Origin of the sequence: Pseudidiomarina sp., from assembly GCF_033722695.1 — a bacterium.
Taxonomy (GTDB): domain Bacteria; phylum Pseudomonadota; class Gammaproteobacteria; order Enterobacterales; family Alteromonadaceae; genus Pseudidiomarina.
In genome coordinates, this window is sequence record NZ_JAWVYM010000003.1 from 1 (window position 1) to 55,772 (window position 55,772).

59 protein-coding genes, 1 other RNA gene and 1 pseudogene (1 of these 61 running past the window's edge) are annotated in these 55,772 nt (G+C 53.9%); 36 read left to right on the forward strand and 25 right to left on the reverse strand.

Features of this window, described 5'->3' with window-relative positions:
• The 11 genes from R3196_RS01920 to R3196_RS01970 all read right to left on the reverse strand — a co-directional run.
• A partial coding sequence (locus R3196_RS01920) for a magnesium transporter MgtE N-terminal domain-containing protein (protein ID WP_413242891.1) occupies positions 1–246 on the reverse strand: 246 nt, incomplete at its 3' end.
• A gap of 80 nt (positions 247–326) precedes the next feature.
• Positions 327–605, reverse strand: a complete 279-nt coding sequence (locus R3196_RS01925) for an HPr family phosphocarrier protein (protein ID WP_318934944.1) — start codon at positions 603–605, stop codon at positions 327–329.
• Complete coding sequence (gene rapZ, locus R3196_RS01930; RefSeq protein WP_318934945.1) at positions 602–1,453, reverse strand: RNase adapter RapZ; 852 nt, start codon at positions 1,451–1,453, stop codon at positions 602–604. The genes R3196_RS01925 and rapZ overlap by 4 nt, the downstream gene beginning before the upstream one ends.
• Positions 1,454–1,462: 9 nt before the next feature.
• Positions 1,463–1,921: a PTS IIA-like nitrogen regulatory protein PtsN gene (gene ptsN, locus R3196_RS01935; RefSeq protein WP_318934947.1), complete on the reverse strand. Its 459-nt coding sequence runs from the start codon at positions 1,919–1,921 to the stop codon at positions 1,463–1,465.
• A gap of 2 nt (positions 1,922–1,923) precedes the next feature.
• Complete coding sequence (hpf, locus tag R3196_RS01940) at positions 1,924–2,211, reverse strand: ribosome hibernation promoting factor (protein ID WP_034773317.1); 288 nt, start codon at positions 2,209–2,211, stop codon at positions 1,924–1,926.
• A 26-nt stretch (positions 2,212–2,237) separates the two neighbouring features.
• The gene (locus tag R3196_RS01945; protein ID WP_318934948.1) at positions 2,238–3,617 is read right to left on the reverse strand and encodes an RNA polymerase factor sigma-54; all 1,380 of its coding nucleotides are present in this window, start codon (positions 3,615–3,617) and stop codon (positions 2,238–2,240) included.
• 32 nt (positions 3,618–3,649) lie between these two features.
• The gene (lptB, locus tag R3196_RS01950) at positions 3,650–4,375 is read right to left on the reverse strand and encodes an LPS export ABC transporter ATP-binding protein (protein WP_318934949.1); all 726 of its coding nucleotides are present in this window, start codon (positions 4,373–4,375) and stop codon (positions 3,650–3,652) included.
• Positions 4,356–4,886 carry a lipopolysaccharide transport periplasmic protein LptA gene (lptA, locus tag R3196_RS01955; RefSeq protein ID WP_318934950.1) on the reverse strand — a complete coding sequence of 177 codons (531 nt, stop codon included), beginning with the start codon at positions 4,884–4,886 and terminating at the stop codon, positions 4,356–4,358. The genes lptB and lptA overlap by 20 nt, the downstream gene beginning before the upstream one ends.
• Positions 4,843–5,418, reverse strand: coding sequence for an LPS export ABC transporter periplasmic protein LptC (gene lptC / locus R3196_RS01960; protein WP_318934952.1), 576 nt, complete (start codon positions 5,416–5,418; stop codon positions 4,843–4,845). The genes lptA and lptC overlap by 44 nt, the downstream gene beginning before the upstream one ends.
• Positions 5,415–5,978 carry a 3-deoxy-manno-octulosonate-8-phosphatase KdsC gene (gene kdsC / locus R3196_RS01965; protein ID WP_318934954.1) on the reverse strand — a complete coding sequence of 188 codons (564 nt, stop codon included), beginning with the start codon at positions 5,976–5,978 and terminating at the stop codon, positions 5,415–5,417. The genes lptC and kdsC overlap by 4 nt, the downstream gene beginning before the upstream one ends.
• A 2-nt stretch (positions 5,979–5,980) precedes the next feature.
• A complete protein-coding gene (locus tag R3196_RS01970) occupies positions 5,981–6,961 on the reverse strand; it encodes a KpsF/GutQ family sugar-phosphate isomerase (RefSeq protein ID WP_318934955.1) in 981 nt (326 codons plus the stop codon).
• 187 nt (positions 6,962–7,148) lie between these two features.
• Between R3196_RS01970 and R3196_RS01975 the strand changes: the two genes are divergently transcribed.
• From R3196_RS01975 to murA, 7 genes are read left to right on the forward strand one after another with little or no spacing between them, the layout of a single operon-like run.
• Positions 7,149–7,985: an ATP-binding cassette domain-containing protein gene (locus R3196_RS01975; RefSeq protein ID WP_318934957.1), complete on the forward strand. Its 837-nt coding sequence runs from the start codon at positions 7,149–7,151 to the stop codon at positions 7,983–7,985.
• Positions 7,978–8,754: a lipid asymmetry maintenance ABC transporter permease subunit MlaE gene (gene mlaE / locus R3196_RS01980; RefSeq protein WP_318934959.1), complete on the forward strand. Its 777-nt coding sequence runs from the start codon at positions 7,978–7,980 to the stop codon at positions 8,752–8,754. Before R3196_RS01975 ends, mlaE begins: the two co-directional genes overlap by 8 nt.
• Before the next feature lie 6 nt (positions 8,755–8,760).
• A complete protein-coding gene (gene mlaD / locus R3196_RS01985; protein WP_318934961.1) occupies positions 8,761–9,228 on the forward strand; it encodes an outer membrane lipid asymmetry maintenance protein MlaD in 468 nt (155 codons plus the stop codon).
• A 9-nt stretch (positions 9,229–9,237) separates the two neighbouring features.
• Positions 9,238–9,924, forward strand: coding sequence for an ABC transporter substrate-binding protein (locus R3196_RS01990; RefSeq protein ID WP_318934962.1), 687 nt, complete (start codon positions 9,238–9,240; stop codon positions 9,922–9,924).
• The gene (locus R3196_RS01995) at positions 9,921–10,223 is read left to right on the forward strand and encodes a lipid asymmetry maintenance protein MlaB (RefSeq protein ID WP_318934964.1); all 303 of its coding nucleotides are present in this window, start codon (positions 9,921–9,923) and stop codon (positions 10,221–10,223) included. Before R3196_RS01990 ends, R3196_RS01995 begins: the two co-directional genes overlap by 4 nt.
• A gap of 15 nt (positions 10,224–10,238) precedes the next feature.
• Positions 10,239–10,496: a BolA family protein gene (locus tag R3196_RS02000; protein WP_318934966.1), complete on the forward strand. Its 258-nt coding sequence runs from the start codon at positions 10,239–10,241 to the stop codon at positions 10,494–10,496.
• Positions 10,497–10,549: 53 nt separating this feature from the next.
• Positions 10,550–11,806, forward strand: a complete 1,257-nt coding sequence (gene murA / locus R3196_RS02005) for a UDP-N-acetylglucosamine 1-carboxyvinyltransferase (protein WP_318934967.1) — start codon at positions 10,550–10,552, stop codon at positions 11,804–11,806.
• Positions 11,807–11,815: 9 nt separating this feature from the next.
• On the opposite strand, the gene R3196_RS02010 is transcribed toward murA, so the two are convergent.
• From R3196_RS02010 to R3196_RS02020, 3 genes are all read right to left on the reverse strand, one after another.
• Complete coding sequence (locus R3196_RS02010) at positions 11,816–12,862, reverse strand: trypsin-like peptidase domain-containing protein (protein WP_318934968.1); 1,047 nt, start codon at positions 12,860–12,862, stop codon at positions 11,816–11,818.
• Positions 12,863–12,973: 111 nt separating this feature from the next.
• Positions 12,974–14,320, reverse strand: a complete 1,347-nt coding sequence (locus R3196_RS02015) for a DegQ family serine endoprotease (protein ID WP_413242892.1) — start codon at positions 14,318–14,320, stop codon at positions 12,974–12,976.
• Positions 14,321–14,406: 86 nt separating this feature from the next.
• A complete protein-coding gene (locus R3196_RS02020; RefSeq protein ID WP_318934969.1) occupies positions 14,407–14,832 on the reverse strand; it encodes a YhcB family protein in 426 nt (141 codons plus the stop codon).
• 91 nt (positions 14,833–14,923) lie between these two features.
• On the opposite strand from R3196_RS02020, the gene zapE reads away from it, so the two are divergent.
• The 8 genes from zapE to R3196_RS02060 all read left to right on the forward strand — a co-directional run bounded on the left by zapE (position 14,924) and on the right by R3196_RS02060 (position 20,934).
• Entirely contained in the window at positions 14,924–16,030 is a 1,107-nt protein-coding gene (zapE, locus tag R3196_RS02025) for a cell division protein ZapE (protein ID WP_413242895.1), read from the forward strand.
• A gap of 176 nt (positions 16,031–16,206) precedes the next feature.
• Complete coding sequence (rplM, locus tag R3196_RS02030; protein ID WP_318934971.1) at positions 16,207–16,635, forward strand: 50S ribosomal protein L13; 429 nt, start codon at positions 16,207–16,209, stop codon at positions 16,633–16,635.
• Between the two features lie 17 nt (positions 16,636–16,652).
• Positions 16,653–17,045, forward strand: a complete 393-nt coding sequence (gene rpsI / locus R3196_RS02035) for a 30S ribosomal protein S9 (RefSeq protein ID WP_318934973.1) — start codon at positions 16,653–16,655, stop codon at positions 17,043–17,045.
• Between the two features lie 218 nt (positions 17,046–17,263).
• Positions 17,264–17,854 (forward strand): ubiquinol-cytochrome c reductase iron-sulfur subunit, encoded by a 591-nt coding sequence (petA, locus tag R3196_RS02040; RefSeq protein ID WP_318935094.1) that lies wholly within the window; start codon positions 17,264–17,266, stop codon positions 17,852–17,854.
• On the forward strand, positions 17,854–19,116 hold the full coding sequence (locus R3196_RS02045) for a cytochrome b (protein WP_413242893.1): 1,263 nt from the start codon (positions 17,854–17,856) through the stop codon (positions 19,114–19,116). Before petA ends, R3196_RS02045 begins: the two co-directional genes overlap by 1 nt.
• Positions 19,116–19,862: a cytochrome c1 gene (locus R3196_RS02050; protein WP_318934974.1), complete on the forward strand. Its 747-nt coding sequence runs from the start codon at positions 19,116–19,118 to the stop codon at positions 19,860–19,862. The genes R3196_RS02045 and R3196_RS02050 overlap by 1 nt, the downstream gene beginning before the upstream one ends.
• Positions 19,863–19,882: 20 nt before the next feature.
• A complete protein-coding gene (sspA, locus tag R3196_RS02055) occupies positions 19,883–20,512 on the forward strand; it encodes a stringent starvation protein SspA (protein WP_318934975.1) in 630 nt (209 codons plus the stop codon).
• A gap of 14 nt (positions 20,513–20,526) precedes the next feature.
• Complete coding sequence (locus tag R3196_RS02060; protein ID WP_318935096.1) at positions 20,527–20,934, forward strand: ClpXP protease specificity-enhancing factor; 408 nt, start codon at positions 20,527–20,529, stop codon at positions 20,932–20,934.
• 4 nt (positions 20,935–20,938) lie between these two features.
• Here the strand turns inward: R3196_RS02060 and dolP are convergent, their stop codons facing one another.
• The 4 genes from dolP to R3196_RS02080 are packed head-to-tail and all read right to left on the reverse strand — an operon-like array spanning position 20,939 to position 24,310.
• Entirely contained in the window at positions 20,939–21,508 is a 570-nt protein-coding gene (gene dolP, locus R3196_RS02065) for a division/outer membrane stress-associated lipid-binding lipoprotein (RefSeq protein ID WP_318934976.1), read from the reverse strand.
• Positions 21,508–22,077, reverse strand: a complete 570-nt coding sequence (locus R3196_RS02070; protein ID WP_318934978.1) for an SIS domain-containing protein — start codon at positions 22,075–22,077, stop codon at positions 21,508–21,510. Before R3196_RS02070 ends, dolP begins: the two co-directional genes overlap by 1 nt.
• Positions 22,078–22,089: 12 nt before the next feature.
• Positions 22,090–22,440, reverse strand: coding sequence for a YraN family protein (locus R3196_RS02075; RefSeq protein ID WP_318934979.1), 351 nt, complete (start codon positions 22,438–22,440; stop codon positions 22,090–22,092).
• A 28-nt stretch (positions 22,441–22,468) separates the two neighbouring features.
• Complete coding sequence (locus tag R3196_RS02080) at positions 22,469–24,310, reverse strand: penicillin-binding protein activator (protein WP_318934981.1); 1,842 nt, start codon at positions 24,308–24,310, stop codon at positions 22,469–22,471.
• Positions 24,311–24,393: 83 nt separating this feature from the next.
• Between R3196_RS02080 and rsmI the strand changes: the two genes are divergently transcribed.
• Both rsmI and rnpB read left to right on the forward strand, forming a co-directional pair.
• Entirely contained in the window at positions 24,394–25,245 is an 852-nt protein-coding gene (gene rsmI / locus R3196_RS02085; protein ID WP_318934983.1) for a 16S rRNA (cytidine(1402)-2'-O)-methyltransferase, read from the forward strand.
• Positions 25,246–25,255: 10 nt separating this feature from the next.
• Positions 25,256–25,618: RNase P RNA component class A (gene rnpB, locus R3196_RS02090), an RNA gene on the forward strand.
• A gap of 124 nt (positions 25,619–25,742) precedes the next feature.
• Here rnpB and R3196_RS10930 read toward each other — a convergent pair.
• Positions 25,743–27,662: pseudogene (locus R3196_RS10930) on the reverse strand (putative bifunctional diguanylate cyclase/phosphodiesterase); the annotation flags it as partial.
• Positions 27,663–28,126: 464 nt separating this feature from the next.
• Between R3196_RS10930 and mraZ the strand changes: the two are divergent.
• From mraZ to lpxC, 16 genes are all read left to right on the forward strand, one after another.
• Positions 28,127–28,585, forward strand: a complete 459-nt coding sequence (gene mraZ / locus R3196_RS02105; RefSeq protein WP_318935097.1) for a division/cell wall cluster transcriptional repressor MraZ — start codon at positions 28,127–28,129, stop codon at positions 28,583–28,585.
• Positions 28,585–29,535 (forward strand): 16S rRNA (cytosine(1402)-N(4))-methyltransferase RsmH, encoded by a 951-nt coding sequence (gene rsmH / locus R3196_RS02110; RefSeq protein WP_318934987.1) that lies wholly within the window; start codon positions 28,585–28,587, stop codon positions 29,533–29,535. The genes mraZ and rsmH overlap by 1 nt, the downstream gene beginning before the upstream one ends.
• On the forward strand, positions 29,525–29,842 hold the full coding sequence (gene ftsL / locus R3196_RS02115; protein ID WP_318934988.1) for a cell division protein FtsL: 318 nt from the start codon (positions 29,525–29,527) through the stop codon (positions 29,840–29,842). Before rsmH ends, ftsL begins: the two co-directional genes overlap by 11 nt.
• On the forward strand, positions 29,833–31,572 hold the full coding sequence (locus R3196_RS02120; protein ID WP_318934989.1) for a peptidoglycan D,D-transpeptidase FtsI family protein: 1,740 nt from the start codon (positions 29,833–29,835) through the stop codon (positions 31,570–31,572). The genes ftsL and R3196_RS02120 overlap by 10 nt, the downstream gene beginning before the upstream one ends.
• Positions 31,565–33,043 carry a UDP-N-acetylmuramoyl-L-alanyl-D-glutamate--2,6-diaminopimelate ligase gene (gene murE, locus R3196_RS02125; RefSeq protein ID WP_318934990.1) on the forward strand — a complete coding sequence of 493 codons (1,479 nt, stop codon included), beginning with the start codon at positions 31,565–31,567 and terminating at the stop codon, positions 33,041–33,043. The genes R3196_RS02120 and murE overlap by 8 nt, the downstream gene beginning before the upstream one ends.
• On the forward strand, positions 33,040–34,476 hold the full coding sequence (locus R3196_RS02130) for a UDP-N-acetylmuramoyl-tripeptide--D-alanyl-D-alanine ligase (RefSeq protein WP_318934991.1): 1,437 nt from the start codon (positions 33,040–33,042) through the stop codon (positions 34,474–34,476). Before murE ends, R3196_RS02130 begins: the two co-directional genes overlap by 4 nt.
• Positions 34,470–35,552, forward strand: coding sequence for a phospho-N-acetylmuramoyl-pentapeptide-transferase (gene mraY / locus R3196_RS02135; protein WP_318934992.1), 1,083 nt, complete (start codon positions 34,470–34,472; stop codon positions 35,550–35,552). Before R3196_RS02130 ends, mraY begins: the two co-directional genes overlap by 7 nt.
• Before the next feature lie 13 nt (positions 35,553–35,565).
• On the forward strand, positions 35,566–36,933 hold the full coding sequence (murD, locus tag R3196_RS02140; RefSeq protein ID WP_318934993.1) for a UDP-N-acetylmuramoyl-L-alanine--D-glutamate ligase: 1,368 nt from the start codon (positions 35,566–35,568) through the stop codon (positions 36,931–36,933).
• Positions 36,926–38,164 (forward strand): cell division protein FtsW, encoded by a 1,239-nt coding sequence (ftsW, locus tag R3196_RS02145; protein ID WP_318934994.1) that lies wholly within the window; start codon positions 36,926–36,928, stop codon positions 38,162–38,164. Before murD ends, ftsW begins: the two co-directional genes overlap by 8 nt.
• Complete coding sequence (murG, locus tag R3196_RS02150; protein ID WP_318934995.1) at positions 38,161–39,270, forward strand: undecaprenyldiphospho-muramoylpentapeptide beta-N-acetylglucosaminyltransferase; 1,110 nt, start codon at positions 38,161–38,163, stop codon at positions 39,268–39,270. Before ftsW ends, murG begins: the two co-directional genes overlap by 4 nt.
• Complete coding sequence (murC, locus tag R3196_RS02155; protein WP_318934996.1) at positions 39,257–40,756, forward strand: UDP-N-acetylmuramate--L-alanine ligase; 1,500 nt, start codon at positions 39,257–39,259, stop codon at positions 40,754–40,756. The genes murG and murC overlap by 14 nt, the downstream gene beginning before the upstream one ends.
• On the forward strand, positions 40,753–41,670 hold the full coding sequence (locus R3196_RS02160) for a D-alanine--D-alanine ligase (protein WP_318934997.1): 918 nt from the start codon (positions 40,753–40,755) through the stop codon (positions 41,668–41,670). Before murC ends, R3196_RS02160 begins: the two co-directional genes overlap by 4 nt.
• Position 41,671: 1 nt before the next feature.
• Positions 41,672–42,418 carry a cell division protein FtsQ/DivIB gene (locus R3196_RS02165; protein WP_318934998.1) on the forward strand — a complete coding sequence of 249 codons (747 nt, stop codon included), beginning with the start codon at positions 41,672–41,674 and terminating at the stop codon, positions 42,416–42,418.
• Positions 42,419–42,424: 6 nt separating this feature from the next.
• Entirely contained in the window at positions 42,425–43,657 is a 1,233-nt protein-coding gene (gene ftsA / locus R3196_RS02170) for a cell division protein FtsA (RefSeq protein WP_318934999.1), read from the forward strand.
• Positions 43,658–43,733: 76 nt separating this feature from the next.
• Positions 43,734–44,960, forward strand: coding sequence for a cell division protein FtsZ (gene ftsZ, locus R3196_RS02175; protein ID WP_318935000.1), 1,227 nt, complete (start codon positions 43,734–43,736; stop codon positions 44,958–44,960).
• Positions 44,961–45,084: 124 nt separating this feature from the next.
• Positions 45,085–45,999 (forward strand): UDP-3-O-acyl-N-acetylglucosamine deacetylase, encoded by a 915-nt coding sequence (gene lpxC, locus R3196_RS02180; protein ID WP_318935001.1) that lies wholly within the window; start codon positions 45,085–45,087, stop codon positions 45,997–45,999.
• Between the two features lie 7 nt (positions 46,000–46,006).
• Here lpxC and R3196_RS02185 read toward each other — a convergent pair whose 3' ends face one another.
• Positions 46,007–46,483: a DciA family protein gene (locus R3196_RS02185; protein WP_318935002.1), complete on the reverse strand. Its 477-nt coding sequence runs from the start codon at positions 46,481–46,483 to the stop codon at positions 46,007–46,009.
• Between the two features lie 27 nt (positions 46,484–46,510).
• Here R3196_RS02185 and R3196_RS02190 point away from each other — a divergent pair, with 27 nt between their 5' ends.
• Genes R3196_RS02190 through mutT form a run of 3 tightly spaced genes read left to right on the forward strand, consistent with a single transcriptional unit; the run spans position 46,511 to position 50,573 of the window.
• Positions 46,511–47,440, forward strand: a complete 930-nt coding sequence (locus R3196_RS02190; RefSeq protein WP_318935003.1) for a M23 family metallopeptidase — start codon at positions 46,511–46,513, stop codon at positions 47,438–47,440.
• A 36-nt stretch (positions 47,441–47,476) separates the two neighbouring features.
• Entirely contained in the window at positions 47,477–50,173 is a 2,697-nt protein-coding gene (secA, locus tag R3196_RS02195) for a preprotein translocase subunit SecA (protein WP_318935004.1), read from the forward strand.
• Positions 50,160–50,573: an 8-oxo-dGTP diphosphatase MutT gene (gene mutT, locus R3196_RS02200; RefSeq protein ID WP_318935005.1), complete on the forward strand. Its 414-nt coding sequence runs from the start codon at positions 50,160–50,162 to the stop codon at positions 50,571–50,573. Before secA ends, mutT begins: the two co-directional genes overlap by 14 nt.
• Positions 50,574–50,585: 12 nt before the next feature.
• Here mutT and R3196_RS02205 read toward each other — a convergent pair whose 3' ends face one another.
• The 5 genes in view from R3196_RS02205 to pilB are tightly spaced (at most 9 nt apart) and all read right to left on the reverse strand, a layout consistent with a single transcriptional unit that may run on beyond the window.
• Positions 50,586–51,347, reverse strand: a complete 762-nt coding sequence (locus R3196_RS02205) for a cell division protein ZapD (RefSeq protein WP_318935006.1) — start codon at positions 51,345–51,347, stop codon at positions 50,586–50,588.
• Between the two features lie 8 nt (positions 51,348–51,355).
• Entirely contained in the window at positions 51,356–51,979 is a 624-nt protein-coding gene (gene coaE, locus R3196_RS02210) for a dephospho-CoA kinase (RefSeq protein ID WP_318935007.1), read from the reverse strand.
• Positions 51,979–52,851 (reverse strand): A24 family peptidase, encoded by an 873-nt coding sequence (locus tag R3196_RS02215; RefSeq protein WP_318935008.1) that lies wholly within the window; start codon positions 52,849–52,851, stop codon positions 51,979–51,981. Before R3196_RS02215 ends, coaE begins: the two co-directional genes overlap by 1 nt.
• A 5-nt stretch (positions 52,852–52,856) precedes the next feature.
• The gene (locus tag R3196_RS02220) at positions 52,857–54,086 is read right to left on the reverse strand and encodes a type II secretion system F family protein (RefSeq protein WP_318935009.1); all 1,230 of its coding nucleotides are present in this window, start codon (positions 54,084–54,086) and stop codon (positions 52,857–52,859) included.
• Between the two features lie 9 nt (positions 54,087–54,095).
• Positions 54,096–55,772, reverse strand: partial view of a type IV-A pilus assembly ATPase PilB gene (gene pilB / locus R3196_RS02225; protein ID WP_318935010.1) — the 3' portion only. The gene runs 21 nt beyond the window's last position; only the last 1,677 of its 1,698 coding nucleotides appear in the window; its start codon lies beyond the right edge, outside the window; it ends in the stop codon at positions 54,096–54,098.

Genomic DNA, 55,772 nt, shown 5'->3' on the forward strand with positions numbered 1-55,772 from the left:
AATGATGGATTTTTGTACTTCTTCGGAGAGTTCTTCCAGGATGTCGCCGTGCTCTTCGGCGTCAACCAGTTGCCACATAATGGCACGTGCCTTTGGTGGAGAGGACTCCAGCAGCAGCGCGACATCCCAGGCAGGTAAATTGTGCAGGTAGCGACGCGCCTGCACATACATGCCGCCTACAAGTGCCTCGGTCACTTCCTGTAAGCGCTGTTCAGCGAATTCTTTGTCGGCAACTTCTGCTAGCATGGTAAAAACTCCTATTGATATGAGGAGTTTATCTTATTTGGGCGAAGGCGTCAGCTAGCAATCATGAGCTTTAAGAGGGGCTACTGCTCTTCATCAAAGCGGGCTTCGATGAGTGCGGCGACTGCGCTAACCGCTTCTTCGGCATCACTGCCGGTAGCGATAACATCAATTTCCTTGCCCTGTCCGCTGGCCAGAAGCAATAAACACATCACACTTGAGGCGTCGACTTCGCGACCGTCCTGCACCACCTTAATACGCGCTTCGAAGCCCTGGGTCAGCTTCGCCAGCTTGGTAGCAGCCCGGGCGTGAAGTCCAAGTTTATTGCGGATAGTTACCTTGCGGCGGGCGGTCTGGGTCATTTGTGGCGACCTGCCTCACGGTGCCGCACCTGCACCTTAAATTGCTGATTAGCAAAGCGCGTAGCCAGTTGCTCGGCAATATAGACTGAACGGTGTTGGCCACCGGTACACCCTATGCCAATGGTCAGGTAGCTGCGGTTGCTGCGCTGGAAGTGCGGTAACCAGGTATCCAGAAAAACCTCCAGCTGATAGATAAACTTAGTGACCAGTGGTTGCTGGGCAAAAAATTGCTGCACCGCTGCGTCGGACCCGGTCAGGGCTTTTAGCTCTGGCTCCCAGTGCGGATTAGGCAGAATACGGGCGTCAAAAGCGTAGTCGAGATCCGGAGGCAGGCCATACTTATAGCCAAAAGACTGAAACACCACGATCAGCCGTGAAGCCGCTTTGCCAAGTACCCGTTCACTGACGTTTTCGCTAAGCTGATGGACGCTGAGGTCGCTGCTGTCAATGCGCCAGGTGGCGCGTTCGGCCAGGGGCTCAAGCAGCCGGCTTTCCGCAAGCAAGGCATCGGATAAGGGCAACTCATTTTTTGATAAAGGATGCAGCCGTCGGGTCTCACCAAACCGACGCAATAAAACGGCTTCTGATGAATCAATATAAAGAATTTCAGGCTTGATCTTATCGGGCAGAAAATCCAGCGCATCGGTCAGATCTTCGTGCTGCTCAGGTAAATTGCGAACATCGACACTGACCGCAACTTTGTCATATTGGTCGACAACGGCGTGTACTAAGGTGGGCAGCAGCGTGATAGGCAGGTTATCAACGCAGTAAAAACCAAGATCTTCAAGCACTCGCAGGGCGATAGTCTTGCCTGATCCGGAACGACCGCTGACGATAATAAGCTGCACGGTCTCTCCTTAGCTATCGGTGTCCTGGGTAAATATTTTAAATAGTTCTTTATCGCCGTCAGCGTCTCGTAAAGCGCGGGTGCAACTCTTGTCATTAAGGCGCTGCGCCACGGCTGCCAGGGTCTGCAGATGTGCTTCATGCTCGTCTTCAGGCACCAGCAGGGCAAAAATAATATCCACTGGCTGATTATCAATAGCATCAAAGTCGATGGGGTCGGCCAGGGTTAGCAGCACCGCCACAGGTTTGTTGGCGGTTGCCAGACGCCCATGGGGAATGGCCACACCCATGCCGATACCCGTGCTGCCGAGACGCTCCCGGTTCAGCAGGCTCTCAAATACGTCGAAGCTGGTCGTCCCCGACAAACGGGGCGCGGCCAGCTGACCGATCAATTCAAGTACTTTCTTTTTGCTTGAGCCGTCGACTGCACTGCGCGTGCAGTCGGGGCTTAACAGCGTGGATAGGTCCATGATTAGTGACGATTTATCTTTTCTTTATGTTTAATAACCTGCCGATCAAGTTTATTAATCAGCGCGTCGATGGCGGCGTACATATCCTCTTCGGCAGAGTCCGCGTAAATCTCGCCACCGCTAAGATGCACCGTAGCTTCGGCCTTTTGCACTAATTTTTCAACCTTTAAAATTACATGCACGTTAGTGATGTTATCAAAGTGCCGCTCCAGCTTCGCGAATTTTTCGTCTACGTAGTCACGCAAAGGGGGAGTAATCTCTACATGATGGCCAGTCAAATTAATCTGCATAGCATCTTCCTTTTGTTGTGCGAGAATCAGATAAGACGTTTGCGCTGACTCGAGGGCGGTATGTTAAGCGCCTCCCGGTACTTCGCTATCGTCCGTCGTGCCACTTGGATACCCTGGTCTGCCATTAGCTGCGCGAGTTTACTGTCGCTCAGTGGCTTCTTCGGGTTCTCCGCCGTGACCAGCTTCTTCAGCAACGCCCGGATGGCTGTCGACGAACACTCTCCACCATCATCAGTCGCAAGCTGACTGGAGAAGAAGTACTTCAATTCAAACATACCGCGGGGCGTGTGCATATACTTTTGTGTCGTTACCCGGGAAATTGTTGACTCATGCATCTCGACCGCAGTGGCAATGTCGGCAAGCACCATAGGTTTCATGGCTTCGGCGCCATATTCGAAGAAACCCTGTTGCTGCGCAACGATGGCGCTGGCGACGCGAAGTAAGGTATCGCTGCGGCTTTCGAGGCTGCGGATAAACCATTTAGCTTCCTGGGTTTGCTGTCGAATATATTGCATATCCTCACTTTGGCCCGAGCCGTTGCAAAGCGCGGCATAAGTCTGGTTCACTTTAAGTTTAGGCAAATTTTGCGGATTTAGTTCAACAATCCACTTACCATTTTTTTTTCGTACCAAGACATCGGGGATTACATAGTCATCGGTTTCCGGCCTGAAGCTGTCGCCCGGGCGCGGCTGCAACTGCTGAATGAGGCCAATAACGCTGGTTAGCTGATCTTCATTCAGGCGCAGCTTACGGGCCAGTGTGCGATAATCGCGGCTACCCAGTAAATCCAGATGTTCGCTTACAGCGGTAATCGCCTTGTCGCGCCAGAAGGTGTCGGTTGAACCACGCTGTAACTGAATAAGTAAGCACTCACGAACGTCCCGTGAGCCAACCCCTAGGGGTTCGAATTGCTGAATGCGTTTGAGTACAACGGCGACCTCATCGGCCAGAATGTCGTCATCGCTTTGCTGCTGCACTGCATCAAGAATTTCTTCGAGGTCGCAGGTCAGGTAGCCACTGTCATTGATACTGTCGATTAAGGCGGTGGCAATGAGCTCATCGGTGGGGCTGAAGTGTGAGAGACGCATTTGCCAGAACAAATAATCCTGCAAACTCTGCTCAGTGGCACCTTGATACAGGTCGGTATCGTTATCGAAGCTGCCACCACCGGAACTGGTATTGCTAAGGGCGGCGGAGCAGGGGGTGTCATCCCAGTGATCAGTGCGCTCATCGGTTTCGCCGGCGACATCCTCATCGGCAACTTCAAGCAAGGGGTTTTCATCCAGCGCCTGCTGGATTTCCTGTTGCAGTTCGAGAGATGAAAGTTGTAACAACCGGATAGCCTGTTGCAGCTGTGGCGTCATCGACAGCTGCTGACCGAATTTAAGTTGCAAACCTTGTTTCATCAAATCACCTGGTCTGACTGACCCGAAGACAACTACAGGGTGAACTGCTCACCGAGGTATACGTCTTTCACCTGCTGGTTGGCCAGAATGCTTTGTGCGTCGCCGTATGCGATCAGTTCGCCGTGGCTCACAATATAAGCCTGCTCACAAACCGACAGGGTTTCACGCACGTTGTGATCGGTAATAAGCACACCGATGCCGCGTTTACGTAAATGCTCGATAATTTTCTTAATATCAATGACCGAGATTGGGTCTACCCCGGCAAAAGGCTCATCCAGCAAAATAAAGGCTGGCTCTGCCGCCAGTGCGCGGGCAATTTCAACCCGGCGTCGCTCACCACCGGAAAGGCTCATACCCAGACTATTGGCAATGTGGCCGATATGAAATTCTTCGAGTAATTGATCAAGTTTATCTTCCCGGCTGGTTTCATCCAATTCTTTGCGGGTTTCGAGAATCGCCATGATATTGTCGCGCACCGTCAGCTTGCGGAATATCGAAGATTCCTGAGGCAGGTAGCCGATTCCGCGGCGAGCGCGCTCATGCATCGGCAACAGGCTGATGTCGGCGTCATCAAGTAAAATGCGACCCTTGTCGTTGGCTACCAGGCCTACAATCATATAGAAAGTGGTGGTTTTGCCGGCGCCGTTTGGGCCCAGCAGGCCTATGACCTGGCCCGACTCGACGGTCAGGCTGACGTCTTTGACTACCTGGCGTTTTTTATAAGATTTTGCCAGGTGCTCAGCGGTTAATCGGCTCATTGTCGCTCTTTTTCGGTAGAAAAATCGTTGTTACCCGATCGCTTTCATCTTCACCACGACGGGCGCTAAGTTGTTGTGTGGCAAAGTTATAAACAATCTCGTTGCCCTGAATAACACTATTATTCTGAGACACCTTAACATTGCCCGACAGGGTCATTGTCTGCTGCTCCTGATCATAGCGAATTTTTTCTGCTTCCGCGGTGATCAGGGAACCGTCATCCAGTCGTTGCTGATAAGTTGCCGGCGAGCCGGAAGCGATAAAAAGGTCGCTCGGATCATCGACGTCCCGACTGACCTCCAGGTGATCAGCATTGATCTCCAGCGTGCCCTGCCGAATCTGCACATTGGTGTCAAACACCGCCACTTTATTGGCAATGTCAAAAAAATCGTTTTCTGCGTTGATTTCAATCGGCTTGGAAAAGTCTTCCTTGCCCTGAGCCAGCGCATTAAAAGGCGCCAGCAGGGCACTAATCGTTAAGCTGACTGATACCAGTATAAATCGCTTGTGCATGTTCATTAATTTCCAGTGTTTGGGTGCGGAGATTTCCCTGTAAGCCTACTCCGCGAACCGTGAAATTCTGGCCAAAGATGACCACGGGCGCATCAGTTTCCACAGTTTCCTCTGTGGTATCAATAGTCAGATAGCTGGTCTCAACGCGCTCGAGAAAATCGTTGCTGGTGAGATTGGTGATCTCAATCCCACGCTCGAGTACCAGCGTCTTATCATCATAAAATGAACCCTGTTCGGCGATTACCTGCCAGATACTTTTTTGATCGCGACTGCGTACAGTATAAACCGGATTAGTCAGTTCGGTGAGGCTGATAGGACTAAAATGTGTCATGGTATCAGCTGCAATTCTGTGCGCCAACGCGCCATCCTCGGAGTAAATACGAAGTATCATGCCGGTGGCCGTAAAGTCAGGCTCAATTTCGCGAAAGCGATCGGTCTCTTCGATCAACTCAGGATCGGCGAAGGGCCGCCAGATTAATACGGTCCCCAACACAAACAGGATAATCAGAAACCAGGCAATATACCGGTTCATAAACTTACGCCACCATAAAGTTGCAGGTGTCCCTGACTGAGCAATATCAGATCGGTCAGTTCACGAACGGCACCAAAGCCGCCACGCAGACTGGTTACATAGTCAGCTTGCTGCTGCACCCACGGATGGGCATCATTCACTGCCACCCCAACCCCGGCCCGCTGAATCATCTGCACATCGGGTACATCGTCACCCATACAGGCAATCTGCTCGTCAGAGAGCTGCAATTGCTGGCTTAACTCATCATAACAACTGATCTTGTCGTCGATGCCCTGAAAAATATAGCGGACTCCCAGAGCCTGCATGCGTTGCTCAACGATTTCGGAACGTCTGCCTGTTATGACAGCAACCTCTATATGATTGTTCAGTAATCCCTTCACGCCGAAGCCATCACGGGTATTAAAGGCCTTTAATTCTTCCCCCTGATTGCCGAGGTAAATGCGGCCGTCCGAGAACACCCCGTCAATATCAAAAATGACCAGCTTGATAGGGTGTAACTTTTCCAGCAACTGAGTAGGAATTTCACCGTACCAGGTGCTCGCAGTCGATGCTGTCGTCATGCTTACATTACTCCCGCTTTGAGTAAATCATGCATATTCAGTGCGCCAATCAGCTTATTGTCGTCACCGACCACAAACAGACCATTTATTTTGCGGTCTTCCATTACTTTTAGACCTTGAGCTGCCAGCACATCCGGCGCAATGGTAACCGGGCTGCGGGTCATGACCTGGTCGATGGTCGTGTCATGCACGTCGATGCGCTGATCAAGAATACGTCTTAAATCACCGTCAGTAAAAATGCCCTGCAAATTACCCTCGTTATCGACTACCGCGGTCATTCCCAGGCCTTTGCGGGACATTTCCAGCAAGGCCTCGCTGAGGGAAGCACTGTTTGGCACTTTGGGTACTCGCTCACCGCTGTGCATAATGTCATGGATATGCAGCAGCAGACGCCGGCCCAGGCTGCCACCGGGGTGCGATAAGGCAAAATCATCGGCGGTAAACCCCCGCGCATGTAGCAGTGCGACTGCCAGCGCATCGCCCATTACCAGGGTTGCAGTGGTGGATGAGGTTGGTGCCAGCCCAAGCGGGCAAGCCTCCTGCTCAACAGCAATACAGACATGCACATCAGACAGCTCCGCCAGTGTCGATTCCGGGTTGCCGGTCATACTGATCAGGGCGACACCCCGGCGTTTGATAAGCGGAGCAATGCTCAACACTTCATTAGTTTCGCCGGAGTTGGAGATGGCGATGACCACATCCTGGCCGGTAATCATGCCCAGATCGCCGTGACTGGCTTCACCCGGGTGTACAAAAAACGCCGGGGTACCGGTTGAGGCGAAGGTGGCAGCGATTTTACCGCCAATGTGGCCTGATTTACCCATACCGATCACAATTACCCGGCCGCTGCACGCCAGTAACATTTCACAGGCTCGTTCGAAATGTTCGTCGACATAGCGTTGCAGGCCGATAATAGCAGCGGCCTCGACCTCGATCACCTGCTGCCCGAGACTGCGAAATGAACCGGTTTGCTGATTACTCATAACTGTGTTGCTCCGCTGCTCTGATGAATATCTGGCTCTGAGGTCAGATAATACCCGATCGATTTTTGATTTGCAGACGTAAAATGTTTGTAGCACATGATTTGTCACAAATTTTACCGGGCCAGCCTATGGATTATGGCGCCTTTCAGGTAAACTAGCAGGTCTCAGATTAAGGAACTAGCCAGCCATGACAACTGACAATGCTGACTATTTGGTAGAGATTGATGATATCCATTTCGCCCATGGGCATGGAGCCAATCAGATATATAGCGGCCTATCAATAAAGATCCCCCGGGGAAAGATTACCGCCGTTATGGGGCCCAGCGGGGTGGGCAAAACTACTCTGCTGCGGCTTATCGGCGGGCAGATCAAGCCACAGCAAGGCGCCATTCGCTTTGACGGCCACAATATACCGGAACTCTCACGCAGCGATCTGTACCGGCTACGGAAGCGCATGAGTATGTTGTTCCAGAGCGGCGCGCTGTTTACCGATATGAACCTGTACGACAATATTGCTTTTCCGTTGCGGGAGCATAGTGCCTTGTCGGAAGAAATTATCGAAACCATCGTTCTGATGAAGCTTGAAGCGGTGGGCTTGCGCGGGGCCCGGCATCTGATGCCGGCAGAACTATCCGGCGGCATGTCGCGGCGGGCGGCCCTGGCACGGTCAATAGCGCTGGACCCTGAGCTCATTATGTACGACGAGCCTTTTGCCGGGCAGGATCCGATATCCATGGGCATTATCGTTAAGCTCATCAAGTCGCTGAATGAATCCCTGGGGCTGACCAGTGTGGTCGTTACCCACGATATTTCGGAAGTACTGAGCATTGCCGACTATGCTTATATTATTGCTGACGGCAAGGTGGTCGGGCAGGGCTCGCCGGATGAACTGAGAGACTCCGACGACGACCTGGTGCAACAGTTCTTAAAAGGTGAAGCTGACGGGCCGGTAGCCTTCCACTATAAAAGTGTCAGCATGGAAGACGATATTCTGGGCGAGAACGCAGGAGCGAATAATGCTTGATCATGTTGCCTCTCTAGGTCGCTATGTTCTGAACAGCGTTGCCGGTACCGGCGCCTCGCTGATGATGCTGATGCGCGCCTTGCTTGGCAAACCCAATCTCCGCAAATCCTTGCCGCTGCTGATGCAGCAAATGTACTCGGTCGGTGTGCTGTCGTTACTGATTATTGTAATTAGTGGACTCTTTATCGGCATGGTGCTGGGCTTGCAGGGCTATACTATTCTGGTGGACTTTGGCGCTGAACAAAGTCTCGGACCCATGGTTGCACTGTCGCTACTACGAGAACTGGGGCCAGTGGTTACGGCGCTGCTGTTTGCTGGTCGGGCGGGCTCATCGCTGACCGCCGAAATAGGCCTGATGAAAGCCACTGAACAGCTGTCGAGCCTTGAAATGATGGCTGTGGATCCGATGCGCCGGGTGATCTCGCCGCGGTTCTGGGCAGGCTTTTACAGCATGCCACTACTGGCGCTTATTTTCTCAGCCGTCGGTATTTACGGCGGTTACCTGATTGGTGTGCGCTGGCTGGGTGTCGATGAAGGCGCCTTCTGGTCCGTCATGCAATCTAATGTCGACTGGTCTGAAGATATTCTCAATGGGATTATCAAGAGTGTGGTTTTTGCTTTTGTAGTCACCTGGATTGCCTTGCACAAAGGTTATAGTTGCACGCCAACCTCGGTCGGAATCAGCCGCGCCACCACCTCAACAGTGGTAACAGCATCACTGGCTGTACTGGGTCTGGATTTTGTCTTAACAGCATTAATGTTTGGGTAACTCACTATGGAATCAAGAAACGTACAACTCGCAGTCGGCGCCTTTGTCATCATCGGCTTTATCGCACTGGTTTTTCTCGCGCTACAGGCTGCTAACATGGGCGGGGCTACTGCTGGTGAAACCTACAAGCTGTATGCCAAGTTTGACAACATTGGTGGCTTAAAAGAGCGTTCACCTGTGAAGGTAGGCGGAGTGGTGGTCGGCCGGGTCAGTAAGATCACCTTGTCGGGCGAATACTATGAACCGCTGGTGGAAATGGAAATTAGTAAAAAATATGATGAATTTCCTAATACTTCGTCGGTCTCAGTACTAACCTCCGGATTATTGGGCGAGCAATATTTAGGGCTGAACCCCGGCTTTGTCGACGATACCGTTGAAATGTTGGATGAAGGTGATCGGATTCAGGACACCAAGTCGGCGCTGGTATTAGAAGACCTTATCGGTCAGTTCCTGTTCAGTCAGGGTAGTGATTAAGGAGTTGTTATGAAAAACTGGATCGGTTTGCTGGCAGTTGCCCTGCTGGCGCTTGTGACCACGATGACGACACGTGCCGAGGTGGTGCGGGAAGAAAACCCCTATATTTTGCTGGAAAAAGTCGCTAAGAATACGTTTGAACGCATTGAGCAGGACCGTGAGAAGATCAACGAGGATCTGGATCACCTGCGGGTCATTATCCGGCAAGAACTCCTGCCTTATGTGGACAATGTATATGCAGCCAAGCGCGTGCTGGGCCGCAACCTGAAAGATACCACCGAGGAACAGCGTCAGGAGTTCTATACTGTTTTCCGCGATTACCTGATTGCGACTTATGGGCGTGCCTTCACCCGTTATGATGAAGACAAGCACAAAGTTGAGTTCGCTGATCCGCGTCGTTTCGATGGCAACAGCAGAATGGTGGAAGTGAAAACACAGCTGATTGAAGACGGCCGTGAACCTATCCGCATCGAATTTAAAATGCGTTATGACGATGATGATAAGCTTTGGAAAGCGTACGACATGGTCGTCGAAGGCGTTAGTCTGCTGAGTAGCAAGCAAGCTGAGATTTCATCAGTCATTCGCAGCCGTGGTATTGACGGAACGATTGAACTGCTGCGCGAAAAGGCTAATGAGCCAATGCAGCCTTATGAAGACGGTGCCGGCGACTTAAAAACAGGTAACAGCTCCTCATGAGTAAAGCGGACATCAGCTGGCAGACCGAAGCCGATACCCTGATATTTTCAGGCGTGCTGAATCGAGACACAGTGCCGGAGCTATGGAATGCGCGCTCCGACTGGTTATCAACAGACGAGACGCTGACTATTGATTTGTCGGGCCTGGAACGCGTTGATTCGGCAGGCGTCGCTATGCTTCTGCAGGCCAAGCGTCAGTTACTGGAGCAGCAACGAAAACTGCAGCTGCATAGCCCCAGCGATCAACTGCGGGCTATTGCCGAGGTTAGTGGCGCCACCAAGCTGCTTGATTTTTCTTAATAAAATGGTTGGGATATGACTTCTGAAGAGATACAACAGTTGGTACAAGACGCCCTGGCGTTGGACGAGGTTCGCGTTAGTCTGGAAGGGGGCCATGCTTCGGTTGTCGCGGTCAGCGACCGCTTTGCCGACCTGAGTCGGGTTAAGAAGCAACAGCTGGTTTACGGACCATTAAAGCCCATGATAGCCACTGGCGAGCTTCATGCGGTGTCAATAAAAACCTACACCCCCGCTGAGTGGAAACGGCAGCAAAAGCTAGGTATGTTAAGCTGATACCAGCGCCCGGTTCACCCCATCTTCCCATCAAATAAAACAACGAGTTCGTTATGCAAAAACTGGTCATCAAAGGCGGCAATAAGCTTCAGGGTGAAGTCACCATATCAGGAGCGAAAAACGCCGCCCTGCCAATTTTGATGGGCGCGATTCTGCCGCAAAATGATGTGGTGATCGAAAATGTACCGGCCTTACAGGATGTCCGCACCACCCTGAAACTGCTAGCTGAACTTGGGGTGACTTCGGAACAACTGGATAGCAACAGCTATCGTATTCAGCCACAGGGCCTGCATCATCATATTGCCAGCTACGAGCTGGTAAAGACCATGCGTGCTTCAATTCTCGTGTTGGGGCCATTACTGGCGCGTTACGGTAAAGCTCAGGTTTCCTTGCCGGGTGGTTGCGCTATCGGCGCCCGCCCGGTAAATCTGCATATAGAAGGCCTGCGGCAGATGGGGGCGCAGATAGCGGTCGAAAATGGCTATATTAAAGCTGAAGTCGAAGGGCGCTTAAAAGGCACGCATATCCTGATGGACATGGTTAGTGTAACCGGTACTGAAAACCTGATGGCAGCGGCTACCCTGGCCGATGGCATAACCGTAATCGAAAACGCAGCGCGTGAACCCGAAGTGGTCGATCTGGCAAACTTCCTTAACGCTATGGGTGCAGACGTGCGCGGGGCCGGCACCGATAAAATTGAAATCCACGGGGTTGAGACCTTGCAGGGTGGCCGCTACCGGGTACAACCCGACCGTATCGAAACCGGCACCTTTCTGGTGGCGGCGCTGGCTACAGGTGGTGATGTCACCTGCCGGCAGACCGATCCGGCGATGCTCGATGCGGTGCTGAAAAAGCTGGCTGAGGCCGGCGCTACCATCACCCGTGGTGATGACTGGATCCGCTTGCAGGCCAGTAGCCGGCCGCGGCCGGTAAATGTCATCACTGCGCCTCACCCGGCGTTCCCCACGGATATGCAGGCACAGTTCTGCGCGCTCAATGCAATTGCCGACGGTACCGGCTGGATTCGCGAAACTATATTCGAGAACCGCTTTATGCATGTACCTGAGCTGCACCGTATGGGCGCCATAATAGAGCTGGAAGGGAATACGGCAATTTGTAAGGGCGTACCTCAACTGACAGGCGCCCAGGTCATGTGCACCGATCTGCGGGCTTCAGCGTCGCTGGTTATCGCCGGACTGGTTGCAGCCGGAGAAACCACCATCGAACGGATTTATCACATCGACCGCGGCTATGAAACGATTGAACAGAAGTTAGGCGGGCTGGGTGCGAATATAGTGCGCCACGGCTAAGGCACCCGCTTACGGCAGCTTTTCAATTGTTACTGAGGTGAGCAGTTCATCGGAACCGCGGAAAAACCGGATCTCCAGCTCCGTGCCGGGCTTGGTTTCTGCCACCAGCGCCAGGCCTTCCGCAGCCGACGCCACCGGCCGCCCGCCAATTTCAATAATATAGTCGTCAGCTTGCAGGCCAGCCTGTTCAGCGGGGCTGTTGCGATCGACTGCGGAGATAAAAATACCGGGTTGCTGATAAGGATTGGCGTGCGGGCCATCGCTGACGTTAATACCCAGATAGCCCCGGACCACTTCACCTTCCCGGATCAGGGTGTCCATGATGCGTTTCGCTAACGGATAGGGAACCGCAAAGTATATGCCCTCCACGCCCTGACCGGACGGACCGCGGAACTGGGCGTTATTAATGCCAATCAGAAAGCCTTCACTGTTGACCAAAGCGCCGCCTGAAGCTCCCTCGTTGATGACCGCATCCATCTGAATCAAATCAGCGTGAGAGTGAATCACGCCCATTCGCCCACCGGTGGCACTGACAATCCCCTGGGTAATGGTCTGCCCCAGATTGAGCGGATTACCAATAGCCAAAACTACATCACCAGCACGGGTAAGCAGGTCATCGTTTTGCGGGATAATCGGCAGATTAGCAGCTTCAATACGGACCACCGCCAGGTCGGTCACCCGGTCATAGCCGATGACCTGTCCGCTGTACTGACGGCCGTCCTGCAACGCGACCTGGATTTGACTGACATCCGCGACCACGTGATAGGCGGTGAGAATGTGGCCCTTATTATCCATGATCACGCCGGATCCAAGCCGGAATACTGAGCTGGGGCGCCGGGAGTAATAGGAGCCGCGCGCCTCGCCAATGCTATATATATTAACGACCGCCGGGGCGGCACGGTTCACTGCCGTCGCGAAACTGACCGGCTCGCTCGCATGCATAGTGGAGAAGTTCAGGGAAGTAACACGGGGTAACACCCAGATAACAATAGCGGCGACAATCAGCCCCAGCAGCGTTGAGCGAAGGAGAAACCAGAACCAGCTGCGCATTGTCATGAGTTATCCGTTAACTTAGTGATTTGAGAATGTATTTAAGCATATCACTGATTAAAAAAAGAAGGCAGCCCTGAGGCTGCCTTTGTCGTGTATAGCGAAATGGAGGCTGACTTAATTACCGCGTAAGACCAGATACAGTGACGAGTTGCCGCGGCGGATATTCAGGGCAATAACGTTGCCCGCGTTATCCAGAGCCTGACGCAGCTCAGTCAGGTTATTGACCGGCTGCCGGTTAACAGCAAGAATAACATCTTTCTCACGCAGGCCGTAACGGGCTGCTACTGAGTTTTCCTCCAGTTCAGCAATAAGCACGCCGCCGCTATCACTCACTGCCAATGTGGCACCGCTGAGGGCAGGATGCAGCTCCGCAGCAGTCACGGCAGTTTCCATCTCTGATAGGGTGACTTTAAAGTTCCGCTCTTTGCCATCACGCAGCACGGTTAGCTTAATTTCTTTGCCAGCGCCAATGGTGCTGACTCGCGCGCCAAGGTCGGCAAAGGTCCGGATTGGCCGGCCATCCACGGCCACGATAACATCTCCGGATTTCAGCCCGGCTTCAGCGGCGGCGCCTTCAGGGATGACTTCAGCGATAAATGCACCCTGATTAACATCCAGCTCCAGTGCCTGAGCAATTTCGTGCGTCAGGTCATTACCGCGGACGCCTAATACGCCCCGGCGCACTTCACCGAATTCGACCAGCTGCTGAACCAGTGCTTTCATCATGTCAGAAGGAATTGCAAAGCCAATACCAATATTACCGCCGGCGGGCCCCAGAATAGCGGTGTTAATACCAATTAACTCGCCTTTAAGGGTTACCAGTGCGCCGCCGGAATTACCGCTATTAATAGCGGCATCAGTCTGGATGAAGTTTTCGACTTCTTCGATGCCCAGGCCACTGCGATCCAAGGCGCTGACGATACCTGAAGTTACGGTCTGGCCCAATCCGAAAGGGTTACCAATGGCAACGACAAAATCACCAACCCGCAACGCATCAGAGCTACCCACCTTAATTTCAGTCAGGTTGCTGCCGTTTTCGATTTTAAGCAAAGCAATATCTGAACGTTCATCGGTGCCCAGCACTTTCGCATCGAACTGACGCCCGTCTTTGAGGGTAACGACGATTTCAGTAGCATCGTCAATGACGTGGTTGTTCGTGACAACATAGCCGTTGTCAGCATCAATAATGACGCCTGAGCCTAAGCCCTGAAAAGGGCGTTCCTGAACTTGTTCGCTGGGGCCGTTCTGGCCGAAGAAGTAGCGAAACATATCCGGCACCCGCTGGCGCACCTCGCGTTTACCTTTGACAGAAATATTGACAACTGCCGGAGTCACGTCCTCCAGCATGGGCGCCAGGGTAGGCGTTTCATCATTATCAGAAAAAAATGGGATACTGGCACTAGCGGGTGCTACTGAAACCAGGCTGCAAAGTGCGAGAACCGCGACGAGCTTCATTTTCATAGGGGGACAATCTCCTTTCAGATTACGTGAAGGTATAGACCGACCCCTAAGTAATAGGTTCACAACCTATATGTTTCAAGATGTTTTTATGGGTCTTTTTTGAATAAGCCGCTCTTGGTATCCGAGTAATCACGAATCGGGGCGTCGGTGTTGTCTTGCCCCACACGTTTGCGATCATCGTTAATTTTATTAGCCATCCGTAACTGGCGCATGGTGTCTTCAGCGAAGAACGGCAAGCTGGGCTGGTTTTGTTCGCGCTCAAGAATAGTCTGACTGTTGTGCAGATAAGATTTCAGCTTTTCCTGAGTTTGCTCAAGTTGCTCAACCAACGCCGAGGCGGTGGCGAAATGCTCGACCACTTCACGCTGGTAGGCCGCCATTTGTTCCCGGCTCTGGGTAACTTCTTCGGTCAGGCGGGCTTCATCGGAGTGTTCATGTAACCAGTAGCGGGCGACAAAAAATCCGATCACTGCACCGACCGCAACCAGCAAAATGCCAATGATCCAGCTCATAAAAACTCCTTAAAAACACATGTCACATGATAAACTGTTAGCTTATAGCATAATCTATTAAAGGGTATGAGTGGTAGTGACAACGACAAACATAGCCCCAATGAGTAAGTATGAAACCGATCTCACCAGCGGCGGTTTTGTCGAAGACAAGGCGCAGCGGCGGGCGGTAGAAGCATTGCAGCGTCTGTATGACGAGCTAATTGATTATCGCCGGCAGCGACAAAAATCCGGCATCAGCTCCTGGTTCGGGAAGCTGACGGGGCAACGTGCCGAACCACCCAAAGGGCTGTATCTCTGGGGCGGAGTGGGGCGTGGCAAAACCTACCTGGTCGATACGTTTTTCGATACCCTGCCGTTTGAGCAGAAACTGCGGGTGCATTTTCATCGTTTCATGCAGCGGGTGCACGAAGAGCTTGAGCAACTGAAAGGGCGCAGCGACCCCCTTCCCATTATCGCGGATAAGTTGGCTCTCGAAGCGCAGGTCGTGTGTTTTGATGAATTCTTTGTGCAGGATATTACCGACGCCATGTTGCTTGGTACCCTGATGCAGGAGCTCTTTAAGCGCAATGTGGTATTGGTTGCTACCTCTAATATTGTGCCCGATGACTTGTACCGTAACGGCCTGCAACGACAGCGGTTTTTGCCGGCGATTGAGCTGATTAAAGAAAATTGCCATGTGCTCAACGTTGATAGCGGCGTGGATTACCGCCTGCGTACGCTTCGCCGCGCCGAAATTTACCATTCCCCGCTGGATGCTGAGGCCGATACCAACCTGCAGGGTTACTTTGCCGAACTGGCACCGGATCGTTGCAGCCGCAATACCAATAGTACAATTCGTATTCAGGGCCGTGAGATTAATGTCAGGCTGGAATGCGACGACGTGGTGCTGTTTTCTTTTGCGGCAATTTGCGGCGGGCCGCGCTCGCAGAATGACTATATCGAATTGGCGCGGCTCTACCATGCGGTCCTTATCAGCGATGTGCCGCAACTGGGTGGGCACATGGATGACGCCGCGCGGCGCTTTATTGCGCTGGTCGATGAATTTTATGAGCGGCGGGTAAAACTGATCCTGTCGGCGGCGGTACCACTCGAACAACTTTATACCGACGGTCGGTTGAATTTCGAATTCCAGCGCTGCATCAGTCGCTTACAGGAAATGCAAAGCCACGATTACCTGGCGCTGCCCCATAAACCATAAAACCAGCATAAGCGCCAGTGAATAACCTGCAACAGCAGTTGATCCGCTTGGGTCTTTTCCGTATAATCCGCGCCAGCCCACGTTACAGGTACAACTAACCGCGTGTGCGGTTTTGTTGTGGTTCGCGGGGAAGCCCGGAACTACTGTCGTGAACCTTAAATACAGAGTACGTTTCAATGAAAACATTTGTAGCAAAACCAGAAACCGTCCAACGTGACTGGTACGTCGTTGACGCTGAAGGCAAAACATTAGGTCGTCTGGCCACTGAAATTGCCACCCGTCTGCGCGGAAAACATAAGCCTGAATATACTCCGCATGTTGATACCGGCGATTACATCGTTGTTATTAACGCTGAGAAGGTTGCTGTTACTGGCCGTAAGGCACAGGACAAGATTTATTATTCACACTCTGGGTATCCAGGTGGTATCAAGGACATCACTTTTGAAAAGTTGATTGCCAAGGCACCGGAAATGGTCATTCAGAAAGCGGTGAAAGGTATGTTGCCTCGTGGTCCACTAGGTCGTGCCATGTTCCGTAAACTGAAAGTATATGCAGGCGCAGAGCATAACCATATTGCTCAGCAGCCTAAACAACTTGAAATTTAAGACGGAGCACTAAAAAAATGGCAGAGAATCAATACTACGGTACTGGTCGTCGCAAAAGCTCTACTGCACGCGTATTCCTGCGTCCGGGCAAAGGCACCATTACTGTTAACCAGCGTACCTTAGAAGAATATTTCGGTCGTGATACCGCTCGTATGGTTGTTCGTCAACCACTTGAGCTGGTCGACATGATGGAAAAATTTGATTTATACATCACTGTTGCAGGTGGTGGTTCAAGTGGTCAGGCGGGCGCAATCCGTCACGGTATCACTCGGGCCCTGATGCAATATGACGAAACCTTGCGTGGCGATTTACGCCGTGCCGGTTACGTTACCCGTGATGCACGTGAAGTCGAGCGTAAGAAAGTCGGCTTGCACAAAGCACGTAAGCGTCCTCAGTTCTCGAAGCGTTAATTTCGCTGCGTACTGGATACGTACTACATTGGAAAAACCCGGCCCTGGTGCCGGGTTTTTTGTGTTAATCCTTGTAAAAATCAGGGTATTTCTTTATCATCTGAAAGCGATTTTTTTCGATTTGCTATAACCCCTTATGGGTAGCGAATCATACGCAGCAGCTAATTACTGACTTCATGACAATGTCTCATGAAGCGTCCAAACTGGAGAGTAAGTGGATGAGCAATGCGCCTGTAGATAAAGGCCGCCGTCGTTTCCTGACTGTCGCGACTTCCGTCGTGGGAGCCGCAGGAGCGGTTGGTGTTGCCGTTCCTTTCATTGCATCGTGGAACCCGAGCGAACGTGCTAAAAATGCGGGTGCCCCAGTGGAAGTGAACATCGGAAAAGCCGAGCCTGGACAACTGATCCGGGTTGAATGGCGTGGCCAGCCGGTCTGGGTAGTACGCCGTACCCCGGAAATGCTGGAAAGCCTGGATCTGGTAGAGGATCGCCTGCGCGATCCAAACTCCGAAGAACCACAGCAACCTGAATATGCCGCGAACCAATACCGTTCCCGTCGTAAGGAATATTTTGTCGCAGTGGGAATCTGTACCCACCTGGGCTGTTCACCGCAATACCTCGAGAATGAGTTTGCCGAGCAGGTTGAGGGTGTAAATGCTGGCTTCTTCTGCCCTTGTCATGGCTCCCGCTTTGACATCGCAGGCCGGGTTTTTGCTGGCGTTCCAGCCCCTTATAATCTGGTTGTTCCGCCACATTACTATCTCGATGATGAAACGATTCGGATTGGTGAAGACGGGGAGCAAGTCTGATGGGTAAATTAGTTGACTGGATAGACGAACGTATTCCGATGTCCAAGACGATGAAAATTCACGTCACGGAATATCCTGCACCCAAAAATTTTAATGTCTGGTATGTTTTCGGCGCATTGGCCATGGTGGTGCTGGTCAATCAGATCCTGACCGGTATCTGGCTGACAATGAACTACGTACCGACCGCAGAGGGCGCCTTCCGCTCCGTAGAGTTTATTATGCGGGATGTGGAATATGGCTGGTTGCTGCGTTATATGCATTCAACTGGTGCCTCGGCGTTCTTCGTGGTGGTCTATCTGCATATGTTCCGGGGCATGATGTACGGCTCTTATCAGAAGCCGCGCGAATTACTGTGGGTATTTGGTATGCTGATCTTCCTGGTACTGATGGCCGAAGCCTTTATGGGCTATCTATTGCCGTGGGGGCAGATGTCCTACTGGGGGGCGCAGGTTATTATCTCCCTGTTCGGTGCTATCCCGTGGATAGGCGATGATCTGACCCTGTGGATTCGGGGTGACTATGTTATCTCCGGCGCCACACTGAACCGCTTCTTCGCGCTCCATGTCATCGCGTTACCTTTAGTTCTGGTTATTCTGGTATTCCTGCACATCGTTGCATTGCACGAGGTGGGCTCGAACAACCCGGAAGGTATCCCGATTAAGAAGAAGAAAAACTCGGTACCTGACGAAGAAAAGCCGAACTTTAAATTCCACCATAGGTTCACCAGTAAGTACGATATTGTGGACGCAGTTCCGTTCTTCCCGTACTACGTGGTTAAAGATACTTTCTGGCTCGGGATCTTCCTGTTCTTCTTCAGCTATGTGATTTTCTTTAACCCGGCGATGGGCGGTTTCTTCCTTGAGCCACCAAACTTTGAAGCGGCGAACCCGCTGAAGACGCCTGAGCATATTGCTCCGGTCTGGTACTTCACCCCGTTCTATGCAATTTTGCGGGCGGTACCGGATAAGCTGATGGGTGTACTGCTGATGTTTGGCGCTATTGTATTCCTGTTCCTGCTGCCGTGGCTGGATCGTGGTAAGGTGCGGTCAATTCGCTACCGGAGCACCTTCCATAAAGTGAACCTGACTGTGTTTGTGATCAGCTTCATTGTGCTTGGCTATCTGGGTGTGAAACCGGCAACTGATGTCTATACCTTCTTTGCCCGGGTGTTCACGTTCTTGTACTTCGCCTTCTTTATTCTGCTGTGGTTCTACAGCAAGAACGAAAAAACGAAGCCAGTTCCAGAGAGGATTACGAAGTGATGAAAACATTATTCAGAACCTGCATCCTTGCCGCAGCATCACTCTGGTCAGTCGCTACTTTAGCGGCTGGCCCAACTATTCCGCTGGATGAGGCTAAGGTTAATCTGCACGACAAAGCATCGCTGCAGCGTGGCGCACAGTTGTTCATGAACTACTGCCTGGGCTGCCATCAGATGCAATATCAGCGTTATAACCGGACGTTCAAGGACCTTGAAATCCCGTTAGAGCTTGGTGTTGAGAATCTGCAGTTCACCGGCGAAAAAGTTGGTGACCTGATCACCAATAATATGTCTGCCGACATGGCAGGTAACTGGTTTGGTACAGCGGCACCTGATCTGACGCTGGTTGCACGGGTGCGTGGTGCCGACTGGTTATACACTTATTTCCGTTCATTTTATGCAGATGACTCGCGGCCGTTTGGCGTCAATAACTCGGTATTTCCGAATGTTGGTATGCCTCATGTGCTGCAAGAGTTACAGGGAGTTCCCCGCAAAACCTATGAAAGCCGGATGATTGACGGCGAAATGCAGGACGTTTACGTCGGCATTAAAACAGACGGTAGCGGGACACTGAGTCCGGATGAATACGACCAGGCAATGCTGGATTTGACCAACTTTCTGGTCTATACCGGCGAGCCTATGCTGCTTCAGCAGCGCCGTCTAGGCTGGTATGTATTCGGATTCTTATTCGTCTTTACGGTATTCGCGTATCTGTTGAAGCGCGAGTTTTTTAGAGACATTAAGTAAGTTAGTTTATGGAGAATAACATGTCGGTTGCGGCCAACAAGCGGTCAGTGATGACCTTATACGCGGGCAAAGATGACTTACGTAGCCATCAGGTACGTATTGTGCTGGCGGAAAAAGGCGTCGGAGTTGAAATTACTTTTGTTGACCCGGATAACCGTCCGGAAGATTTACTTCAACTCAATCCCTATCCGGACGCATTGCCGACACTGGTGGATCGTGAGCTGGTGCTGTACAACGCCCATATCATCATGGAATATCTTGATGAGCGCTTCCCGCATCCACCATTGATGCCTGTCTATCCGGTCGCCCGTGGCACCAGTCGCCTGATGATGTATCGCATCGACCGCGACTGGTATGCGTTAGCAGACCAGATTAGTAAAGGCGGTAAAGGCGCTGAGGCAGCTCGTCAGGAGTTGCGCGAAGGAATTCTCTCACTGGCGCCGATCTTCGCTGATTCACCCTATTTTATGAGTGAAGAGTTCAGTCTGGTTGACTGTTATCTGGCGCCGTTGCTATGGCGTTTGCCGGCTTATGGTATCCAGATTGATGGTGCTGGTTCAAAAGCTGTGAAGGCCTACATGGTTCGGGTATTTGAGCGTGATTCATTCCAGGAATCTCTTACCGAAAGTGAGCGGGACCTGGCACGGTGAATGACGTAACCGGTATGACGCCACGCCGTCCGTACATGGTACGGGCGGTTTATGACTGGCTGGTGGACAATCAATTGACTCCCCATCTGGTGGTGGATGCTGAACAACCCGGCTGTGAGTTACCCTGGGAGTTTGTGCAGGACGGTCAAATCGTTCTGAATATCGCCCCCACAGCGGTAGGCCAGTTGCAGCTGGGCAATGACCGTATTGAGTTTAGCGCACGTTTTTCGGGTAAGCCGCACCGGGTCTGGGTGCCAATGGCCGCAGTTATGGCGCTTTATGCGCGGGAAAACGGCGCTGGCACTATCTTTGAAGACGAAGTGTTTGATAGCAGCGCGACCCCTCCGGCCGAAGCTGCTGAGACCGAAGAAAAGCGGCAGCCCAACAAGAAGTCGGGCTCACACCTGACGCTGATCAAGTAAGGCTTCAGATAATCTCAAAGGCATCGACGACACGTTTGACGTCGTTGGTGTTGCGCGCGATCTCGATAGCATGCTCCGCCTGAGCTTTTTCAACTAATCCCATCAGAAAGACTTCACCGTTTTCAGTAACGACTTTGATTTTTGCACCGCTGACCTGATCATCGGCGAGTAGTTTGGTTTTAATTTTACTGGTGATCCAGGTGTCCTTTGAAATGGTCGCCATGCCGATAACGTCGGTTACGCGGATTTCATTATGAACCAGGTCAACGCCTTTAGTATCCCGGGCGATTTGTTGAGCCAGCCGTTTGAGTGTCTCGTTTGGTGTCTGCCCCATCAGTAATACCCGACGATTATAAGAAACCACCTTAATACGCGAATCCCCGAGACGTTCCTCGCCCTGCAGCGCCGCGATAACTCTTACCTCGACTGTCTGGTCGTCAATCTGCGTGCCAACGGTACGGGTATCAGTGGCCGAATATATACCAACAGCAGCGGCGCCAACTACAGCCGCAGCACAACCGGTTAGAGTAAGGGCAGCTGCCGCTGCCATCAACAGTGTGGTTAACCTTTTCATTATTCAGTTTCCTGTGGAAAAATTTGCTGTTCAGCCAGACTACAAAGCATATTGACCAGTTGAAGTAAATGCTCACTAACCCGGGCGCTATTGCGCGACGGAATACGGATCTCCACATCTTCGGGCCCGAGCAGACCCGCCACATCGACGTCGGCGTCACTGGTCAGGGCTATAATGAGCATGCCGCGGGATAACGCGGCCTCCATTGCTTTACTGATCCGCGGCGCGGTGGTACCGGCGTTAAGTACGATAAGTAGATCACCGGCCTGGCCAGCGGCAAGGATTTGCTGGGCAAAGGTGTACTCATGCTCCTTTGAGCCAAAATCGGCGTGCAGGGCCTGCACCGGAAATGGCGGCCGGTCAAAGTGCAGACCAGTCAGCATGATATGGGCCAGATGCCGCGCACTGGCATGGGCCATGCGCTCGCCGCAGCAAAATACCGTGCGGCCGCTAAGCAATGAATCTACCAGCAAACCGGAAGCATTCATCACGGGTTCCTGGAGTAGATCGGCAGCCGCTATCTGCGTCTGGATACATTCGGTAAATATCGCTTTGACGGGTTCGTGCATAACACCTCTGCTCTAAAATGCATCCGGCAGCCACTGCAGTTCGTAAGGGCTACCACTAATTGCGACCACATCGAAACGCAGGCTGGTCCGATGCTCATTGCATTGTGCTTCAATCAGATAGAATTGCGCAACCTGCCTGATTCGTCGACACTGCTTTTCGCTTATTTGTTCCACGACCGAAACTAAATTCTCATTGGCGCGGTATTTCACTTCAACAAACACCAGGGTGTGTTGTTCCTGCATGATCAGATCAATCTCACCAATATCGCAACGATAATTTTTGCTGATAAACTGCAAGCCTTGTTGCTCAAGGTAGGCGCAGGCTTGCTCTTCGCCCCGGTTACCGTCTGCTTTTCGTGACATCCTTGTCACCTCCGCGATTGTGCTTTAGCTATTGTTTTTTCAGGGACACTGCCCGGTGACCATCGAATCGTGCCCAGGATAGCTCGCGGTGAATACGTTGATCGCGCACGGACAGCGTGCCGGTTAAGCCATCCATAGTAAACCCGGGCACCATTTCTATCCATGGCGCACGTTCGGCGAATAACATACTGTCATGGCCAAAGGCCGCCAGCCGCGCCAGGTCATAACTCCAATTGCGTCGCAGGGTTAAAATCTGTTCCAGCGTTTCGTGCTGTGGGTGGCTGGGCAATAGCCAGGGCGCGTCAGTGAAGCGCACATTGTCCAGATCATTTTCACTAATCTGATTGCCAAGAGTATGGCTGGCAGAGTTGGCATAGACCGGGATCGGCTGCATGAAGGGCGCGATATTCACATCGATAAAAGGTTTGAGTAGGCGGGTATGCTCGATACCACCGACCAGGTATATCGCGTCGATATCACCGCGGCTGCGCGGCGTCGCATCCACAATGACCTTGCCAGCGGCAATTTTAACTTCCTGAATACGTGCCTCACTGCTGGCAACCCCCAGTTGCTCCTGCACCACAGCTTTCATATCGTCGGGTGTTTTATAACGACCATGGGCCACCGAAACCGAGGGATAGTGGTTTTGCCAGGTATTCGTGAACAATGAGATTTGTTGCTGACCGCGGCTATTATCCGGCGCCAGAATCAAGGGCTTCTGGTAGCCCTGGGCGACCATGAAATTCACCGCCTGACGCAGTTCGGTTTCGCCATCGAGGGCGAAATAAAGTCGCATGGGGTCGCTGCCAAGCAGTGAGGGTGGCGGCTCATTCAGGGTTAGCCATAACAACTTATCGGGTAGCCAGGCCGTTTCAATCTTAGCGATATTTTCTTTTAGCAGTGGGCCGATCAGCAGGTGGGCGGGCTTTGAGCGCAATAGTTCCGGCAAGTCAGCGAAATTGAGCTGATTGGTATCTATGGCCTCTATGCTAATCCGACTCTGCCGCGCCAGATGCATGACCATACCGTCCAGTACTGCCTGCCCATGCTCCCGGTACTGCCCCGTCAGGGGTAACAGCACCACTGCACGGCGGTCCGCGGCTGGCAGGGAGACATCGGTAAAACGGCGCGCAATGAGACGCCCCGGGTGGTCGCTGAACTCAGCCTCCCAGTGCTGCAACCGGGTGGTAACTTCGGTCGGTTCGCGCAGCCCCATGTGGACTGCCCGCAACAGCCGCTGCCAGCCGACAGCGGTCTTATTGGTGGGCACCTGCAGTTGATCAGGATCGGTGACGCGGCTGAGTAATTGCCAGGTGGCCTCTACATCGCCGTTGCCCTCATTAAGGGTAATCAGCCGTAACTGATAGTTGGCTGCCTCAGTCCAGTTGCTACGGGCAATATGGCTCTGGCGAGCGAGTTTGAGGGTAGCGGTCGCGTAGGCATCGCTGAGAGTGGGTTCCAGTAGTGGCGCCAGCAGGCTGTCGACTTGTTGCCATTGCTGTTGATGGGCGGCAAATTGCGCCCGCAACAGCGCGTAACCATGAAGCTGGGTACGGGTTAGCTGATTTTGAGTTACCAGTGGCTCAATTTGGCTTAGCACCGCAGCACTGGCTTGCCACCGCTGTTCATCCTGAAGGGACTCCGCTGCTTGCAGCAACAGGTCGGTGCGGCGGTTTCCTTCGGCCTGCTCTGCTTGACCCAGTAATTCATCGGCATCGGCGTAAGCTTGATCAGCGGCCGCTGGCGAAGTGGCCTGAGGTTTGCGATCATCCTGAACGCGGATATCGGCATCACGGGGGCCGGCCGCACAACCGGTAAGTCCGAGAATGACGATGCATAGCAGCAACTTCTTTGGCACAATGGCACCCATATCTGGTCTATTCTGATAGACATACTATAAACCCAGCGCCAGTGTGACACAACGCGCAGGAACTATTCTTACGAGGAATTAACATGGCGCAGGCAATGGTCGGAACCCTTTATATCGTGCCTACCCCTATAGGTAACCTCGCCGACATCAGTGAGCGTGCTTTGCAGGTATTGCGCCAGGTGAATGCGATTGCCGCAGAGGATACCCGCCATAGCGGACAGTTATTGCAGCATTATGGCATTCGTAATGAGCTGTTTGCATTACATGAACATAACGAGCGGCAACGTAGTGCGCAGGTTATTGAGCGTTTGCAACAGGGGCAGTCGGTAGCCCTGATCAGCGATGCGGGTACGCCGCTTATCAGCGATCCCGGTTATGTACTGGTGCAGCACTGTCGGATGGCGGGAGTGCCGGTTGTCGCTTTACCAGGGCCCTGTGCAATTACGACCGCGCTGTCCGGTGCCGGGTTGCCGACTGATCGTTTCACTTTCGAAGGTTTTTTACCGGCCAAGGGGCAGCAGCGGCGTAAAACACTGAACGCCCTGCTGACCGAGCCGCGCACCATGGTTTTTTACGAGTCACCGCACCGGATTACTGACGCCCTGACTGATCTGCACGCCATCTTTGGAGCTGACCGCCAACTGGTCCTGGCCCGCGAGCTAACCAAGCAGTTTGAAACCTACCTGAGTGGGACTATTGCCGAGGTGGAAGCCGCGGTACTGGCTGATTCTAATCAGCAACGCGGTGAGATGGTACTGATGCTGGCAGGTGCGCCGCAGTCAGCTCATGACGATGATACCGGCCCGGCCCTGGCGACCCTGCAACTGCTACGCCGGGAACTGCCGTTGAAGAAAGCCGCAGCGCTGGCCGCCGAAATTCATGGCCAGCGTAAAAACACGCTTTATCAACTGGCTCTGGATGCTGAAAACGAGTAGAATGCACGCCGGAGTCAGCCAAGACAATCGCTGCTGTGTGGGAGACCGCACAGGGGAGGAAAGTCCGGGCTCCATAGGGCAGGGTGCCAGGTAATACCTGGGCGGCGTGAGCCGACGACCAGTGCAACAGAGAGCAAACCGCCGATGGCCTGCGCAAGCAGGATCAGGTAAGGGTGAAAGGGTGCGGTAAGAGCGCACCGCGCGGCTGGTAACAGTTCGTGGCACGGTAAACTCCACCCGGAGCAAGGTCAAATAGGGGTTCATTGGCGCGGCCCGCGTTGAACCCGGGTAGACCGCTTGATCGTTAGGGTGACTTAACGACTAGACGAATGATTGTCCATGACAAAACCCGGCTTAGCGGCTGACTCCCTTCTTTTTTCCAGCACTTTGCGATTAAAATCGAGCGCAAAGTGCATGAACTCATCCACCGGCAAGCCCGGACCATAGAAGAAGCCCTGTTGGTAATGGCAGTTCTGCGATCGCAGGAAGTCCACCTGGGTTTCGGTTTCTACCCCTTCGGCGACCACTTTCATATCCAGCGTATGAGCGATCCGGATCAACACTTCGACCAGCGCAGTCTGCTGGCCATTAAAAGGTACGTTCTGCAGGAAGCCGCGGTCGATCTTAATAATATCGATGGGATACGAACGTAAATAGTTCAGGCTTGAGTAGCCGGTACCAAAATCATCAATAGCCAGATGCACGCCGGCGGCCCGCAGTTCCCGCAGGTTCGCTAACTGGCGTTCTTTATTGCGCATCAGCATGGACTCGGTGATTTCCAGCATTAGCCGGTTAGCCGGCATATCAGCAGCCTTCAGTACCTGCAGCCACTTAGTTGCAGCTTCCCGATCGTTAAACTCGCGCGGCGACCGGTTGACGGCAATGGTAACATCAAGGCCATTGCTGTTTAATAATTGCCAGTCTCTGACAACCTGAGACAGCACGAACTCGCCCAGCCAGATGATGGCGCCGGTTTTTTCGGCAATCGGAATAAATTCGGCTGGCGATACCATTCCTCGGGTGGGGTGATGCCAGCGGATCAAAGCTTCGCAACGGGTCAGCAGACCGCTATCGGTATCAATGACAGGTTGGTAATACACCCTGAACTCGTTTTGTTCCAGGCCCGTTATCATCTGATGGTGAAGGGCAATGTGTTGTTCGGTGCTCTGGCGCAGGTCTTCATCAAAAAAGTGGACGCTGAGCGAGCCGGTCGACTTGGCTGCATACATGGCCAGCTCCGCCAGCTTGATCAGCTCCTGCACCGCAGTGGCGTCTTGCGGAAATATCGTAATACCAATACTGGCCGTCATATTAATATGGTTATGCTCAATATCAAGGGTATTGAGCAAGTCGCTCATGATGGCTTTGGCGCGCATTTCGGCTTGCGCCGGTTCATCGATATCACGCAATACCACAGCGAATTCATCACCGCCAATCCGGGCCAGCAAATCATCTTCGCGGATACTGCTGCGGATTCGTTGTGCTACATGCTGCAGCAATTCATCACCGATAGCATGGCCGAGGGCGTCATTAATGTCGCGCAGTTGGTCAAGGTCAAGAATGAGCACCGCAAATTGTTGTTCATGGCGGGTACTGATGCGAATAGTCTGTTCCAGCTGCTGCTGAAAGTAGTTGCGATTGGGCAAATTAGTCAGGGGATCGAAACGCGCCTGATAGCCAATAGTATGCAGCGCGCGGCGTAACCGGTTCTGCGTCAGAATCAGAGTCAGAAATGCGATAACGATAAGCCCGGTCAGGGCCAACCCGATCGACCAGTGCAGTAAATAGCTATAAGCCTGCTGAACCCAAACGCCGCTGCGGGGGAACGCAGCCAGTTGCCATTCAGCGCGCGGCAGGCGCACGCTGGTCATTACCGCATCCCGGCTAAAGAGGCTGTCCGGGCCGGCAAAAGCCGGGGCAGGTGCGGCGTTGCTGGCAGTTGACCCCGGGGAAACCTGGCGCAGCGCAAACTCATATTCGGGGTGTTGAAAAAACTCGATGCGCTCAAGCAGGTGCTGGTGATTAATAACCAGCGAGGCTATGCCCCAGAAACTGCGGTCGTCCTGAAAAATAGGCATGCGTGCGACCAGGGCTTCGTTGCCTTGTACTAACTTGATGGGGCCGGTAAGCACCAGGTCCTGAGCGCCGACAGTGCGCAGAATACCGCCATACTGGGTCGGCGAAGTGCGGTAATTAAACCCGAGCATTTGCTGGTTGCCGGCCATCGGATAGACAAAGCTAATAATAAGGTCGGGTGCCAGGGCCAGATGGGAGATGTCTAAATCCGAGGTAATAAATTCGTCCATGATGCGCTGCAGGCGCAATCGATCGGGCGTGTCCTGCCAGAGGATCTCCGGGCGTAACGCGCGCAATACCATCACATTAGCCTGAATTCGTTGCTCAAGTTGGGCCCGCATCGAGCTGATTTGTTCCGTTGCGCGGCGCTTTTCATATTCCCGTTGCTGTTGGCGCTCACTGTCAACAATCAGATAAACGGCGTATAGCAACAACGAGGCAATAAACAACAAACCAGCAATATCGCGCAGCAAGTGCCAACGCGGCCGACCGCCGCTACCTGAGTCGGAAGCAACCTGAGGCAGTTCAGTAATCTGGTTATGCAGGCTGAGCTCTGAAAATTTACGCAATGGTTGTCTTTATAATTTTTATTATTTGACGTACCGGACATCATCCGGCAGAAGCCCGATTGCGTCAAGACCTCTTAGCCGCTGCAAGCGCTGCAAACAGATAACGCAAAGATTGTGTTTTTCCTTGACAGGGGTCAAGATTCGCACCTAGACTGTCTAATTGTGGGGATTTGTGGATAATTGTGGATCGCTCAGGATCAAAAGGAAAGGATCACGAGCATTCAGTGGGGACAACCATGTTTCGTGGCGCAGCAGCACTCAGTCTTGATGACAAAGGTCGACTTGCGATACCGGCAAAGTATCGGAAGAGCTTGCTGTTGGACTGCGAAGGACAAATGGTTTGTACCATTGACATCAAACAACCTTGTTTACTGCTGTACCCGTTGCCGCAATGGCAGCTAATCGAACAGAAGCTCACCACGTTATCCAGTATGAACCCCGCGGAGCGTCGTCTCCAACGCCTGTTGTTAGGCCATGCCGAAGACTGCCAGATGGATAAAAATGGTCGCATTCTGATCGCACCAACCCTGCGTCAGCATGCCGATCTGAGCAAAAAGATCATGATTATCGGTCAGCTCAATAAATTTGAACTCTGGTCAGAAGAAGCCTGGCAATCGCAGGTTGCCGCCGATATGGCTGCCGAGCAGGAAGACGATTTGGCACTTAGTGATCGACTACAAGATTTCTCATTATAATGACAATAAAAGCGCCGCAACATGTCTCGGTGCTGCTACAGGAGTCGATCGAGGCTCTTGCCATCAGACCAGACGGAATATATCTAGATGCGACCTTCGGCCGGGGGGGGCATTCGCGCGCTATCCTGTCACAATTAAACAGCCAGGGACAACTTATCGCTCTGGATCGCGACCCCACCGCGATTGAGGCGGCGCAGTCGCTGGCCGATGACCCCCGCTTTACCATTATCCACAGCCCGTTTTCCCGGCTTGACGACGTTTTGGAAACGCAGCAACTGCGTGGCCAGCTCGATGGCATCTTGTTTGACCTTGGCGTGTCCTCCCCACAATTGGACGAAGCCGGTCGGGGCTTTAGCTTTATGCGTGAAGGCCCCCTTGATATGCGCATGGATACCAGCAGCGGCCCCACCGCAGCTGATTTTGTTAACACCGCCAGCGCTGATGAAATTGCCCGGGTGCTGCGGGACTATGGTGAAGAGCGCTTTGCCTGGCGTATCGCTCAGGCGATTCTGGCGCGCCGGGCGGAGCAGCCGCTGCGCACAACCCACGAACTGGCTGCGCTGATTGATACCGCTGTCCCCTTTAAAGATAAACATAAGCATCCGGCTACCCGGAGCTTTCAGGCTATCCGTATCCACATCAATCGCGAGCTGGAAGAAATTGAAGAAGCCCTGAACGCGGCCATTTACGGCCTCAAGCCGGAAGGGCGGCTGGCCGTGATTAGTTTTCACAGTCTGGAAGACCGAATCGTAAAACGTTTTATGCGCGCTCAGAGCCAGGGAAAGAAAATCCCCGCCGGCTTGCCGCTGCGCGATGATCAGATCGATCGGGGCGAAACCTTACGCCTGGTGAGCAAAGCAATTAAGCCGTCGACCGCCGAAATTCAGCAAAATCCGCGGGCACGTAGTTCAGTGCTGCGGGTGGCAGCGAGGTTAGCTTATGACGACTAGCCGCGTACCTGCTCTGTTCAGTGTCATGTTTGATGATATACGCCAGCAGCTGTTGCTGGTGGTGTTGTTTCTGGCCGTGGTGATGAGTTCGCTGACGGTTATCTACGTTGCCCATGCCCACCGGCTCATCACCACCGAGCGGGATAACCTGCTCTCTGATCGCGATAATCTGGATATTGAATGGCGCCATCTGCAGATAGAGCAGAACGCCCTGACCGAACACAGCCGGGTTGAGCGAATCGCTGAGCAGCGACTGGACATGGTTCGTCCGGAAGGGAAACAGGAGGTGCTGGTACCATGGCAGTAACTCCGAACCGCCGTAACAAGAAAATGACAGCGAAACAGGGCAGCGGGCGCTTTTATTTCTCAATGCTGGTGCTGGCGCTGGTATTTGGTTCGCTGGTCGCCCGCGCAGCCTACATTCAGGTGATTGAGCCTGAGCGGCTTATTTATGAAGGTGACCGCCGCTCATTGCGCGCGGATACGACGGCCGTGCAACGGGGCACCATCGTTGATCGTAACGGCCGTGAACTGGCGGTCAGTGTGCCGGTGCAGACCGTCTGGGCCGATCCGCAGCGCGTTCATCAAGGTCAGGGACTGGACAACCGGGAACGCTGGCTGGCGCTGGCCGAAGTTTTCCGTACGGATGTTGACGATCTGCTGGACAAAGTCGCCGACCCGGGTCGGCGCTTTGTTTACCTGGAACGCAAAGTAACCCCGGCGGTCGCTGAGTTTGTGCGGCAACTGGGAATTCCCGGCATCTACCTGAAAACCGAGTCGCGCCGTTTTTATCCGGTTGGCGAAATTACCGCCCATGTGGTGGGTTTTACCGACATTGACGGGCGCGGTATTGAGGGGCTCGAAGCTATTTATGACAGTGTTCTGACCGGCACACCAGGAGAGCGGGTCTACCGCAAGGACGCACAAGGACGGGTTGTTGAGGAAGTGCGAGTGGTCGCAGCGGAACAACCAAAACAACTGACGCTGAGTATCGACCAACGCCTGCAATCACTTGCTTATGCTGAACTGAAAAAAGCCGTGCGCTATCACCAGGCAACATCCGGTTCAGCAGTGATTGTTGACGTGCAGACCGGTGAGGTCCTCGCGATGGTCAACAGCCCGTCCTACAACCCGAATAACCGTGCCGATCTGCAGGCGCACCGGATGCGCAACCGCGCAGTAACCGATGCTTACGAACCAGGTTCAACGGTCAAGCCATTGACGGTTCTGGCGGGCCTTGAAGCCGGTGCGATTACCGCCGATCAGGTAATTGATACCGCGCCGGGCTGGCTGCGCTTAGGTGGCCGCCGGGTCAGTGACCCGGTTAACCGGGGCAAGCTGACAGTCACCGAAGTACTCAAAGAATCAAGTAACGTGGGTTCGGCCAAAATCGCGCTGGCGACCGGCATTGATAAGATGCTGGCGACCTATGCAGCAGTCGGCTTTGGTAACGATACCGGCGTCGCCTTGCTGGGCGAGAGCTATGGCATCTTGCAGAACCGGCCCCGTTCATCGGATTTTGAAACAGCAACTTTATCATACGGCTACGGTGTATCGGTTACGACCCTGCAGCTAGCACAGATGTACGCGATTATTGGTAACGGCGGCATCCAGCGGCCTTTGACCGTGCAACGCCGCGAAGGCGCGCCTGCGGGCGAGCGGGTGGTCAGCGAAGCCAACGCCAAAGCTGTGCTGGGTATGCTGGAGCAGGTGGTGCTGGATGGATCCGGTAAACGGGCCCGGGTACGCGGTTACCGGGTAGCCGGCAAGACCGGCACTTCACGTAAGGCGGTAGCCGGGGGTTACGGTGATGAATATGTAACTTTATTTGCCGGGGTGGCACCGGTGAGCGACCCGCGCCTGGCTGTAGTGGTTACCATCAACGAGCCACGCGGCGATGAGTATTACGGTAGTGACGTGTCAGCGCCGGTATTTGCAGAAATTGTCGGCGATGCACTGCGACTGCTGAATGTACCGCCGGACAACCTTGAGGATACGCAGCTGAAAGTTGCCGGTTTCGGAGGCGCCAATGATTAATATCAGACAGCTACTGCCAGACTATCCGTTGCAACTGCCTCAGCTTGAAATTGGCGGGCTGAAATCAGACAGCCGGCAAGTCGCGCCGGGCGATGCCTTTGTCGCGGTGCCGGGCTATCAGACTGATGGTCGCGAATTTATTGACAAGGCTATTCAGTCTGGCGCCAGGGTTATATTTAGCGCTTCAGATAGTTTTGGTGTCGCTGAGCGCGGCAGCGCCTGGGTGATTGAAGTACCAAATCTGAAAGATGAATTATCGGCGCTGGCTTCGCGTTTTTACGGGGCGCCGGCCCAGCGTGCACAAATTATCGGGGTCACAGGTACTAACGGCAAAACCTCGGTGACTTATCTGATCGCGCAGTTATTGGAAAATTTGGGCGTTCGTGCTGGTGTTATCGGCACCACAGGCAGCGGATTTCCAGGCATGCTATTGCCCGAGCAGCACACCACCCCCGATGCTATTACCGTACAGCAGCGGCTGGCCACGCTAGTGGCCGAAGGCGCGCAAGTGGTGGCGATGGAGGTGTCTTCCCATGCGCTGGTGCAGCGCCGGGTCGAAGCGATTCATTTCGCCGTCGGCGCCGCCACCAATATCAGCCGGGATCACCTGGATTATCATGGCACCATGGCGAACTACGCTGGTGCCAAACGGCGTCTGTTCACGGATCTGGATACCCGGCACAGTGTGCTGAATGTTGACGATGCCGCACTGGCTGCCTGGCTGCCGGATCGCTCGGACAGCTGGCGTGTCAGCCTGAGTCCGCAGCAACACGATAAGGCGTTGTGGGCCAGCGATATCGAGTTTACCGAGCAGGGCACAAGTTTTACCGTTAACTATGGCGCAAGCCAGGTTAAGGTGCAGTCGGCATTACTGGGTCGCTTCAACGTATATAACCTGCTGGTGGCTATCACCAGCGTGGTCGCCCTTGACTACCAACTAGCCGACGTTGCCGCAGCTGCCGACCGGATTCACGCAGTTCCAGGCCGTATGGAGGCCTTCGGCGGCAGCACTGACCAACCTTTAATTATAGTCGATTACGCCCACACTCCTGATGCCCTGCAGCAGGTGCTCGAAGCGTTGCGGCCGCACTGCCGCGGTAAGCTCTGGTGCCTGTTTGGTTGTGGCGGCGACCGGGATCGCGGCAAGCGTCCACAGATGGGGGGCGTTGCCGTGAAACTCGCCGACCAGGTGGTTGTCACAGATGATAATCCGCGCACCGAAGAGCCGCAGCAGATTGTTCAGGATATTCTGGCCGGTATGCCGGCACGCGACCATGTCACCGTGATCGAAGGGCGCCGTGAAGCGGTACTGGCAACCATCGCCAAGGCGGGCGGCGACGACATCGTGCTGCTGGCTGGTAAAGGCCACGAAGATTATCAGGTAGTGGGGCAACAGCGTCTGCCTTACGACGAACGCCGACTGGTTGCCAACTGGTTTGCGCAGCAGCAGACGCGGGAGGGGCGAGCATGATAAATACCGATCTACGCTGGATTTGTAAGGCTGTTGGCGGCGAACTGCACGGTGATAATCTCAGCATCGAAACGGTGAGTACCGATACCCGCCAACTGCCCTCCGGATGCCTTTTTATCGCATTGAAGGGGCCAAATTTTGACGCGCACGATTTTGCCGCGCAGGCGGTTGAAAAAGGCGCCGCCGCCTTAGTGGTCAGTCGCCGGCTCGACGTGCCGGTGCCGCAAATTCTGGTGGCCGACACCCATCAGGCGCTGGGCGAGCTGGGCGCCGCAGTAAAAGCGCAAGTGCAACCGAAAACAATTGCCATAACCGGCAGCAGTGGCAAAACCACAGTTAAAGAGATGCTGGCAGCGATTCTCCGTACCCAGGGCAAGGTGCTGGCAACGGCCGGTAATTTTAATAACGATATTGGTGTGCCACTGACGTTACTGCGGCTGGAACCAGATCACGACTTTGCAGTCATTGAGCTTGGCGCCAATCACCAGGGCGAAATCGCCTACACCACCCGGTTGACCAAGCCTGAGGTGGCTATTATCAATAATGTAGCCCCGGCCCATGTTGAAGGCTTCGGTGACCTGCACGGGGTTTTCCGCGCCAAATCCGAGATCTTCCGCGGTCTGGGCGACGGCGGGCTGGCCCTGACGCCGGCCAATTCGCAATTCGCCGGCTGCTGGCAGCAGAACCTTGCCGACCGCCGTCATCTGACTTTCGGGCGCAGTGGCAATGAACAAAACGAGCCCGCAATTGCGGCCAGCAATATTGAGCTCAATGAACATGGCTGTGCCGGCTTCACGGTGCATTTACCAGCAACCCTGACCGGGACGGCACTACAGGAAAAAATTCAGTTAAATTTGCCGGGTTTACACAATGTTGACAATGCGCTGGTAGCCATTAGTGCCGCAGTTGCGGTAGGTTGTCCGCTGTCTGATGCCCGCACCGCACTGGCTAATTTAACGCCAGTGTCCGGTCGTTTACAGGTCATTCAGGTCAACCCCGGCGTTAAGCTTATCGACGACAGTTATAATGCCAATGTCGGCTCCGTTAAGGCAGCACTGGATATGCTTGCGGTTTATCCCGGCTACCGGATGATGGTGCTGGGCGATATGGGTGAACTGGGTAGCCAGGCCAGACAATATCACGAAGAGGTTGGTGCCTATGCGATCACTGCCGGCATCGATAATTTATATACCCTGGGGGTGTTGAGTCAGAGCGCCAGTGAAGTGTTCAACGGCCGCGGAGGTCGTCACTTTTCATACCTGGAGCGCCTGGTTGAAGCCATCGTTGAAACTGTTTCTAACGCTGCAGCTCCGGTCACCATTCTGGTGAAAGGATCACGCAGCGCCCATATGGAACGGGTGATCGAGGCGTTGCAGTTGCGCACCACTGACTTACAGCCCGGCTTAACCGGAAAAGGAACCCACGCATGTTAGTGTGGCTTGCGGAATATCTGACCCAATTCGCAACGGCGTTCAACGTCTTCTCGTACCTGACGATGCGCGCCATCCTGAGCGTCCTCACCGCATTAATGCTATCGCTGTGGATAGGTCCTCATCTGATTCGCTACCTGCAACGCTTGCAGATTGGGCAGTCGGTGCGCGATGACGGGCCACAGTCGCATCTGAGCAAAGCGGGCACGCCGACCATGGGCGGCTTATTAATTATTGCTTCGATAGTCGTGTCAACGCTGCTCTGGGCCGATCTCGCTAACCGTTACGTGCAGGTGGTACTGGGCGTCGTGATCGGTTTTGGCCTGGTTGGCTTCATCGATGATTACCGCAAAGTGGTCCAGAAAAACTCCCGCGGCCTGCCGGCGCGCTGGAAGTACTTCTGGCAGTCGGCCATTGCCACGGTCGCGGCGATATTTTTGTATGCCAATGCCACCATTGGTGCTGAAACTCAGCTGCTGGTGCCGTTCTTTAAGGAGGTCATGCCGCAGTTAGGCTTGCTGTATATCCTGCTGGCGTACTTTGTGATTGTTGGCACCAGCAATGCGGTGAACCTCACCGACGGCCTGGATGGGCTGGCGATCGTGCCGACTATTATGGTGGCCGCGGCGCTGGGTATTTTCGCTTATGCCTCGGGCAACATGAATTTTGCCGGCTACCTGAATATCCCCCACCTGCCACTGGCCGGTGAACTCATTGTGGTCTGTACCGCAATTTGCGGTGCCGGCCTAGGCTTTTTATGGTTTAACACCTACCCGGCACTGGTGTTTATGGGCGATGTGGGATCACTTGCCTTAGGTGCGGCGCTGGGTGTTATTGCCGTGATGGTCCGGCAGGAACTCATTCTCTTTATCATGGGCGGCGTGTTCGTGATGGAAACGGTTTCGGTCATGCTGCAGGTAGGCTCGTACAAACTACGCGGCAAACGGGTTTTTCGCATGGCCCCTATTCATCATCACTACGAACTGAAAGGCTGGCCGGAGCCGCGCGTCATCGTGCGCTTCTGGATTTTGTCGCTGGTGTTCGTATTGATCGCGCTGGCTTCACTTAAACTAAGATGATCAGGATAAAATAATGCAGCAACTGGCAGCACTCGACACATATGACACTATCGGAGTGGTCGGCCTCGGCCAGACCGGTCTGTCGTGTGTTCGCTACCTGCTGAGCAGGGGGCTGACACCAGTTGTTTTTGATACCCGCTCTGCGCCTGCTGGCCTCGCTGCGTTGCAGGAACTTGATCCCGACATCGAAGTGCACACCGGTCCCCTTGACGCGGGACTGCTGGTGGAGATGGATTTACTTATCCTCAGCCCCGGCATTGATACTCGCCTGGAAGCTATTCAGCTGGCTCAAGATGCCGAGATCCCGCTGACCGGAGACATTGAAATTTTCGGTGCGGCGGTCAGTAAGCCAATTATCGGCATTACCGGATCGAACGGAAAATCTACCGTAACCCGGCTGGTTGGCGAACTGGTACAGGCGGCTGGCCGCAAAGTGGCCGTAGGCGGTAACATCGGGGTTCCGGTTCTGGATCTGCTCATGAGCGACGCTGAGGACCAGGTTGAGATCTATGTGCTGGAACTCTCAAGCTTCCAGCTGGACCTGATTCATAACCTCAAGCTCAGCGCCGCCACCATACTGAACATCAGTGATGATCACCTGGACCGTTACGCGACCGCTCAGGATTACGCTGCGTCCAAACAGCGAATATACAACTTTACCCGCACTGCCGTGTGGAATCGTGAACAGCGGGTGACCGCGCCACGGGACCTGCCGCTGGATCAACAGTTGAGCTTCGGAGCTGATGAAAGCGATGCTGAGTTGCCCGGTCTGTTCGGTCTGCACCAGCAGCAAGGGCAGCCAGCGATAGGTTGGAACGGCGAGGTTTTACTCAACGCATCGGAATTACAGTTAACCGGCATACACAACTTACTGAATGTCCAGGCCGCCCTGGCACTGGTATCGGCGGTTGGTATCGAGCCGCCGTCAGTAGTCGAGGCGGTGCGGCAGTTCCGCGGCTTGCCGCATCGCTGCGAGCTTATTGGTGAATATCAGGGTGTACAGTGGGTTAATGATTCCAAGGCGACGAATATCGGCGCCGCTGAAGCCGCGATAAAAGGCGTGCGGGAACTGGTTCCCGGCAAGTTGCTGCTGATCGCCGGCGGTGATGGCAAGGGCGCTGACTTCAATCAGTTCCGCGACGCCCTGAGCCAGGTAGATGTACTGATTACGCTGGGTAAAGATGGTGATCGTATAGCCGCTCATCACCCGGCCGCACACAAAGTTGGTTCTCTGCGTGAAGCTGTCGCTGTAGCCAAGACCCTGGCTACTGAAGGTAGTATGGTACTGCTATCGCCAGCGTGCGCCAGTCTGGATATGTTCCGCAACTATGAAGACCGGGGCGAGCAGTTCCGGCAAGCCGTGGAGGCCTGCCATGCGTAGCGAGCAACAACTCGAACTGGGTATTCAGCAAGCCGCACTGCAGCAGTCACCCTGGCTGCGCATACGGCAGTGGTGGTGGCCACAGGGAAACGCGCTTTACGATCGGGCCCTGCTGTGGCTCAGTTTGAGCTTACTGGCGATTGGTCTGGTGATGGTGGCCTCGGCTTCGTTCCCGGTCGGTGAGCGTTTGACCGATAACCCATTTCATTTTGTTATGCGGCACAGCATGTATCTGGTGCTGGGACTGGGTATGCTGGCGCTGGTGGTGCAGATCCCGGTGCGTTTCTGGTTCAATGGCAGTGCTGCGCTGCTGCTGATCGCGCTGGGTATGTTAGTGATGGTGTTGGTGATCGGCCATGAAGTCAATGGCGCCAAACGCTGGATCCGCGTTGGTCCGGTGACCCTGCAGACCGCCGAACTGGCTAAACTCTTCTTCCTTATTTACATGGCCAGCTATTTACATCGGCGTTTTGATCAGGTGCAGGAAAACCTGCGTGGCTTTATCAAACCACTGGCAGTGCTGTTTTGTTTTGCCCTGTTATTACTGTTGCAACCTGATTTTGGCTCGCTGGTTGTGATGTCCTGCATCGTCGTGGGCATGCTATTTTTAGCCGGAGCCCGTCTGTGGCAGTTCTTTGGGGTTATTATCGTATTCGCGCTGGTACTGACAGCGCTCATCATCTACGAACCTTACCGGATGCGCCGTATCGTCTCGTTCCTCGACCCCTGGCAGGATCCCTTTGGTAGTGGCTATCAGTTGACCCAGTCACTCATGGCCTTTGGCCGCGGCGACTGGTTCGGACAGGGCCTGGGCAACAGCATCCAGAAGTTACAATATTTGCCCGAAGCCCACACTGATTTTATTATGGCGGTGGTTGGCGAAGAGCTCGGCTTTATCGGCATCCTGGTAATTCTGATATTGGTTTTTGGTCTGGTATTGCGGGCCATGCAGCTCGGTCACCGGGCTCTGCAAAGCGACCAGCAGAATAAACTGCAGTTCGGTGGTTTTGTCGCCTATGGCATTGGTATCTGGTTCGCTTTCCAGGCCATGGTGAATATCGGTGCGGCCGCCGGCTTGCTGCCAACCAAAGGCCTGACCCTGCCGCTCATCAGTTATGGCGGTACCAGCCTGCTGATCAGTTGTATTGCGGTCGGCATACTGTTGCGCATCGATTATGAAGTGCGCTTGGCCCAGTTAAAAGTAGCGCCCCGGCGCGGGGGGAGCCGATGAACCGGATCCTGATTGCAGCAGCTGGCACCGGTGGTCATGTGTTTCCTGCACTGGCCGTGGCAGAGCGTCTGCGCCGCTATGGCTGGCAGGTCGTCTGGCTGGGTACCACCGAACAACGGCTGGAAGCGCGCATAGTGCCTGCCGCTGGCTTCATGCTCGAACAAATTGATATGCGCGGCATGCGCGGCCATGGGCTGATGCGTAAGCTGCGCGCGCCCTGGCAGTTATTCCGGGCCTTTCTGCAGTGCCGCACACTGCTACGACAGCACCGTAGTCAACTGGTACTGACTTTTGGCGGCTATGTTTGTGGCCCGGCCGGGCTGGCCGCGCGTTGGAGCGGAATCCCGCTGCTTGTCCATGAACAGAATGCGGTAGCCGGCTTGACGAATAAACTGCTGGCGCGGGTTGCCAGCCATACCATGGTGGGCTTTACGGCTGCTAAAAACCAGCTGAAAAACGCTGAAGTTACAGGCAATCCGTTGCGGGAAGACTGGCTGAGCGAGATCATTAATGAGCCGGCGGAGCAAGCAAGCTTCAGAATTCTGGTGGTTGGCGGCAGCCTCGGCGCCCAGGCACTTAATGAAGCCGTCCCCGCAGCAGTCAGCCGGTTAAACGATAAAGGCCAGCTGAAAATCATGCACCAGTGCGGTATCGGCCGCATTGCCGCGGTTGAGCAGGCATACCAGCAGGCAGGCATTGAGCAGGTACAGGTTGTTGAATTTATTGAGGCTATGCATCATGCCTACCGCCAGGCCGACGTGGTCATCTGCCGGGCCGGGGCACTAACGGTCAGTGAACTGGCGGTTGTGGGCACACCGGCAATTTTTGTCCCCTTGCCGCACGCCGTGGATGATCATCAGACCGCCAACGCCAGGGAACTGGTCACGGCCGGTGCCGGCTATCTACTGCCGCAGTCTGAACTAAAAGCGATTAAACCACTGACCAAGTTGCTTGGCGAGCTGCGCTCACAACCACACCTATTGCTGCAGCTACGAAGAAATGCCGGCAAAGTTGCGCGCCCTGATGCCACCGAAGCTGTGGTTAGTCAGTGTGAACGCTGGGCCAAAGCGGAACAATCAAAGGCAGGCGATTATGATCAGAAGTAATACAGCGCCATTTACTGTAGTCAATGTACCTGAGATGCGCCGGGTGCGGCGTATCCACTTTGTTGGTATTGGCGGCGCGGGCATGGGCGGTATCGCTGAGGTACTGCTTAATCAGGGCTATGAAATTGCCGGTTCAGATATTGCTGACAATGCGAACACACGGCGGCTACGCAACTTCGGCGCCCATATCTTTATTGGCCATGCGGCCAGTAACGTGAAAGGCGCTGACGTGATTGTGGTGTCGTCGGCAATAGCGGCGGATAACCCGGAGCTGATCGCCGCTCAGGAGGCTTTTATCCCACAGGTACGGCGCGCTGAGATGCTCGCTGAACTGATGCGTTTCCGGCACGGCGTGGCAGTGGCTGGCACCCACGGTAAAACGACCACCACTTCGCTTATCGCCAGTATCTTTGCTGAAGGCGAACTGGATCCGACGTTTGTTATTGGCGGCCTGCTGAACAGTGCCGGCACTAATGCCAGGCTGGGTACCAGCAAATATCTGATCGCCGAAGCCGATGAGTCAGATGCGTCCTTCCTGCACCTGCAGCCGATGGTATCAGTGATAACGAATATTGAAGCCGACCACATGGATACCTACGGTGGTGACTTTAACAAGTTACTGGATACCTACATTGAATTTCTGCATAACCTGCCGTTTTATGGTCTGGCAGTGATGTGCGTGGATGACCCGGTGGTGCGTGAGTTATTACCCCGGGTTGGTCGCCAGCTCATAACTTACGGCTTTAGCGAAGATGCCGACGTGCGTGGCTCCGATTACCGGCAAACCGGCGGCCAGAGCCATTTTACAGTGCATCGCCGCGATCGCCAGCCGCTAGCGGTCACCGTCAACTTACCTGGCCGTCATAACGTGTTAAATGCGCTGGCGGCAATCGCGGTCGCTACTGACGAAGGCCTGAATGACGCCGCGATAACCCGCGCGTTGCGCAAATTTGGTGGTATCGGACGGCGTTTTCAGCATCTGGGTAGTTATCAGCTGGAGCGAGAAGATGCGCAGGGCGAGGTAATGCTGGTGGATGACTACGGACATCACCCTTCAGAAGTGGCGGCGACCATTGCAGCGGCCCGTGCCGGATGGCCAGAGCGGCGGTTGGTCATGGCTTTTCAGCCTCATCGCTACTCGCGAACGCGCGACCTTTACGATGATTTTGTGCAGGTGCTGGCGCAGGTGGATGTGCTGTTACTGCTTGACGTTTACAGCGCCGGTGAAGCGCCCGTCAGTGGCGCGGACAGCCGCTCTCTGGCTCGTTCATTACGGATGCGCGGTCAGGTGGAGCCTATTTATGCTGGCAGCCGCAGTGAACTGATGGCGGCACTGGCTGATGTTGTCCGTCCCGGTGACTTAGTGCTGGCGCAGGGTGCCGGCAACATCGGTGCCCTGGCACAGGAACTTCAGCAATCCGCCCTGCAGCCACAAGCGCTGCGTGAATTATCAGCCGCAGCATCACAAACGGGGAAGGACCAATGAGAGAGCCAGGCAAGGTAGCCGTTTTACTCGGTGGTAACTCCGCCGAACGCGAGGTGTCCCTGCGTTCCGGGACCGCCGTGTTGCATGCATTGCAGGCTCAGGGGATCAACGCCCAAGCTTTTGACCCGGCGCGCCGGACCTTGACCGATCTGGTGGCGGAGCGGTTCGACCGTGCCTTTATCGTATTACACGGTCGGGGGGGCGAGGATGGTGCGATGCAGGGGGCTTTGCAGTATCTGAATATTCCCTATACCGGCAGTGGGGTGTTGGGTTGTGCGCTGGCAATGGATAAAGTGCGGACCAAGCAGGTATGGCAGGCTGCAGGCCTGCCGGTTGCTCCGAGCCTGGTGGTGCGGCGCGACGGTCCGGCGCAGGACATCGAAGCCATGCTGGCGGAATTGGGGGGCAAAGTGATGGTCAAGCCGGCCCAGGAAGGCTCCAGTATTGGCATGAGTTCGGCCAGTACCGTGAACCAGTTGCACGCAGCGCTGCAGCTGGCTCACCAATATGATGCGGAAGCACTGGTTGAGAGCTGGCTGGGGGGCGCCGAGTATACGGTGGCGATTCTGGGCGATGAGGCCTTACCGTCGATTCGCTTGCAGACCACCCATGAGTTTTATGATTATGACGCTAAATATCAGGCAACGGACACCCAGTACCATTGTCCGGCCGGATTAAGCCCTTCCGCTGAACAGGCGTTGCAGCATCTGGCGGTAAGTGCTTTCCGGGCGCTAGGCGGACGGGGCTGGGGCCGCGTCGACGTCATGTGTGATGGTGAAGGGGCCTTTCGTCTGTTGGAAGCAAACATGGTGCCGGGGATGACAGCTAAAAGTCTGGTACCTATGGCGGCACGGGCCCGCGGCATGAGCTTTGAGCAACTGGTGCTGCGCATACTCGAGCTCAGCGAAGTCTGACATGGCCGCGATGCGCTGGCAGTTCTGGCTGGGACTGGTGTTCTTTCTCAGCGTGGTGGTCGGTGCTATTGCCGGCAGTGTATGGCTGTATTACCTGGCAATGGACGCCAATGAAGTGCCGCTGCGCAAGTTGGTGGTGCAGGGCGAACTTGAGTACGTCAGCCGGGACGAAGTGCGGCAGGCGCTGACCGATACCGAGTTAGGTAGCTTTTTCTCTGCGGATGTTGACGGTATCCGCAGTCGTATTGAGGGATTGCCCTGGGTGGCGCGGGCATCGGTACGTAAAGAATGGCCGGATATTCTGAAGGTTTTCCTGGTCGAGCAGCAGCCACTGGCACACTGGAATGTGCAACAGCGACCGCGCGCACTGATTAATGCGCAGGGCGAAATATTTGAAGCGGATAAGGCGGTGTTAACGGTGCCGCTACCTTATCTGAGTGGTCCGGAGCATGCGCTCGATGAGACCCTCGCTCAGTTTCAGAACGTACAGCAATTGCTGGAACTGAACGGGCACTGGATTAGCAGTTTGCAGCTATCAGAGCGCTTTGCGGTTGATGTGGTGTTGCAGTCGGGTATTGAACTGCGGTTAGGGCGCGAAGGATTACTGGAACGGGTACAACGTTTTATCGATTTGTATCCGCAGATTGAAGCGCATCGCGACGCGCTTATTGAATATGTCGATTTACGTTATGACACCGGAGTCGCTGTAAGCTGGCGCACTGCGGCAAAGCAACCAAAAGAGAGTTAACTTAAGATGTCAAAAGCAGCAGAACGGAACATGGTTGTAGGCCTTGATATCGGTACCAGCAAGGTGGTGACATTGATCGGTGAAGTTATGGCCGACAATGAGATCAGCGTAATCGGTGTCGGTGCTGCCGCTGCGCGGGGCATGGACAAAGGTGGCGTGAATGACCTGAACCTGGTGGTGCAGTCGATTCAGCGGGCGGTTGAAGAGGCCGAGCTGATGGCCGACTGCCGCATTGCCTCGGTATATCTGAACATTTCCGGACGCCATATCTCCTGTCAGAACGAAAGTGGCATGGTGCCTATTAATGAAGCCGAAGTGACGCAGGATGATGTCGACAGCGTGATCCACGCTGCCAAATCGGTCCCGATCGCGCAGGAACGCCGCATTCTGCATGTGCTGCCACAGGAGTTTGTTATCGATTCGCAGGAGAGCATTAAAAGCCCGATCGGTATGTCGGGGGTGCGGATGGAATCTAAAGTGCATATCATCACCTGCGCCAATGATATGGCCAAAAATATCGTCAAGGCTGTCGAGCGTTGCGGCCTGAGTGTCGACCGGCTGATCTTCTCAGCGTTGGCATCCAGCTATTCAGTGCTGACCGATGATGAAAAAGACTTAGGCGTGGCGCTGGTCGATATGGGGGCAGGCACTATAGATATCTGTATTTATACCCAGGGCGTATTGCGCCATACCGCGGTGATTCCTGCAGCGGGTAACCAGGTCACCAGCGATATTGCCAAAATTTTCCGTACGCCGCTGAATCATGCTGAAGATATTAAAACCAAATATGCTTGTGCACTGCGTGAGCTGGTCAGCAAAGACGACAATATCGAAGTGCCGTCAGTGGGTGGTCGGCCGTCGCGTATTATGCAGCGCCACATTCTGGCCGAGGTGGTGGAGCCAAGATACCAGGAATTGTTCGAACTCATCCGCGATGAAATTAAGCAGAGCGGCCTGGATGAACAGATTGCCGCAGGCATCGTACTGACCGGCGGCTGCGGTCGCATGGAAGGTGCGATTGAGTTTGCCGAAGAAATTTTTCAGATGCCGGTTCGCCTGGGCGAGCCACTCGGCATGAAGGGGCTGAGCGACTATGTTCAGGATCCCACTTATGCAACAGCTGTTGGTTTGTTACGTTACGGCCAGCAGGATGTGCAGAACCGCCAGAAAGAAGCGGGAGCCGCCAACGTGATCGGGTTGTGGAAGCGCGTTCACGGTTGGTTTAAAGGCGAATTTTAATAACTATATAAATGAAAAACAGTGTTTTGGGGTAGTACAACAAGTAGTACAATGAGCAGGTAAAAGGAGAACTATAATGTCAGACGTATTTGAAGTACTCGACAATTTCGACAACGACGCCGTAATCAAGGTCGTCGGTGTGGGTGGTGGCGGCGGTAATGCCGTTAAACATATGATCAGCCAGTCTATTGAAGGCGTACAGTTTATTGTCGCTAATACCGACGCGCAGTCGTTACGCGATCACGGTGCGCATATTACTGTGCAGCTGGGCAGCGATGTAACGAAAGGCCTGGGAGCCGGCGCGAACCCTGAAGTGGGGCGCCAGGCTGCAGAAGAGAGCCGTGAAGAGCTGAAAAAGCATCTGACCGGTGCAGATATGGTATTTATTGCCGCAGGGATGGGTGGTGGTACCGGTACCGGTGCGGCGCCGGTGGTGGCTGAGGTTGCCCGTGAGCTGGGTATTCTGACGGTGGCCGTTGTGACCAAACCCTTCCCGTTTGAAGGGCGCAAGCGCATGGCTGTGGCCGATGAAGGTATCGCCCAGCTGAGCCGTTTTGTTGACTCACTGATCACCATACCTAATGAGAAGTTACTGAAGGTTCTCGGTAAAGGTACCAGTTTGCTGGACGCTTTCGGCGCCGCAAACAACGTGCTGCTGGGCGCTGTGCAGGGCATTGCCGAACTGATCACCAAAACCGGTCTGATCAACGTCGACTTCGCCGACGTGCGTGCGGTTATGCGTGAAATGGGTACCGCAATGATGGGTACTGGTGTGGCGCGCGGTGAAGACCGGGCTCAGGAAGCCGCTGAAATGGCGATCAACAGCCCGCTACTGGAAGATATCGACCTGTCAGGTGCACGTGGTGTGCTGGTCAATATCACCGCTGGTATGGACTTAAGCATCGAAGAGTTTGAAATCGTCGGTAATACTGTGAAAGCTTTCGCCTCTGAGAATGCGACGGTTATCGTTGGTACCGTTATCGATACCGAAATGTCAGAAGAACTGCGGGTAACTGTGGTCGCTACTGGTATTGGCGCTGAGCGAAAGCCGGACATTTCGCTGGTGAATAACGCGAACCAGAGCGCTGGTATGCGCAGCGGCAGCGGCTACTCACGTTCAGCTGGTAGTTATGAAACCGCCGCCACGGCCCGTCAAATCTTCGAAGAAGAAGAGGTCGATGCCAACGCTAATGCTGAAGCTGAGCCGGAAGCGACCAAACCAGCGACCAAGCCCAAAGCAAGCAGCGGTAAAGACATGGACTACCTGGATATTCCTGCATTTTTACGCCGCCAGGTCGACTAACGGCACTGGCAATCGTAAAAATAAGGTAAACCCATGGATAAAATTGCGATTTTCGCTTGTTTTGGGTAAACTATGCGCGTTTTACTGGTCAGATCAGATTAATAAAGGTGAAAAAAGAGTAACCATGATTAAACAGCGTACAATTAAACAGCCTATTGCAACCACTGGTGTGGGCCTGCATAAAGGCAACAAGGTTCAGTTGACCCTGCGCCCGGCTCCGGTTAATACCGGGCTGGTGTTCCGCCGCGTCGATCTGACTCCTGCTGTGGATATTCCCGCCAGTGCTGAACTGGTCAAGGATACCCGCATGTGTACCTGTCTGATCAACGAAGATAATGTCCGCGTTTCCACCGTTGAGCACCTGCTTGCAGCGCTTGCGGCGATGGGCATTGATAATCTGATCATTGAAGTCGACAGCCACGAAATCCCGATCATGGACGGTAGCTCGCATCCGTTTATTTACCTGCTACAGAGCGCGGGAATTCAGGAGCAACAGGCAGCGAAAAAGTTTATCCGGATCAAGCAACCGGTACGGGTTGAAGAAGATGACAAATGGGCGGAACTACTACCCCATCATGGTTTCCGCATCGATTTTGCCATCGATTTCGACCACCCGGCGATTGCTGACACCAAACAGGTGACCAGCATGGATTTCAGCAGCCGCAATTTTATCAAACAGATTAGCCGGGCCCGCACCTTTGGTTTTATGAAAGATATAGAATCACTGCGGGCCAATAATCTGGCACTTGGCGGTAGTTTTGATAACGCTGTAGTATTGGATGAGTTCCGTATTCTGAACAGCGATGGTTTGCGTTACGACGACGAATTCGTAAAACATAAAATGCTGGATGCGGTTGGTGACCTTTATATGTGTGGTTACGCTATTCTTGGCCACCTGCGGGCATATAAATCAGGCCATGCGCTGAACAATCAGCTGTTACGGGCGATTTTGCAGAACCAGGAAGCCTGGGAGTTTGTGACCTTTGAAGAGCCCAAAGCTGCCGCACCAATTGCTTTTACTGCGCCGGCTCTCGCCTGATCTTAACTTAGTTATCCTCGTATTTTTGTGCCAGGGCGAGCAGCTGCGTCCGTAGCGGCTCGTCACATAAGGCCGCCTGCTCGCGCAGTCTACTGACCGCATCCTGTTCTTCCCGTACCCTCTCCGTTGCTGGCTCAGCACTGGCTGTAGCCGTGCGCAGAGTCGCGGGTTTATGGGCCGGACGAATACGGATTTCCAGTCGTTCGAGTTCTACCGTAGCTTCAGGTTGAAAATGCGTTATAATGCGCGCTTGATGCGTTTTTATCCGTTGCGCGATGGCGCCGGATGAAACCTGCAGGATCAGATTATGTGCACGAATATTGAGCACCTCGCAGTGCTCCAGTAACGGCTCCAGCTGTAGCTTGAGGAAGCAAGACTGTAATAGCTGTTGCCAGCGACGGTGTTGGTCGGTAAAGTCAGCAAAACGCCGTAACTGTTGGCCAGCTATAAGTTGTTGAGTTGTGCGGGGGCGGTTACGTGCCATGGTTTTTTTTTAGCAACGAGAGATTGCATGAGTCTATCAGTCTTCTATCGAGGCACCAAAGTTAAATTCGGTTTCCGCCTGAGTCAACGGCGTTTGCTATCACTGGCAAGTATAGCCGTGCTCGTGACACTGGCTTTTACTAAGCCCTGGGCCTACAGCGGTGTCGATCCGACTATCGCTCGACAGACCATCACCAAAGAGCAAATCGCGCTGGCGGCGCAGGAAGCGGCCGTGCTGGAGCTTAAAAACCAGACCGAAAAGAAACTCACCGCGATGACGATTTATCTGGGCGAGATGCAGTCGCAGATGCGGCGGTTGGACGCCCTTAGTCAGCGCCTGGCAAAGGTTGCCGAGGTGGATAACGGTGAGTTCGATTTCAGTGCAGGGCCTATGGCTGTTGGTGGCCCCGAAGCAACGATTGCTGATGCCCCGGAAGTGCGGGTGGAGGATCTGTTGCAGAATATTGACGGGATGCTGGGGCAACTATCGGACAAACAAAAACAACTGGCAATCCTTGAGTCTGTGATGATGAGTCACCATATCTCTGCAGAGAGCTTTGTTGCTGGTCGTCCGATCCAATCAGGCTGGTTGTCTTCGCAATATGGTGTTCGCAAAGACCCATTTAACGGTAACCCGGCGATGCACAAGGGCCTTGATTTTGCCAGCCTGGAGGAAGGCGCTGGCGTATTCGCTACCGGCGCCGGGGTAGTGACCTGGTCGGGCGAGCGCTATGGGTATGGTAAGTTGATTGAAATTGACCACGGTGCTGGTCTGAAAACCCGCTATGGGCACTGTGATGAATTGCTGGTAAAAGAGGGCGACGTCGTCACCCGCGGTCAGCAGATTGCAGTGCTTGGCAACACCGGCCGTTCGACGGGGCCACATGTACATTACGAAGTGCTGCGCAATAATAAGCAGATTGATCCCTATAAATATGTTTATCGCGACGCCAACTAAGGCGTTTCGGTTGTTACTACAGGACTTATAATTCACATGTTAGGTAGTTTATTCCGCAAAGTATTTGGAAGCCGCAACGATCGCATTCTTAAAGGTCTGCAAAAGAATGTACAACGTATCAATGAGCTTGAGCCCGAGTTTGAAGCTCTCAGCGACAGCGAACTCAAACAAAAAACCGTTGAATTTAAACAGCGGCTTGAGCAAAACGAAACCCTTGATGATTTAATCCCGGAAGCCTTCGCCACCGTGCGCGAGGCGAGTCGCCGGGTGTTTGGCATGCGGCCCTTCGATGTGCAGTTGCTGGGCGCCATGATCCTCAATGATAATCGTATTGCTGAAATGCGGACCGGTGAGGGTAAAACCCTGACCGCGACCTTGCCAGCTTATCTGAACGCGCTCACCGGGGAAGGTGTGCACATCGTTACCGTGAACGATTACCTGGCGCGGCGTGATGCCGAAACCAACCGGCCGTTGTTTGAATTTCTCGGCATGACTGTCGCTTTTAATATTCCGGGCATGTCAGCTCAGGATAAAAAAGCGGCCTATCAGGCTGATATTACCTACGGCACGAACAACGAGTTCGGCTTTGACTATCTGCGCGACAATATGGCGTTCAGCCCCAAAGACCGCGTCCAAAGCTCGCTCTACTACGCTATCGTTGATGAAGTCGACTCCATTCTGATTGACGAAGCCCGCACACCACTGGTTATTTCAGGTGCGGCGGAAGACAGCTCTGAGCTCTATGAAAAAATGAATGCCATAGTGCCACTGCTGGAACGTCAGGAAAAAGAAGACACTGAAGAAGAACAAGGCGAGGGCGATTTCACTATAGATGAAAAAGCTAAGCAATTGCATCTGACCGAGCATGGTCAGGAGCACGTTGAACAGATCCTGAAAGAGCGCGGTATGCTGGCAGAGGATGATTCCCTCTACTCTGCCAGTAACATCACGCTGTTGCACCACGTGAATGCAGCGCTTCGCGCCAATCATCTGTTCCAGCGCGACGTGGACTACATTGTTAAAGACGACCAGATTGTAATTGTTGATGAGCATACCGGTCGGACGATGGAAGGCCGCCGCTGGTCTGAGGGCCTGCACCAGGCCATCGAAGCCAAAGAAGGCGTGAAGATTCAAAACGAAAACCAGACCCTGGCGTCCATTACCTTCCAGAATTATTTCCGCTTGTATACCAAGCTGGCGGGGATGACAGGTACGGCCGATACCGAAGCGTTCGAGTTCCAGTCGATTTATGGCCTCGAAACTGTGGTGGTACCAACTAACCGGCCAATGGTTCGTGATGATCGGGCCGACTTGATTTTCATTACCACCGAAGAAAAGTTTGAAGCTATTGTTGAAGATATCGAGAGCTGCCGTGAAGATAAGCGTCCGGTATTGGTGGGTACTATATCCATTGAAACCTCAGAGCTTCTGTCGAAATTACTGAAAAAGCGGAAGATTCCCCATAACGTATTGAACGCCAAGTTCCATGCACGGGAAGCTGAGATTGTGGCTAACGCCGGTATGCCAGGCGCTGTGACTATTGCTACCAACATGGCCGGTCGTGGTACCGATATCGTACTGGGCGGCAACCTTCAGGTTGAGATTGAAAACCTCGACGATCCGACCCCGGAGAAAATTGAGAAACTGAAGTCGGACTGGCAGCAACGTCATGATGCCGTAGTCGCCGCGGGCGGCCTGCATATTATCGGCACTGAGCGTCATGAATCCCGCCGGATTGATAACCAGCTGCGGGGTCGTGCCGGTCGTCAGGGCGATCCGGGCTCGTCACGTTTTTACCTGTCACTGGAAGACAGCCTGATGCGTATCTTTGCCTCTGAACGTATGGCCAGCATGATGAAACGGCTGGGCATGAAGCGCGGCGAAGCCATTGAGCATCCCTGGGTAACCCGGGCTATCGAGAATGCTCAGCGCAAAGTAGAAGGTCGTAACTTCGATGTCCGTAAACAGTTGCTGGAATACGATGACGTTGCGAATGACCAGCGTAAGGTGGTTTACGAGCAACGCAACGAACTGCTTGATGAAGGCGACATTTCTGAAACCATAAAAGTGATTCGGGTCGATGTAATTGATCAGATGATCAGCGAATATATCCCGCCCCAGTCACTGGAAGAAATGTGGAATATAGAAGGCCTGGAAGAACGCCTGCGACTGGACTTTGATGCACCATTACCGGTTCAGAAATGGCTGGATGAAGACGACAAGCTGCACGAAGAGACGCTACGTGAACGGATTCTGAAAGAACTGGAAGAAACCTATAAACGCAAAGAAGAGCAGGTTGGTTCTGAAGTGATCCGTCAGTTTGAAAAAGCCATTATGCTGCAGAGCCTTGATTCGCACTGGAAAGAGCATCTGGCGGCGATGGATCATCTGCGCCAGGGTATTCACCTGCGCGGTTATGCGCAGAAGAATCCAAAGCAGGAATATAAGCGGGAAGCCTTTGAGCTATTTGCCGACATGCTTGAAGCGCTGAAGCTGGATGTGATCACTGTGCTGAGTAAGGTTCGTGTGCGGGCTGAAGATGATGTTGAAGCCGTTGAGGAACAACGCCGTAAGAAAGCGGCTGCGCTGCCCAAAGAATTCAAGCATGAAGGCAGCAGCACCAGCGGTGCTGACAGCCCCCAGCAGTCAAACGACTATGGCAAAGTAGGGCGCAACGATCCTTGCCCTTGTGGCTCAGGTAAAAAATTCAAGCAGTGTCATGGCAAACTCTGATCGAATTCATGTGGCCGTCGGCGTTATTGAAAACGCTGATGGCCAGATTTTTATCAGCCGCCGGCATCAGCACCTGCATCAGGGTGATAAGTGGGAATTCCCGGGTGGTAAGGTTGAGCCTGGTGAAGCAGTTTACCGGGCGCTGTGCCGTGAATTACGTGAAGAATGCAATATTGATGTGCAGGATGCCACGCCGCTGACGGTCATTTATCACGACTACGCCGATAAACGGGTACTGCTGGATGTGTGGCGGGTAACCCGTTTTAATGGCCAGGTGCAACAGCGTGAAGGGCAGGAATGGCGCTGGGTATCAGTACCGGAGCTTGGCGCTTATCGTTTTCCCGAAGCAAATCAGGACATCATCGGCAAAATACAGGATCTGGCCTTCCCGGGTTTATAACAGCGCCGCGGGTTACGGACAGAGTGCCAGTGCCAGCTGAACATCCTGTTCATAGGAAGCCCGCCCGTCGACCGGCTCATAGCGCAGGAAGCGGATACTGAAGCGCTGCTTATGGCCACTCATAACCGGATATGCCGGTATATCCTTATCAACCTGCAGTCGTAGCAGCGATAACGGCTCCGTGCTTTCCTGCAGCATGCCAGCTTCGGCAGTGAGGGCACGGAAACGCGATTGCCCCCGCAGTAACTCAAGTTCCAGCACTAATCCTGATAATAATACCGACAGTTCCTGCCACCAGCGCAGACAATCAGCATCACGCATTTCCTGTGCCTGATGCAGCCAGAAATGCAACTGGGGTAAATCAAAATTGCAGGTGCCACCTGGCATAGCAAAGCGTTGGCGAATGGGCCCCAGCAGGCGATCCTGCTTGAGTGCGCTGCCAACCCGGCTGATAGGTTGGATTGCCTGCAGCGCACGGCGAACCCGCTCACTGGTTAATGCCAGTTGCTGTTGATTTACATCGGGATGCTGTGACCAGATCTGCAGCTGTGCACGGCGCTTGTCGAGATCTTTTTGCACGTCAGTGCGCACGTCACTGCGCTCACACAAATCCAGAATTGCAAAGAGCGCGCTGAAGTAACGGGTATAGTTGCCGCTGTCGACGGGTACTTCGGGTTGCAGTGCCGCGAGCAAATGCTCCAGGCGTAAATAGGTGCGCACCCGCTCATGAAGCGGGTACTCATAGGTAATTGTTGAGCTAATTTGGCCTGTCATAGGCTCTATCATAGCGGCTTACCGTCAGGTTGCAATGCCGGCGACGCCAGCTTCAGGTAAAGCTCATGTAAGTGCTCCACCTGGGGTCCTAATTCGTGCTGTGGACCGTCGTTGTGAATGATATCGTCAGCGGCAGCCAGGCGCTCGGCGCGGCTCGCCTGGGCTTGGATAATAGCCTCAACCTGGGCGCTACTCACCTGATCGCGGGCCATGGTGCGCTCGCGTTGGGTCGTCGGGCTGACATCAACCACCAATACCCGGTCGCATAATGTCGTTAGCTTATTTTCAAGTAACAGCGGAGCGGACAAAATCACGTAAGGTGAGCGGGCTTGTTTAAGTTGCTCCAGCAACTGCTGGCGGATTAGCGGGTGGGTAAGTTGATTGAGCCAGGCTTTTTCCGTCGGGTCGCTGAACACTCGTTCACGCAGCCAGCGCCGGTTCAGAGTGCCGTCCGTTAGCAAAGCCTGCGCGCCATAGCGCTCGCTTACCGCGTTCAGTGCTGTTGAGCCGGGCTCCATGATCGCACGCGCAATGCGGTCGGCGTCGACCACCACGATGCCAAGGGCGGCAAACAGGTCAGTAACAGTGGTTTTACCGCTGCCGATGCCGCCGGTTACGCCTAGCACCCACATCAGCGTTGCAGCCAGGTCCAGTAGCCGTACAGCAACTGCTCGCCCCAAATGAGTGCAATCACACCGCCACTGATCAGAAAGGGGCCGAACGGAATAGGCTGACCGCGGCGCTTGCGATCAAGTGCCTGAATAAGCAGGCCCAGCACTGCGCCACTGCCGGCGGCGGCGATAATGATAACCGGTAGCATCTGATAACCGGCCCAGGCGCCGAAGGCGGCCAGCAGTTTAAAGTCACCGTAGCCCATACCTTCTTTACCGGTAATAAGTTTAAAGGCCCAGTACACAGTCCATAAAAACAGATAGCCGCTGATGGCACCAATCACTGCGTCGGCAAGGGGCACCGGACCGCCGGTAAGTGCTACCAGCAGACCCAGCCAGAGCATTGACAAGGTGAGTTGATCCGGCAGCAGCATATGGTCCAGGTCAATAAAAAACAGGCTGATCAGAATGCTCGCGAGAATCAGGTACCAGAGCAATTCGGCCGAGCCACCCAAATACCAGGTCAGTATGCCGAACGTGATGCCGGTGAGTAGCTCAATCACAGGGTAGCGGGCAGAGATTCGGGTTTTACAGTGGCGACACTGCGCTTTTAGCCAGATCCAACTCAATAGGGGGATGTTGTCATACCACGCGATAGGCTGTTGGCACCTGGGGCAGTGCGAGCCCGGGGTTGCCAGGTTAAACAGGGCGGTATCAGCTGCGGCCGCCGGTTGCCCGGTTAACTCGGCACATTCGCGCTGCCACTGGCGTTGCAGCATCACCGGATAGCGGCCAATCACAACATTGAGAAAACTGCCGACCACCAGCCCCAGCAACACGCCGAACAAAGTGACCCAGGGATTCAGTGCCGGGTATAAACTGATTAAATCCATAGATTCTAGCCCACCACCTGGCCGAGACTAAATATCGGCAGATACATGGCCACAATCAGACCGCCAACCAGCACCCCGATGACAACCATGATCATCGGTTCCAGCAGCGCGGTCAGGTTATCCACCAGATCATCGACTTCGCGTTCATAGATGCTGGCCACTTTGGCGAGCATATCGTCCAGTGAGCCGGATTCTTCGCCGATATACACCATCTGCGTCGCCATAGTCGGAAACACATCGGTATTTTGCATAGCGGTGTTCATCTGCATCCCCGAGGTGACTTCTTCCCGGATCTGCAAAATCGCGTCCCGGTACAGGGCGTTACCGGCGGCGCCGGAGGCGGATTCAAGCGCATTGATCAGCGGCACACCGGCGGCGAACGTCGTTGACAGGGTACGGGTAAAGCGGGCTACCGCCGCTTTATGCAGGATATTACCGATGACTGGGATCTTAAGCATGATATGGTCGACCCGGTCGCGCAGCTTCGGGCTTCGCTGATGGGCCTTTTTGAACAGCCAGCCAGCCACCACTAACACACCCAATACATAGATAAAGTACTGTTGCACCACTTCTGATAAGGTCACGACAAACTGGGTAATAGCCGGCAGCTCAGCACCAAAGTCGGCGAACACGGCTTCAAATTGCGGCACGACATAGACCAGGAGGATCACAGTGACCGCCAGGGCTACCACGATGACCGATGCCGGATAGACCAGCGCTTTCTTAATCTTGGCCTTCAACGCTTCTGATTTTTCGCGGTAAGTGGCAATACGATCAAAAATGGATTCGAGTGAACCGGACTGCTCGCCCGATTCGACCAAATCGCAATAAAGGTCGTCAAAAATACGCGGATGTTTACGCAGGGCGTCTGCCAGCGGTGAACCAGCGCCCACATCGTTAGCAATATTCAGCATCAAATCGCGTATTTTGGGGTTATCTGTCCCCTTAGCGACCATTTCGAGACCCTGCAATAAGGGTACGCCAGCTTCCAGCATGGTGGCGATCTGACGGGTAAAGAGGGCAATATCGCCGCCTTTAATTTTTTTGCCGCCAAACAACGGCTGAGCTTTCTTCTTAACCTTTTTCGGGGTAACCCCCTGGTCGCGTAACTTGGTGCGGACTTGTTTTTCATTATTGCCACGCATCACGCCTTTGACTTTCGCGCCGCGGCGATTAATCCCCGACCAGGTAAATTCGGTAATTTCTGCTATTTTCTTATCTGGTTTCTTTGCCATGAATTACCCTTAAGAGCTGGTGACCCGGTTGGCCTCAATTAAACTTATCAAACCAGAGGCCACTTTGCGCAATGCAGACTGCCGCAACGAGTGAATCCCCTCACTTTGCGCCTGTTTTGCGATTTTCTGGGCGCCGGCACTAGTCATTATAAGTTCCTGGATAGCTGAGGTAATCGGCATAACCTCGTAAATACCTGTACGACCTTTATAACCGCCGGTGCACTGATCGCAGCCCACCGCTTTGTGAATATTCAGTTCCGGAATCTGCTCTTTGGTAAAACCCTGACGCAGCAACTCTTCCTCGGGTAACTGTTCCGGCTCCTTGCATATATTACATAATCGCCGGGCGAGGCGCTGCGCGATGATCAGGGTAACTGAGCCGGCGATGTTGTACGCGGGAACCCCCATGTTCATCAGCCGGGTCAGGGTCTCTGCGGCGGAGTTGGTATGCAGGGTGGAGAGCACCAGGTGACCGGTCTGCGCAGCCTTGATGGCAATTTCAGCCGTTTCCAGATCACGGATCTCGCCCACCATGACCACATCGGGATCCTGGCGCAGGAACGAGCGCAGGGCGTCGGCAAAGCCCAGCCCGGCCTTGACGTTAATCTGTACCTGATTAATACCCTGCAGGTTAATTTCGACCGGATCTTCGGCGGTAGAAATATTACGCTCCGGGGTATTGAGAATATTAAGACCCGTATACAGGGACACGGTTTTACCCGAGCCCGTGGGGCCGGTTACCAGAATCATGCCTTGGGGCTTGGTCAGCGCTGTTTCAAAACGTTCCTGCTGCTCGGACTCATAACCGAGGGATTCAATACCCATCATGGCCGCGGCGGAGTCGAGGATCCGCAGCACCAGCTTCTCGCCATAGAGGGTCGGTAGTGAACTGACCCGGAAATCAATGGCCTTATGCTTAGAGAGCTTGAGCTTAATGCGGCCATCCTGAGGCAGGCGGCGTTCGGCGATATCCAGCTGCGCCATCACCTTCAGCCGGGCAGCGATACGGCCAGTCAGAGTTACCGGTGGCCGGGCGATTTCATGTAATACGCCGTCGATACGAAAGCGTACCCGGTATTCGGTTTCATAAGGCTCGAAGTGTAAGTCAGAGGCGCCGCGCTTAATGGCATCCAATAGCAGTTTGTTGATATAGATAACGATTGGTGCGTCATTTTTGACTTCCGCGGCTACTGAGCCGGCATCTTCCCCACCCTGGTCCAGGGCGTCAATATCACGAAGCTCCTGCTCGTCCTCAGCGGTAACCCCCAGCATTGAGCTTTCGCTTTCGAGCAGTTTATCAATTAGTTTCTGTAGCTTATGTTCCTCGACCAGTACTGCTTCGGTCTGCATGCGGGTACGGAACTGAAATTCATCCAGCGTTTCGATGCGGGTCGGATCCGAAACCGCGATATAGAGTATATTGCCCCGCTGGTACAGAGGAACCGCATGGTTTTTGCGGATCAGGCGTTCATTAATAAATTCGGTGGGCACTACATCAGGGTTGAAGGCATTAAGATCCAGCCAGGCACAGTTGGATTCTTTATAACAGAATGCAGCAAGTTCTTCTGGGTTTAATAATTTGCGGTCCAGCAGCACGCTGGTAAAAGGCAGTTTAGCTTCCCAGGCATATTCACTGGTCGCAGTGAGCTGCGCTTCCGGGACCTTTTTATCACGCAGCAACAGCGC

What these genes read in the sequence shown, in the direction of transcription:
- R3196_RS01925 (WP_318934944.1), bottom strand. Translation starts at nt 605, where the DNA reads ATGACCCAGACCGCCCGCCGCAAGGTAACTATCCGCAATAAACTTGGA.
- ptsN (WP_318934947.1), bottom strand. Translation starts at nt 1,921, where the DNA reads ATGGACCTATCCACGCTGTTAAGCCCCGACTGCACGCGCAGTGCAGTC.
- hpf (WP_034773317.1), bottom strand. Translation starts at nt 2,211, where the DNA reads ATGCAGATTAATTTGACTGGCCATCATGTAGAGATTACTCCCCCTTTG.
- R3196_RS01945 (WP_318934948.1), bottom strand. Translation starts at nt 3,617, where the DNA reads ATGAAACAAGGTTTGCAACTTAAATTCGGTCAGCAGCTGTCGATGACG.
- lptB (WP_318934949.1), bottom strand. Translation starts at nt 4,375, where the DNA reads ATGAGCCGATTAACCGCTGAGCACCTGGCAAAATCTTATAAAAAACGC.
- lptA (WP_318934950.1), bottom strand. Translation starts at nt 4,886, where the DNA reads ATGCACAAGCGATTTATACTGGTATCAGTCAGCTTAACGATTAGTGCC.
- lptC (WP_318934952.1), bottom strand. Translation starts at nt 5,418, where the DNA reads ATGAACCGGTATATTGCCTGGTTTCTGATTATCCTGTTTGTGTTGGGG.
- kdsC (WP_318934954.1), bottom strand. Translation starts at nt 5,978, where the DNA reads ATGACGACAGCATCGACTGCGAGCACCTGGTACGGTGAAATTCCTACT.
- R3196_RS01970 (WP_318934955.1), bottom strand. Translation starts at nt 6,961, where the DNA reads ATGAGTAATCAGCAAACCGGTTCATTTCGCAGTCTCGGGCAGCAGGTG.
- R3196_RS01975 (WP_318934957.1), top strand. Translation starts at nt 7,149, where the DNA reads ATGACAACTGACAATGCTGACTATTTGGTAGAGATTGATGATATCCAT.
- mlaE (WP_318934959.1), top strand. Translation starts at nt 7,978, where the DNA reads ATGCTTGATCATGTTGCCTCTCTAGGTCGCTATGTTCTGAACAGCGTT.
- mlaD (WP_318934961.1), top strand. Translation starts at nt 8,761, where the DNA reads ATGGAATCAAGAAACGTACAACTCGCAGTCGGCGCCTTTGTCATCATC.
- R3196_RS01990 (WP_318934962.1), top strand. Translation starts at nt 9,238, where the DNA reads ATGAAAAACTGGATCGGTTTGCTGGCAGTTGCCCTGCTGGCGCTTGTG.
- R3196_RS01995 (WP_318934964.1), top strand. Translation starts at nt 9,921, where the DNA reads ATGAGTAAAGCGGACATCAGCTGGCAGACCGAAGCCGATACCCTGATA.
- R3196_RS02000 (WP_318934966.1), top strand. Translation starts at nt 10,239, where the DNA reads ATGACTTCTGAAGAGATACAACAGTTGGTACAAGACGCCCTGGCGTTG.
- murA (WP_318934967.1), top strand. Translation starts at nt 10,550, where the DNA reads ATGCAAAAACTGGTCATCAAAGGCGGCAATAAGCTTCAGGGTGAAGTC.
- R3196_RS02010 (WP_318934968.1), bottom strand. Translation starts at nt 12,862, where the DNA reads ATGACAATGCGCAGCTGGTTCTGGTTTCTCCTTCGCTCAACGCTGCTG.
- R3196_RS02015 (WP_413242892.1), bottom strand. Translation starts at nt 14,320, where the DNA reads ATGAAAATGAAGCTCGTCGCGGTTCTCGCACTTTGCAGCCTGGTTTCA.
- R3196_RS02020 (WP_318934969.1), bottom strand. Translation starts at nt 14,832, where the DNA reads ATGAGCTGGATCATTGGCATTTTGCTGGTTGCGGTCGGTGCAGTGATC.
- rplM (WP_318934971.1), top strand. Translation starts at nt 16,207, where the DNA reads ATGAAAACATTTGTAGCAAAACCAGAAACCGTCCAACGTGACTGGTAC.
- rpsI (WP_318934973.1), top strand. Translation starts at nt 16,653, where the DNA reads ATGGCAGAGAATCAATACTACGGTACTGGTCGTCGCAAAAGCTCTACT.
- petA (WP_318935094.1), top strand. Translation starts at nt 17,264, where the DNA reads ATGAGCAATGCGCCTGTAGATAAAGGCCGCCGTCGTTTCCTGACTGTC.
- R3196_RS02045 (WP_413242893.1), top strand. Translation starts at nt 17,854, where the DNA reads ATGGGTAAATTAGTTGACTGGATAGACGAACGTATTCCGATGTCCAAG.
- R3196_RS02050 (WP_318934974.1), top strand. Translation starts at nt 19,116, where the DNA reads ATGAAAACATTATTCAGAACCTGCATCCTTGCCGCAGCATCACTCTGG.
- sspA (WP_318934975.1), top strand. Translation starts at nt 19,883, where the DNA reads ATGTCGGTTGCGGCCAACAAGCGGTCAGTGATGACCTTATACGCGGGC.
- R3196_RS02060 (WP_318935096.1), top strand. Translation starts at nt 20,527, where the DNA reads ATGACGCCACGCCGTCCGTACATGGTACGGGCGGTTTATGACTGGCTG.
- dolP (WP_318934976.1), bottom strand. Translation starts at nt 21,508, where the DNA reads ATGAAAAGGTTAACCACACTGTTGATGGCAGCGGCAGCTGCCCTTACT.
- R3196_RS02070 (WP_318934978.1), bottom strand. Translation starts at nt 22,077, where the DNA reads ATGCACGAACCCGTCAAAGCGATATTTACCGAATGTATCCAGACGCAG.
- R3196_RS02075 (WP_318934979.1), bottom strand. Translation starts at nt 22,440, where the DNA reads ATGTCACGAAAAGCAGACGGTAACCGGGGCGAAGAGCAAGCCTGCGCC.
- R3196_RS02080 (WP_318934981.1), bottom strand. Translation starts at nt 24,310, where the DNA reads ATGGGTGCCATTGTGCCAAAGAAGTTGCTGCTATGCATCGTCATTCTC.
- rsmI (WP_318934983.1), top strand. Translation starts at nt 24,394, where the DNA reads ATGGCGCAGGCAATGGTCGGAACCCTTTATATCGTGCCTACCCCTATA.
- mraZ (WP_318935097.1), top strand. Translation starts at nt 28,127, where the DNA reads ATGTTTCGTGGCGCAGCAGCACTCAGTCTTGATGACAAAGGTCGACTT.
- rsmH (WP_318934987.1), top strand. Translation starts at nt 28,585, where the DNA reads ATGACAATAAAAGCGCCGCAACATGTCTCGGTGCTGCTACAGGAGTCG.
- ftsL (WP_318934988.1), top strand. Translation starts at nt 29,525, where the DNA reads ATGACGACTAGCCGCGTACCTGCTCTGTTCAGTGTCATGTTTGATGAT.
- R3196_RS02120 (WP_318934989.1), top strand. Translation starts at nt 29,833, where the DNA reads ATGGCAGTAACTCCGAACCGCCGTAACAAGAAAATGACAGCGAAACAG.
- murE (WP_318934990.1), top strand. Translation starts at nt 31,565, where the DNA reads ATGATTAATATCAGACAGCTACTGCCAGACTATCCGTTGCAACTGCCT.
- R3196_RS02130 (WP_318934991.1), top strand. Translation starts at nt 33,040, where the DNA reads ATGATAAATACCGATCTACGCTGGATTTGTAAGGCTGTTGGCGGCGAA.
- mraY (WP_318934992.1), top strand. Translation starts at nt 34,470, where the DNA reads ATGTTAGTGTGGCTTGCGGAATATCTGACCCAATTCGCAACGGCGTTC.
- murD (WP_318934993.1), top strand. Translation starts at nt 35,566, where the DNA reads ATGCAGCAACTGGCAGCACTCGACACATATGACACTATCGGAGTGGTC.
- ftsW (WP_318934994.1), top strand. Translation starts at nt 36,926, where the DNA reads ATGCGTAGCGAGCAACAACTCGAACTGGGTATTCAGCAAGCCGCACTG.
- murG (WP_318934995.1), top strand. Translation starts at nt 38,161, where the DNA reads ATGAACCGGATCCTGATTGCAGCAGCTGGCACCGGTGGTCATGTGTTT.
- murC (WP_318934996.1), top strand. Translation starts at nt 39,257, where the DNA reads ATGATCAGAAGTAATACAGCGCCATTTACTGTAGTCAATGTACCTGAG.
- R3196_RS02160 (WP_318934997.1), top strand. Translation starts at nt 40,753, where the DNA reads ATGAGAGAGCCAGGCAAGGTAGCCGTTTTACTCGGTGGTAACTCCGCC.
- R3196_RS02165 (WP_318934998.1), top strand. Translation starts at nt 41,672, where the DNA reads ATGGCCGCGATGCGCTGGCAGTTCTGGCTGGGACTGGTGTTCTTTCTC.
- ftsA (WP_318934999.1), top strand. Translation starts at nt 42,425, where the DNA reads ATGTCAAAAGCAGCAGAACGGAACATGGTTGTAGGCCTTGATATCGGT.
- ftsZ (WP_318935000.1), top strand. Translation starts at nt 43,734, where the DNA reads ATGTCAGACGTATTTGAAGTACTCGACAATTTCGACAACGACGCCGTA.
- lpxC (WP_318935001.1), top strand. Translation starts at nt 45,085, where the DNA reads ATGATTAAACAGCGTACAATTAAACAGCCTATTGCAACCACTGGTGTG.
- R3196_RS02185 (WP_318935002.1), bottom strand. Translation starts at nt 46,483, where the DNA reads ATGGCACGTAACCGCCCCCGCACAACTCAACAACTTATAGCTGGCCAA.
- R3196_RS02190 (WP_318935003.1), top strand. Translation starts at nt 46,511, where the DNA reads ATGAGTCTATCAGTCTTCTATCGAGGCACCAAAGTTAAATTCGGTTTC.
- secA (WP_318935004.1), top strand. Translation starts at nt 47,477, where the DNA reads ATGTTAGGTAGTTTATTCCGCAAAGTATTTGGAAGCCGCAACGATCGC.
- mutT (WP_318935005.1), top strand. Translation starts at nt 50,160, where the DNA reads ATGGCAAACTCTGATCGAATTCATGTGGCCGTCGGCGTTATTGAAAAC.
- R3196_RS02205 (WP_318935006.1), bottom strand. Translation starts at nt 51,347, where the DNA reads ATGACAGGCCAAATTAGCTCAACAATTACCTATGAGTACCCGCTTCAT.
- coaE (WP_318935007.1), bottom strand. Translation starts at nt 51,979, where the DNA reads ATGTGGGTGCTAGGCGTAACCGGCGGCATCGGCAGCGGTAAAACCACT.
- R3196_RS02215 (WP_318935008.1), bottom strand. Translation starts at nt 52,851, where the DNA reads ATGGATTTAATCAGTTTATACCCGGCACTGAATCCCTGGGTCACTTTG.
- R3196_RS02220 (WP_318935009.1), bottom strand. Translation starts at nt 54,086, where the DNA reads ATGGCAAAGAAACCAGATAAGAAAATAGCAGAAATTACCGAATTTACC.